Genomic DNA, 57,671 nt, shown 5'->3' with positions numbered 1-57,671 from the left:
ACGTCTCGGTGATCTACCGGGGCTGGTACGAGGTGCTGGGATCCGGCACCTACCCGCTGTCGGACGTGACCTGGCAGTATCCGCCCGGGGCGGCGCTGGCGGTCCTCTCCCCCGCCGTACTGCCGTTCCTCGGCTACGCGTCGGCCTTCTTCGTGCTGGCGTGTCTCTGCGACGCGGCCGTTCTCGGGCTGCTGCTGCGCGCGGCCACGGGCCCCGGCCGGTCGGTGCGCGGCGCGTGGGTGTGGGTGGCGGGCGTGCCGCTGCTGGGGCCGACCGCGTACGCGCGGTACGACGTGATGGTGACGGCGGTGGCGGTGGCGGCGCTGCTCGCCGGAGCGGGGCGGCCGAGGCTGATGGGGGCGCTCGCGGCGTGCGGCGCGCTGCTGAAGGTGTGGCCGGCGCTGCTGCTGGTGGGGACCCCGCCGGGCCGGGCGACCCGCCGGGCCTGGACGAGTGCGGCGGTGACGGCGGCGCTGCTGACCGCGGCCGCGTGCGCGGCGCTCCCCGGCGCGCTGGCGTTCCTGACCTTCCAGCGGGAGCGGGGCACGGAGGTGGAGTCGCTGGGCGCGCTGGTGTTCCAGGTGTGGCGGCACGTCGGCTGGGAGGGCGGCGTACAGCTCAGTTACGGCTCGGTGGAGTTCGTCGGGCCGTACGTGCCGCTGGTCAGCTCCGTGGCGCTGGCGCTCTCCGTGCTCGCCCTCGGCTGGCTGCTGGTGTGGCGGCTGCGGGCCCGTGCGCCGTATCCGGCCGGTACGGCCTTCGACGCGGCGTTCACGGCGGTGCTGCTGTTCACCACCACGAGCCGGGTGATCAGTCCGCAGTACCTGCTCTGGCTGGTCGGGCTCGCCGCCGTCTGTCTGACGCTCCGGGCGAGCCGGATGACCGCGCCCGCAGTGCTGGTGGTGGCCGCCACGGGGGTGACGCTGCTCGAATTCCCGCTGGGGTTCGGCCATGTCGTGGCCGGGGACGCGATCGGCGTGGCGCTGCTGTTCGTACGGAACGGCCTGCTCGTCGCGGCGACGTTGACCGCCTGCCGCCGGCTGTGGCGGGAGACGGTCTCCGGGCCCCGGCGCGCCGCGGCGGCGCGAGGGGTCAGCGCAGACTCCGCCGCACATGATCGCGCCACCGCTCCGTGAGCCTCTCCGGCGTGGTGGACAGGACGTCGCGCGCGGCCTTCCGGACGGCGCCCGCGCGGCCCGGGTGGGCGCCGACGGCGCGGTAGAAGGCGGTCAGCTTCTCCTCGCCCCACTCCGCGGCGATCAGCTCGCACGCCAGCCGGCCGCCCTCGTACGCGCGGGCCAGCGGGGCCGGGTCCGCGCCGAACGCGAAGTCCGCGTCGGCGGGGAGCGCGCCGGGCGCCTCGCCGCGGCGTACGGCCCGCCGGAGTTCGGGGGCGATCTGCCCGGCGGTCAGCTCCGTGCCCCGGTACGCGACCCAGTCCGCGAAGCCCTCGGAGAGCCAGGACGGGGTGGCGGCCGAGGTGGCGGTCCTGGTCGCGACGTGGGTGGTCTCGTGGGTCAGCACGATCTCCCTGCCGTGGGCCGAGAGCTGCCCGTACGCCTCCGGGTTGACGACGATCCGGTCGGCGGGCGCGGCGCCCCGGCGGCCGGTCTCGCCGGTGGTGACGGCGGCGATGCCCCGGTAACCGGCGGCGGGCGCCCCCAGGAGCCCTCCCACGGCCGTCAGGTCCTCGGCCACCAGCACCAGCACCCGGCGCGCCCAGCGGCCCGGCCAGGCGGCCCCGACGGCCGGTACGGCGCGGTCGGCGGCGGCCGCGACGTCCCGCAGCCGCGCCTCGTCGGGCCCGGTGCCGAGGACCAGGCCGTGGGCGCCGCGTACGGCCCGTACCGCGCCCTGCTCCCAGAGCTGGGCGCCCGCCCCGTCGCCCGGCCGGTCGGCGCGCACGTACCAGCGGCCGGCGCGCTCGGTCAGCTCCAGCGCGCGGGGCGTGACGACGGGCGCCGCGTCGTGGCCGGTGAGCCCGTAGCGCAGCTCGGCGCGGACGGCCGCCCGGCCGCCGGAGCGCCGTACCCCGGTGAGGTGGTACGCCCAGGAGTCGAGGGGCACTTCGGCGAGGTTCCCGAACTCGGCGCGCGCCGCGGCCCGCGCGGCGGGGTCGAAGGCGGCCAGGTGGCCGGCCGCGTCACGGTCCAGGAGGGCGGCGGCCCGGCGCTCCAGGGTCCGGCGGATCCCGTCGGCCGCCGGGGCGTCGGACGCGTCGCGGGCGCCGGACGCGCCGGCTCCGGCGGGGGTGCGCGCCGGAGCCGTACAGCCGGGGGCGAGGAGCAGCCCGGCCAGCAGCGGCAGGACGGCGCGCCGCCCGACCCCGCCGCCGGGCGCGCCGTCGTCGTCACGTCCCGGGCCTGCCACGCCGCCGATCGTACGGGCCCGGCGCCCGCGCCCCCGCGGGACGTCAGACCCGGGTGACCGAGGAGACCGGCAGCATGCCGACCGGGTCGTAGCGCACGGAGGCGCCGGGGTACGGGGCGTGGATCACCTGGCCGTTGCCCACGTACATGCCGATGTGGCTGGCGTCGTCGCGGTACGCCACCAGGTCGCCGGGGCGCGCCTGGGAGAGCGGCACCCGCGCCCCCACGGACCGCTGGGCCTGGGAGGTGCGCGGCAGTCCGACCCCGGCCTGGGCGTACGCCCACTGTGTGAGCCCCGAACAGTCGAAGCCCGAGGGCCCGTTGGCGCCCCACATGTAGGGCCGGCCGACGGCGCGCTGGGCGGCCTGGACCGCAGCTGCGGCCCGTGCGGAGGGGGGCGCGCCGGGGCCGGAGAGCGCGCCGGGCAGCTCACCGCGGTCGGAGCGGGAGGCCCGGTCGTAGGAGGCGCGGTCGGCCTCGGTCAGCGTGTTGAGCAGCCGGCGCGCCTCGGCGAGGCGGCCCTCGACCGTGCGCTTGTGGCGGGCGACGGCGGCCCGGCTGCGCTCCAGGTCGGCGAGGTCACGGGCGGCCTCGCTGCGCACCTGCCCGAGGCTCCGCTGCGCCAGCCCCAGTTCCTTCAGCGCGCCGGACTGGCGGGCGCCGACCCGGTCGAGGACGGCGGCCTTCTCCAGATAGCCGTCCGGGTCGGAGGAGAGCAGCAGGGCCAGGGCGGGGTCGACGCCGCCCGAGCGGTACTGGGCGCCGGCGAGCGAACCGAGCGCGCCGCGCATCGTGTTGACGCGCTCCTGGCCGCGCGCCGCCCTGTCCTGCGCCGAGTCGAGCAGCGTCCGTAGCTCGGTGACGCGTTCGCCCGCCTTGTTGTACGACTCGGTGGCCCGCTCGGCCTGCTCGAAGAGCCGGTCGACCTGGGCCCGGGTCGCCTCGGGCGTCGCCTTCGGGTCGGCACCCGCCGGGGCGGCGCCGAGCGCCACCGCCGTCGTGGCCGCCGCGAGGGACACGGCGGCGACGGCGCTGCCGCGGGTGCCGGAACGCAGAGCAGACTGGCCGGACTGTGAGGGACGGCGATGGGACACCACGGGAAGCCGAACTCCCTTCCGCTGTACGCGCTGGCGCAGCCCTGCCGCCCGGTGGGCGGACCGCTGGCCGGTGCTGCGCGGAGCAGACAGTAGCCGGGCGATCACGGAGCGGCCAACGACCGCCCCGTGCACACAAAGTGACGCCCCGCCGTAGACCTCAAGGTCATCGGCGGGGCGCGGGTGTCAGCGTATGCGGTGGGAATTCGCCCGAATGGGCGGGTGTCGAGCCGGAGATGACCGGTCGGGCACGCAGCCGGTCGGGCCCTCAGGCGGCCGGACTCCCGGCGGTCGGACCCTCAGGCGGTCGGACCCTCAGGCCGCCGGACTCCGCCCGCCCGGCGGTCAGCCGATGCGGACACCGAACTGGAACGGCATGTTCCCGATGGCCTCGTAGCGGACGCTGGCGCCCGGCTTGGGAGCGTGCAGCACCTGGCCGTTGCCCGCGTAGAAGCCGACGTGGTGCCAGTCACCGTAGAAGATGACCAGGTCGCCCTTCTGGAGCTGGCCCTGCGAGAGCCGCGCACCGGCGGTGGCCTGGGCCTCGGAGGTCCGGGGTATGGAGACGCCGGCCTGCGCGTACGCCCAGGAGGTGAGCCCGGAGCAGTCGAACGAGCCGGGCCCGGAGGCGCCGTAGACGTACGGCGTGCCGATCTTGCCCTGCGCGGCGGCGAACGCGGCGGCCGCGCGCGACGAGGAGGCGGGGGCGTCCCCGAGGTCGGTGCGGGCGGACGAACCGCCGCCGCTGCCGCTGCCCCGGCTGGCGCGCTCCTCGTCGGCCTTGACCAGCTCGGCGCGCTCCTTCTCGGTGAGCGTGTTGAGCAGCTTCTGCGCGGCGCTGAGCTTGGTCTGGACTTCCTTCTTCTTCGCGGTGAGCACCTTGCGGGTCTCCGCGAGGTCCTTGACCTTGCCCTGGGCCTCCTTGCGCTGCTGTGCGAGGGTCCGCTGCTTGTCCTGGATCTGCCGGAGCGACTCGGCCTGCTTGGAGCTGATCTGGTCGAGCGTGCCGGCCTTCTCCAGGTAGCTGTCCGGGTCCGAGGAGAGGAAGAGCTGGAGCGCGGGGTCGATGCCGCCGGTGCGGTACTGGCTGCTGGCCATCAGACCGAGGCCGTCGCGCATCTGGTTGAGCTCGTCCTGGCCGCGGGCGACCTTGTCCTGGATGGCGCCGACCTGCTTCTCCAGCTTCTTCTGCGCCTCATCGGCGCCGCTGGCCTTCTCGGTGGCCCGCTCCGCGTCCTCGTAGAGCTTGTCGACCTTCTCCTTGACGTCCGCCTTGCTCGGCGTCGGCGCGGCGTTGGCGGCCTGGGCGCTCAGGGCGACAGCGGCGGCGGCGGTCGCGGTGAGGACGGTCACCCGGGTACGGCTCGGGGGCTTGGGACGACGGTGGGACGCCACGGAGGCGAGCTCCTTCTTCCTCAGCCGCCTGCCGGTCCTCGGGTGGGGGACGTCAGTCCCGGCTCCGCGCGTACGGTTCCCCCGACGAACTGGGCCGAACTGCGCGAAAACGGCGGTTCCTTCACTGCCACCCCGGATGGGTGATCAACCGCGCGAAGGTTCGAGGCATGACCCTAGTGACCTCCTCGTGATCAGTTCAAATCCTTGTAAGGAAAAACTCCGTCACGAAGCACATTATTTACAGAGGCCAACAGACAGCAGATCGGCAATACACATGCAGTAGCAGACATTTGACATCATGCCCGCGCAAGCACCGACCAATTCGGTCATTCACCACGAGAGTTGACCATAGGCCACCCGACCAACCGATCAGCCACTCGCGCTCGCCCCGACCGGTCGCCCGTCAGACGCGGGAGAGCCGCTTCAGCAGCAGGGCGGAGGCGACGGGCCGGGCACCGGCGCGAGCCACCCCGTCCGCGACCTCGCGGTCGGTGGAGACCACCACCACGGGGCGGCCCGGCGGTTCCGCCCTGACGAGCTGGCGGATCAGCTCGTCCGCGGTCACCCCCGGCTTGGAGAAGAGCACCCGCACCCCGCGCGGCGGCGCGAGCAGCACCGGCGCGGCCAGCTCCGCGCCGTCGAAGACGCAGGTCACCTCGGCGCCCGTCTGCGCCGCGAGCATGGCGAGCCCGCCCAGCAGCCGCAGCCGCTGCTTCTCCAGCGGCATCGTGGGATAACCGGTCTTGGTCACGTTGTAGCCATCCACGACCAGATGCGCCTGCGGCAGCGCGAGCAACTGATCGAGCAGCGCCGGATCCATGTCCGAGAGCGCGCGGGCCGCCACGTCCTTGGGCGACATCCGGCCGGGCTCCACCGCGTCGACCGTGTCGGCGGGCCGGCTGGCGGCGGGCGGCAGTGCCAGCTCACGGCGCAGCCCCTGCGCCGACTCCAGCACCGTGTCCAGCAGCAGCCGCAGCCGCATGTCCTCGACCGAGCGGCCCTCGCGCGCGGCCCGGCGGCTCGACTCGACGGTGGACTCCGCCTCCGCGAGCCGCGCCCTGATCCGGCGCGTCTCGCTCTCCGCCGCCGACACCTGGGCCGCGCTCTCCGTCCTGAAGGCCTCGGACTCGGCGTGCGCGCGGCGCAGGGCGGCGTCGCCGCGCTTCACATCGCTGAGCGCGCTGCGCAGCTTACGGTGGAGCGCCTCGGTCTCCTTGCGCGCGGCGTCCAGCTCCGTGCGCAGCCGCTCCGTCTCGCTCTTCGTCTGCGACCTGGCGGCGGACAGCTCCGCGCGCAGCCGCTCCAGCTCACGCCGGGTCTCCTCACCGGCACGCTCGGCGTCGGCGCGCTGCGCCTCCTCACCGGCGGCGGCGACCAGTTTCACCCATCCGGGCGGTCTGAGCACATACGCGGCGGCCGCCACGTCGACGGGGTCGGCGGCGGCGGGGGGCGACCCGGACTCCAGGGCGGCGGCCAGCTCCGGCTGAGCCTGGCCGATCCGCTCACCGATGCGCTGCCGGAACAGGGGGTCGCTCTCCAGCGCGGCGGCCATCGCGTTGCCCGCGAACTTCGCACGCCTGTTCGGAGTGAAGCGCGCGTACTGCCGCAGCTGGGCAGGCAGCTCGGTGACGGTCAGCCCGCCGAAGGCGTCCGAGACGAGCGCGACGACCCTGCGTCGTACGCCGTCGGGGAGCGGGCGGTCGAGCGCCTCCGCGGCGTCACCGCCGGCCGCACCGGCCGGCTCAGCACCGCTCGCGGGCTGCTCCACGATCCGTCACCCCATCCACCCCTTACGGGCGGCTCCCTCAGGAACCGGCACCCGGCCTGTCCACCAGTTCGATCTGATCCACGGCGTTGCACCAGCGGCAGCGCACCGACTCGATGGTCTCACTGACCACCTCACGCTCCTCGACCGTCGGCTCCCCGGCCAGGTCCAGATGGACGTACTCGACGACCTTGGACGAGCGGGTCACATCGAACCTGGTCAGATTGCCGCACAAGGTACAGCGCCACCGGGTGGAGGCCGTGGGCTGCGGAACCGTCGGAAGTGCTGCCATCGTGGCGTCCCCTTGCTCTTCATTTCCATCGTCCCTAAGCGGTGCCCCGCGATGCGGCGTCGAACCGCGGACGGCACCCGGCAACCCTACGGCCTCACGGCTCTCCCCCGGCGCCGCGGGCTTCGAAGCGGGCTCTCTCCTCGCCTGGGTGCGGTACGGGCGTACCGATAGAGTGAGGGGTCCAGTCGGCGGCCACCGAGGGAGAACGCCAACCGTGATCACCGCGATCGTGCTCATCAAGACCAGCGTGGACCGTATCCCCGAGATCGCCGAGGCGATCTCGGCTCTGGACAGCGTCAGCGAGGTCTTCTCGGTGACCGGGCAGTACGACCTGATCGCCATGGTCCGGGTCGCCAAACACGACGACCTGGCGGATGTGATCCCCGGCCGGATCAGCAAGATCGCCGGCGTCGAGGCCACGGACACGCATGTCGCCTTCCGTACGTACTCCCAGCACGACCTGGAGGCGGCCTTCGCGATCGGACTCGACGCGTAGACCGCCTCGGACAGGCAGGGCAGACACGGCAGGCAGGGCGGTCCCCGGCGGGAGCGGCCCGCCGGGGACCTCCGGGTGACGTACGGGGCTACGCGGCGGCGCCGTCCCGGTCCGGCACGCAACGGCCTTCCTCCGTACGGTAGTTCCACCGCGCGCCGTCGCTCACCAGCTCCCGCACCGCGCGTACGAAGCGCTCCACGTGCTCGTCCGGCGTCCCCGCGCCGAAGCTGACCCGGATCGCGTTGAGCGAGCGCTCGCCCGGCTCGGCCTCCGGGGCGCCGCACTCCCCCGGGTCCTGCGGGTCGCTGCCCAGCAGCGTCCTGACCAGCGGGTGCGCGCAGAACAGACCGTCCCGTACGCCGATGCCGTACTCGGCGGAGAGCGCGGCGGCGAAGTGCGAGCTGTTCCACCCCTCCACCACGAACGACAGGACGCCGACCCGCGGCGCGTCGTCGCCGAAGAGCGAGAGCACCTGGACCTCGGGCACCGCCGCCAGTCCCGCGCGCACCTCGGCGACCAGCCGCTGCTCCCGGGCGGCCAGCGCGTCGAACCCCGCCTCGGTGAGCGCCTGACAGGCGGAGGCGATCGCGTAGACGCCGATGACATTGGGCGAGCCGGCCTCGTGACGGGCGGCCGTGGCGTGCCAGTCGACGTCCACCCCGCCGTCGGCACGGCGCGCCACCTTGCGGCTGGCGCCGCCGCCCGCGAGATACGGCTCGGCATCCTGGAGCCAGTCGGCGCGGCCCGCGAGGACCCCGGAGCCGAACGGCGCGTACAGCTTGTGGCCGGAGAAGGCGATCCAGTCGACGCCGAGTTCCGCGATGTCCACGGCGTGGTGCGGGACGAGCTGCGCGGCGTCGAGGACGATCCGGGCGCCGTGGGCGTGCGCGGCGGCGGTCAGCTCCCGTACGGGCCACAGCTCACCGGTCACGTTGGACGCGCCCGTCACACAGACCAGCGCCGGGGCGTCCGGGTCACGCTCGGCCAGCGCCCGCTCCAGGGTGGCGACGGCCTCGGCCGGGGTGCGCGGGGCGTTGAGGTAGGTGACCCGGGCGTCGCGCCAGGGCAGCAGGGAGGCGTGGTGCTCGGTCTCGAAGACGAAGACCTGGCAGCCGGCCGGCAGCGCGGCCGCCAGCAGGTTGAGGGAGTCGGTGGTCGAGCGGGTGAAGACGACCTGGTCGTCGGCGCGGCAGCCGAGGAACTCCGCGACGGTGCGGCGGCTGTTCTCGAAGAGGTCGGTGGAGAGCTGCGAGAGGTAGCCGGCGCCGCGGTGGACGCTTCCGTAGTACGGGGCGTAGGCGGCGACGTCGTCCCACACCCGCTGGAGGGCCGGGGCGCTGGCGGCGTAGTCGAGGGCCGCGTACGTGACCTCGCCGCCGGTGACGAGCGGGACGGTCACATCGCGGCCGAGCACCGGGAGCGGTGCTCCACAGGCGGGGTCCTCGGACCCGGCGGAGACGGTGGTGGCGGTGGTGGTGGAGGCAGCGGAGGAGGAGGTGTTGGGGCGTGCGGACATGGCGTTGTCTCCCGGCGAGAAGAGTCGGAACAGCTTCAAGGACCCACACGGCGCCGTCACAGCATGACGGCATGACAGAGGTGGCGCCAGATGCGGATGTTGCCTCGACGCACGGAGGAGACCGTACGGAGGCGTGTTGAAGAAGGGGCGTATGAGCCCTAACGCATTCGCTTGCTCACGAGACTGCTCCCTTGAGGACCAGGACCCCAAAGGTGAGAAGGGGTCCGCGCTTGCCGCGGACCTCGCTGCCCACGGCCTGGTCTTCACCCGGGGCACCCCGCCACGGACGGAGGGTTGCCGGACAGCGAGCCGGGGCCTTAATCGCTGTCACTCATGACCTTGGCCGAAAGTATCGCACGGCGGCACGGACCCCCCAAGCGCTGTCCGCGATACGGGACGGGCCCGCTCGGGGTCAGGAAGGGGGCCGGGACGCGCGCTCCGCGTCCCGGCCCCTCCCCGGCGTCCGGTCAGGCGTTGCTGGCCGCCACCCAGCGGGCCAGCGCGTCCCGCGCCGCGCCCGAGTCGATCGCCTCCGCGGCCCGCGCGATCCCCGCCGCGAGCTGGCTCTCCAGCGGCTCGCCCGTCAGGTCCAGCGCCACCAGCGCCGCCGCCGAGTTGAGCAGCACCGCGTCCCGTACGGGACCGGTCTCGCCCGCCAGCAGCCGGCGCGCGACATCGGCGTTGTACGAGGCGTCCGCGCCGCGCAGCGCCTCCACCGGGACCAGGTCCAGGCCGACGTCACGCGGGTCGAAGGGCTGCTCGGTCACGTCGCCGTCCCGTACGGTCCACACCCGGGAGGTCGCGGTGGTGGTCAGCTCGTCGAGCCCGTCGTCGCCGCGGAAGACCAGCGACGAGTTGCCCCGCTCGGCGAGGACCCCCGCGACGATGGGCGCCATCCGGACATCCGCCACGCCCACCGCCTGGGCTCTGACCCGGGCCGGGTTGGTGAGCGGGCCGAGGATGTTGAAGGTGGTCTGCGCGCCCAGCTCCTTGCGCGCCTTGGCCGCGTACCGCAGCGCCGGGTGGAACTTGACCGCGAAGCAGAACGTGATGCCCGCTTCCTCCGCGACCTCGGCGACCCGCTCCGGCGTCAGCTCCAGATTGACGCCGAGCTTCTCCAGTACGTCCGAGGCACCGCTCGCGGAGGACGAGGCGCGGTTGCCGTGCTTGACGACCTTGGCGCCCGTGCCCGCCACGACGATCGCGGACATGGTGGAGATGTTGACGGTCTTGGCAAGATCGCCGCCGGTGCCGACGATGTCGACCGTACGGCCGGGCACCTCGATGGTGTGGGCGTGCGTGTACATGGCGCGGACCAGCCCCGAGACCTCCTCTACGGTCTCGCCCTTCGCCCGCAGCGCGACCGCGAAGCCGGCGATCTGCGCGTCGGTGGCCTCGCCGCCCATGATGCGGTCCATGGCCCACGCCGTGTCGTCGGTGGTCAGGTTCTCGCCGCGCAGCAGAGGGTTCAGTACGCCCGGCCAGGTGCGGGCCGCCACGGTGTCGCCTCCGACAGGGGTAACAGCGCTCATGCTCGCTCCTGGGTGTCTGGGACGGCTGCGTGGGCCTCGTACGGTGTGACGGCGTACGGCCCGGCCGCAAGCCTATCGGCGTACCCGGGCCCCGGTGGAAGAGTGCCCGTACTGCGGACGCGAGAACGCGTACGACGCCGCGGGTGGCACGCCGAGGGCCCCGGCCGGCTCCCTGGGGAGACCGGGCCGGGGCCCTCGGTGGTGGCGACCTGTGTCAGGCCGGGCGATCAGTGGTGGCCGTGGCCGCTGGTGATCTCCTTGTACTCCTCCGCGGTGGGCTTGGGGAGCTGGTTGTTCTCGCCGTAGTAGCCCTTGCTCAGCTTGACCCTGAGCTTCTCGACGGGCGACACCCTGCGGCGTACCCCGTTCTCGTCGGTCTCGGGGCCCAGCTCGGCGGGCTTGTACTGCTCGTGCGCGGTCAGCTTGTGCAGGTCACCCTGGTTCAGCGGGGCGTGGACCTCGATGAACTCACCGTGCGGCAGCCGCTTGATGACACCGGACTCGCGGCCGTGCAGCACCTTCTCGGCGTCGCGCCGCTGGAGACCGATGCAGATCCGCTTTGTGGCGATGAAGGCGATGACCGGTCCGACGAAGAAGGCGATCCGGACGAACCAGGTGATCGCGTTGATCGACAGATGGAAGTGCGTCGCCCACAGGTCGTTCCCGCCACCGACCAGCAGGATGAAGTACCAGGTCAGCCAGGCCACACCGAACGCGGTACGCGTCGGCGCGTTGCGCGGGCGGTCCAGGATGTGGTGCTCCCGCTTGTCCCCGGTGACCCAGGACTCGACGAACGGGTAGACCGCGATCGTGACCAGCACCAGCGGGAAGATGATCAGCGGGATGAAGACACCCAGGACGAGCGTGTGTCCCCACGCGTTGATCTCCCAGCCCGGCATCACACGGATGAGGCCTTCGGAGAAGCCCATGTACCAGTCGGGCTGCGCGCCGGTGGAGACCTGGTCGGGCCGGTACGGGCCGATCGCCCAGATCGGGTTGATCGTGGCGATGGCAGAGACGATCGCGATGACCCCGAAGACCAGGAAGAAGAAGCCTCCGGCCTTGGCCATGTAGACCGGCAGCAGCGGCATGCCGACGACGTTGGTGTTCGTCTTGCCGGGGCCCGCGAACTGCGTGTGCTTGTGGTAGAAGACCAGGATCAGGTGGGCCACGACCAGACCCAGCATGATGCCGGGCAGCAGCAGGATGTGGACCGAGTAGAACCGGGCCACGAAGTCGCCGCCGGGGAACTCGCCGCCGAACAGGAACATCGACAGGTACGTTCCGACGACCGGCACCGACAGGACCGCGCCCTGCATGAACCGCACACCGGTACCGGAGAGCAGGTCGTCCGGGAGCGAGTAGCCGGTGAACCCGGTGAACATGCCCAGGACGAAGAGCAGGAAGCCGAACAGCCAGTTGACCTCGCGCGGCTTGCGGAAGGCGCCCGTGAAGAAGACGCGCATCATGTGGACCAGCATGGCCGCGAGGAAGATCAGCGCCGCCCAGTGGTGGATCTGCCGGATGAGCAGACCGCCGCGGACGTCGAAGCTGATGTCCAGCGTGGAGGCGAACGCCTCCGACATCATCACGCCCTGGAGCGGGACGTAACCGCCGTGGTACTCCACCTCGTTCATCGACGGGTGGAAGAACAGCGTCAGGTACACACCCGTGAGGATGATGATGATGAAGCTGTAGAGGCAGATCTCCCCGAGCATGAAGGACCAGTGGTCCGGGAAGATCTTCCGCATGTTGGCCTTGGCCAGGCTGTAGATGCCCAGCCGGCCGTCCGCCCAGTCGGCCACCCGCTCGCCCGCGGGCGCTTTACGGGCCTTGTCGTCCGTCGTGGCAGTGGTCGTCGTGGTACTCATCCGCGCTCCCAGAAGGCCGGGCCGACGGGCTCGGCGAAGTCGCCGAGTGCCTCAAGGTTGCCCTCCGCGTTCACGCCGATCCGCAGCTGCGGCAGGGCGTGACCGGCGGGGCCGAAGATGACGCGCGCGCCGTCGGAAAGGTCGAAGGTGGACTGGTGGCACGGGCAGAGCACGTGATGCGTCTGCTGCTCGTACAGGCTGATCGGGCACCCGACGTGGGTGCAGATCTTCGAGAACGCCACGATCCCCTGGTGGGACCAGTCCAGCTCCTGCTTGTCCTTGATCTCGTCCGGCTGGATCCGGACGATCATCAGGGCGGCCTTGGCGATCTCCTTCTGGAACTCCTCGCTGTGCTGCTCCAGGCCCTCGGGCATGGCGAAGGTCAGCGAGCCCGTGACGACGTCCTCGGGACGCAGCGGCTCCATCGTGTTCATGTTGATGAGCTGCTTGCCCTTGGCCCACAGCGTCGAGCGGAGCTTCTTCTCGGGCAGCGGACCGAGGTCGCGCAGGAGCACGACGCCGGAGAGCGGGACGAGGGCCAGCGCGCCGAACATCGTGTTGCGGATCAGCTTGCGCCGGCCGAAGCCCGACTCGGCCGCACCCGCGGCGAAGTCCTCCAGGACCTTCGCCTTGACCTCGGGCGGCGCCTCGATCGGGTGCCGGTCGTCGGCGATCTCCACGTCCGACATCAGCGTGCGGGCCCAGTGGACCGCGCCGGCGCCGATGGCGAACAGGGCGACACCGAGGGTCACACCCAGCGAGAAGTGCAGGATGCTGACGTGCCCGAACGGGAAGATGAAGACGCTCTTGTCGACCGGGAAGGCGACGAACGAGGCGATGAACGCGACCGTCGCCAGCATCGACAGCAGGAACAGGCCGGCGACGGTGCGCTCGGACCGCTTGGCCGCCCGCTCGTCGATGTCCTGGATGCGCGGCTTGTGGGCCGGCAGCCCCGGATCCGCGAAGGGATCGTCGGCGCGCGCCACCTCGCCGTGCGCGGCGGTGTGGCCGCTCGGCAGGGTCTCTTCTACTGAATTCTCTTGGCTACTCATGACTTCTTGGCCTTAGCGGTGTGGGCCGCGACCCAGACGGCAACGGCGATCAATGCGCCCAGTCCGAAGATCCAGGCGAACAGCCCCTCGCTGACGGGGCCGAGGCCGCCGAGGGAGAGGCCGCCGGGGCTGACGGTCTCATCCCCGTTCACCGCCTTGACGTACGCGATGATGTCCTTCTTCTGCTGCTCCGGCATCGAGGAGTCGGGGAAGGAAGGCATGTTCTGCGGGCCGGTCTGCATGGCCTCGTAGATGTGCTTCGGATCCACGCCCTCAAGGCTCGGTGCGGACTTGCCGTGGGTCAGCGCGCCGCCCTCACCGGTGAAGTTGTGGCACTGGGCGCAGTTGGTGCGGAACAGTTCGCCACCCTTGCCGATGTCGGCACCGTCGGGGCTGTACTGGTTCTCGGTCGGCGTGATCGGACCGGCGCCGAGGGACGCGACGTACGCGGCGAGCTGGTCGATCTGCTTCTGGTCGTAGATGACCTTCTTCTTCGGTACCTGCGCGCCGGGCTGCTGGGCCGGCATGCGGCCGGTGCCGACCTGGAAGTCCACGGCGGCGGAGCCGACGCCGACCAGGCTCGGGCCGTCAGAGGTCCCCTGACCGCCGACTCCGTGGCAGCTTGCGCAGCCCACGGTGTAGAGCTTCTTGCCCTCCTCGATGGCAAGGGACTGGGCGGTCTCGTCAGCCTGTGCCTTGCTCGCGGGCGCGAACGCGGCGTACAGCCCCCCGGTGGCCGCCAGCGCGAAGAGTAGGACGACGACCGCCGCCAGCGGATGGCGTCGTCGTGCGGAGAGCTTTTTCACGGATTACCCCGGTGTCAGGATCTTCTGCGTCGGTGCTTCTGGACTGTGTCTGTGGGGCGGCGCGCGTCGGGCGCGGCGTCCGGCTACTTGATCAAGTAGATCGTGGCGAAAAGGCCGATCCAGACGACATCGACAAAGTGCCAGTAATAGGACACGACGATGGCGGCGGTAGCCTGCTCGTGGGTGAACCTCTTGGCCGCGTACGTCCTGCCCAGGACGAACAGGAACGCGATCAGACCTCCCGTCACGTGCAGACCGTGGAAGCCGGTGGTCAGGTAGAACACCGAGCCGTACGGGTCGGAGGAGAGCGAGATGCCGTCCTTCTTGACCAGCTCGGTGTACTCGAAGACCTGGCCGCCGATGAAGATCGCACCCATCACGAACGTGACCACGAACCACGTGCGGAGCTTCTTCACGTCACCGCGCTCGGCGGCGAAGACGCCGAGCTGGCAGGTGAGGGAGGAGAGCACCAGGATCGTGGTGTTCGTCGCCGAGAACGGGACGTTCAGGGCATGAGCCATTTCCTTCCAGTAATCCGCCCCCATCACCGATCGCAGGGTGAAGTACATCGCGAAGAGGGCCGCGAAGAACATCAGCTCGGAACTCAGCCAAATGATGGTTCCGACACTGGTGAGGTTCGGCCGATTGACCGACGGGTGCGCGTGCCCGGTTTCTACTGTCGTTGCTGTCGCCACGACCGACATTATGTCGGTCGCTTATCTCGCGCTGACTCCCGGGGTGCCGTTCGGTGTGTCCATGGGCTGTGTCCAGCTCGAACGGACCGGCGAAGGCCTGTCCTTACCCGTGCTGACACGGTGTCCGACGGAGTACGATCCGCGCATCGGTTCAGGGCCGTGGAGCCCTGGAGCCCCCGCAGACACCGATGTCACGGAGGAACAATGCAGCCGACCGCCACCGTGCTGGTCTACAGCGACGACGCGAACACCCGCGAGCAGGTCAGGCTGGCGGCGGGCCGGCGGCCGGCCGCCGATGTCCCACCGGTCGAGTTCGTGGAGTGCGCGACCCTGCCCGCGGTGATCGAGCGGCTGGACCGCGGCGGGATCGACGTCTGCGTCCTGGACGGCGAGACGGCCCCCGCGGGCGGCATGGGCGTCTCCCGGCAGATCAAGGACGAGATCTTCAACTGCCCGCCCGTGCTGCTGCTGATCGGCCGCCCGCAGGACGCCTGGCTGGCCACCTGGAGCCGCGCGGACGCCGCGGTGACGCTGCCGGTCGAGCCGGTCGGCTTCGCGGACGCCCTGGCCTCGCTGCTGCGCTCCCGGCTCGCCGTGGACGCCTGACGAGCGGTTTCCGTCCGGGCGGACGTGTACGCCCGCACGGACGGACATACGGGCGGACGCGCACGTACGGACATACGGGCCGACGTGGCGGACGTACGGGCGTAACGGCGGCCGGGGTGCCTCACACCCCGGCCGCCGCCGTCCCGGGCCCGCGCACGGGGCTCAGATCGCCGGGCGCAGCCGCGCCGGGTCGGCGGGCGAGCTGCCCTCCCTGGTGCCGGCCTGGAGGACGCTGCCCTTGCGCCAGTCCTTCCAGTCCACGTTCCAGTCGCCGTAGCCGTTGCCGAAGTCCTCCATGTAGTCACCGGCGCTGTTGATGACCTGGACGATGTCGCCCTCCTTGACGGTCTCGAAGAACCAGGCGGCGTTGCCGGTGGACATGCCGGTGCAGCCGTGGCTGACGTTCGCCGCGCCCTGGGAGCCCACGGACCACGGGGCGGCGTGCACGTACTCACCGCTCCAGGTCACCCGGGTCGCCCAGTAGACGGGCAGGTCGTACCCCTCGCCGCCGCCGATGCCGACGGTGGAGCCGCGCATGCGGACGAAGTACTCCTTGCCGAGCACGACCTTGATGCCGTTGCGGGTGGAGAAGCCCGGCTTGCCGGTGGTGACCGGGATGGTGTTGATCTCCTCGCCGTTGCGGTAGATCGTCATGGAGTGCGCGGAGGCGTCGGTGATGGCCTCCAGCTTGTCGCCGATGGTGAGCTTCAGCGGCTTGGTGGCCTTTCCGTACAGCTTGTCCGAGATCTTCACCCCATCGAGGTTGCTGACGGCCGTGATCTTGCTGTTCGCGGGCCAGTACTCCTTGGGCCGGAAGTGCATCGTCTCGTCGTCCACCCAGTGCCAGGTGCCGCCGTCCGCGGCGGGCGTGGAGCGTACCTTCAGGGAGCGCTCCACGATGGCTCTGGCCGCCTTGGACTTGACGGGCTCGCTGAGGGTGGCGGTGATCGGCTGGCCGACGCCGTACGTGCCCGCGTCGGGGCCGAACTCGACCTCCAGGGTCTTCTTCGGCTTGGCGGTCTGGAAGGTGAGCGCCCGGGAGCCGGGCTTGCCCTCCTCGTTCTCCGTGGCGACCCGGACGGTGTAGCGGGCACCGGCGGCCAGCGGGGCCGTGGAGCGCCAGCGCATTCCGTCGGCGGTGAGTTCGCCCGCCAGGTAGTGGCCGCCCGCGTCGACCGCCGTGACGTCCGTGATCCTGCCGTCGCGGCTCTTGGAGACCACTTCGAGCGGCTTGTCGGGGTTCACCTTCTTGCCCCCCGCGGCGACGCTGAAGACGATCTGCCCGTCGGCGTCGTACGGCTTGTTGGAGAGCGGGTGGGTCTCGGGACCGCCGCACGCGGTCGCGCACGCCCCGAGGGACACGACCAGTACGGTGCAGCTCAGGACGGCGCGCAAGCGTGGCGTGTGGTTCATGAGCACACGGTAAGAAGATTCTCCGCCGGCAGCGCGACGAGTGATGCAAACGGGGGGCCCGGTCACTCCTGGTAGGAGTGACCGGGCCCCCGGGGTCCGCGGTAGGTACTGCTGGCTACCGGTTCTGGCTACTGGTTCTGGTTCTCACCGCGGTAGAACTCGAAGACCCAGCCCCACAGACCGACCAGGATCAGCGGCAGCGAGAAGTACAGCAGCCACCAGCCGATGGCGACGCCCAGGAAGGCGAGCGCGCCGCCGATGGCGAGCGAGAACGGCTGCCAGCTGTGCGGGGCGAAGAACCCCACCTCACCGGCCTCGTCCGCGACGTCGGCCTCCTTGTTGTCCTGCGCGAGCGCGTCCATCCGCCGGGCCGTGAAGGCCAGGTAGAAGCCGATCATCACGCTCAGGCCGAAGGCCAGGAACAGCGCCGTCGTACCGACCGGCTCCTTCGACCAGACGCCGTACACGATGGCCACGGCGAGGATGAAGACGCTCAGCCAGATGAACATCCTGCCTTGGATCTTCACTTGCCGGCCTCCTTGCCACCGGCGAGGGCACCGGCCGCGGCCCCGTGGCCGGCGTTCTCAAGCTGGTCGAGTGCGGCGATCTCGGGGTGGTGCAGATCGAACGCGGGGGATTCCGAACGGATCCGCGGCAGCGTGAGGAAATTGTGCCGCGGCGGCGGGCAGGAAGTCGCCCATTCGAGTGAACGGCCATAGCCCCACGGGTCGTCGACCTCGATCTTCTTGCCGTACTTGGCGGTCTTCCACACGTTGTAGAAGAACGGCAGGACCGACAGACCGAGCACGAACGAGCTGATCGTGGAAATGGTGTTCAGCGCGGTGAAACCGTCGGACGCGAGATAGTCCGCGTAACGGCGCGGCATACCTTCGGCACCCAGCCAGTGCTGGACGAGGAAGGTGCCGTGGAAGCCGATGAACAGCGTCCAGAAAGTGATCTTCCCGAGCCGCTCGTCCAGCATCTTCCCGGTGAACTTCGGCCACCAGAAGTGGAAGCCGGCGAACATAGCGAACACGACCGTCCCGAACACCACGTAGTGGAAGTGCGCCACCACGAAGTAGGAGTCCGACACGTGGAAGTCCATCGGGGGCGACGCCAGGATGACGCCGGTGAGTCCGCCGAAGAGGAACGTCACCAGGAACCCGATCGTCCACAGCATCGGCGTCTCGAAGGACAGTGAGCCCTTCCACATCGTGCCGATCCAGTTGAAGAACTTCACGCCGGTGGGCACCGCGATCAGGAACGTCATGAACGAGAAGAACGGCAGGAGCACCCCGCCCGTCACGTACATGTGGTGCGCCCACACCGTGACCGAGAGACCCGCGATCGAGATCGTCGCCGCCACCAGACCGATGTAACCGAACATCGGCTTCCGCGAGAAGACCGGAATGATTTCCGAGACGATCCCGAAGAACGGCAAGGCGATGATGTACACCTCGGGATGGCCGAAGAACCAGAAGAGGTGCTGCCACAGCAACGCCCCGCCGTTGGCCGCGTCGAAGACGTGCGCGCCGAACTTGCGGTCCGCCTCCAGGGCGAACAGCGCGGCCGCCAGCACCGGGAAGGCCAGCAGGACCAGCACACCGGTCAGCAGCACGTTCCAGGTGAAGATCGGCATCCGGAACATCGTCATTCCCGGCGCCCGCATGCAGATGATCGTGGTGATGAAGTTGACCGACCCGAGAATCGTCCCGAACCCGGAGAACGCCAGTCCCATGATCCACAGATCCGCGCCGATACCCGGCGAACGGACCGCGTCCGACAGCGGCGAGTACGCGAACCACCCGAAGTCCGCCGCGCCCTGCGGGGTGATGAAACCACTCACCGCGATCAGCGAACCGAAGAGGTACAGCCAGTAGGCGAACATGTTCAGCCGCGGGAACGCCACATCCGGCGCCCCGATCTGCAGCGGCATGATCCAGTTCGCGAAACCCGCGAACAACGGCGTCGCGAACATCAGCAGCATGATCGTGCCATGCATCGTGAACGCCTGGTTGAACTGCTCGTTCGACATGATCTGCGTACCCGGGCGGGCCAGCTCGGCGCGCATGAAGAGCGCCATCACCCCGCCGATGCAGAAGAACGCGAACGACGTGATCAGATACATCGTGCCGATCGTCTTGTGATCAGTGGTCGTCAACCACTTCACAACGACGTTGCCCGGCTGTTTGCGCCGTACCGGCAGCTCGTTCTCGTACGAGTCCTCTGCTGCTGCGGCGGCACCCTGGGGTTCGTTGAGGATGCTCACAGTTTGTTCGTCTCCGCATTCCTGGCCGGATCCGTCTGCGCGATGCCCGACGGGATGTAGCCGTTCTGGCCCTTCTTGGCCAGCTCTTCCAGGTGCTTCTGGTAGCGCTCCGGGGAGACCACCTTGACGTTGAAGAGCATCCGCGAGTGGTCGACACCGCAGAGCTCGGCGCACTTACCGAGGAAGGTGCCCTCCTGGTTCGGGGTGACCTCGAAGGAGTTGGTGTGCCCCGGGATGACGTCCTGCTTCATCAGGAACGGCACCACCCAGAAGGAGTGGATGACATCGCGCGAGGTCAGGATGAACCGGACCTTCTCGCCCTTGGGTAGCCACAGCGTCGGACCCGGGTTGTTGGTCTGCGGGTTCCGCGTGCCCGGGACGCCGTAGTCGTAGACGCCCTCCGCACCCTTGGGGAACGCATCCGTGAACCGCTTGGGGATGGCGTCGAGTTCCTTGGGGATCTCGTTGCCCGTGGCGGGGTTGCCGTCCACGTTCTCGATGTAGTTGAAGCCCCAGCTCCACTGGTAGCCGACCACGTTGATCGTGTGGGCCGGCTTCGCGGAAAGGCTGAGGAGCTTCGACTCGTCCCGTGCGGTGAAGTAGAAGAGCACCGACACGATGATGAGCGGGACCACGGTGTACAGCGCCTCGATGGGCATGTTGTACCGGGTCTGCGGAGGAACTTCCACCTTGCTGCGGCTGCGCCGGTGGAAGACGACGCTCCACAGGATCAGGCCCCATACCAGTACGCCCGTGATGAGCGCTGCCGCCCACGAGCCCTGCCAGAGGGAGAGGATCCGGGGAGCCTCCTCCGTCACTGGGGTGGGCATTCCAAGGCGGGGGAAGTCCTTGTATGTGCAACCCGTGGAGGTCGCGAGGATCAGGCCCGCAGTCAGCACCTGCGGCAGCTTCCGCCGCATCGGGCGCCGCGACGAGCGGTCGGAGCCGTTGGGACTCACGTAGCGCCTTCCCGAGAGTCTCGCCCGCGCGGCCGGCTGCCGCCGTCTCCTGGTCGGCCGCCGGCCCTGACGCGGGCGGGGGTGTGGATGTTTATGCGGACCAAACCCTACTGGACGCGTTTTCAGGGCGTGCGGGGAGGGTGCCCAACGCGCCGCCCGACTCCCCGAAGGAGTGGCCTGTGCAGTTCGGGGGCCTTACGCGGGCCCGTCGGGCCGGGTTCCGGGCGGGGCGGGTCCGGGTTCCTCGTGCCGGCGGGGGCGGGCTCCGCGCGGGGGCGGGTCCGCTTCTGACGCCCCCTCCGGCGGCGCGTTAGCGTGGCCGACGTGCCCTACTTCGACGCCGCTTCCTCCGCCCCGCTGCACCCGGTCGCCCGGCAGGCCCTGCAGGCTTCCCTGGACGAGGGGTGGGCGGACCCCGCCCGCCTCTACCGCGAGGGGCGACGGGCCGGACTGCTGCTGGACGCGGCCCGGGAGGCCGCCGCGGAGGCCGTCGGCTGCCGCCCCGACGAACTCGTCTTCACTCCTTCGGGGACCCACGCGGTCCACGCCGGGATGTCCGGCGCGCTGGCCGGCCGCCGCCGGGTCGGGCTCGGGGTGACCGTCTCCGCCGTCGAGCACTCCTCGGTGCTCCACGCGGCGACCGCCCACGAGGCGGCGACCGGCGGCACGGTGACCGAGGTGCCGGTGGACCGGTACGGGGCGGTGGTGCCGGAGACGTACGCCGGGGCGCTGTACGAGGACACGGCGCTGGCCTGCCTCCAGTCCGCCAACCACGAGGTGGGTACGGAGCAGCCGGTGGCCGAGGTCGCCGAGGTGTGCCGCAGCCGGGGCGTCCCGCTGCTGGTGGACGCGGCGCAGTCGCTGGGCTGGGGCCCGGTGGAGGGCGCCTGGTCGCTGCTGGCGGCGAGCGCGCACAAGTGGGGCGGTCCGGCCGGTGTCGGGCTGCTGGCCGTGCGCAAGGGGGTCAGGTTCGCCCCGCGCGGTCCGGCCGACGAGCGGGAGTCGGGGCGCGCCCCCGGCTTCCAGAACATCCCGGCGATCGTGGCGGCGGCGGCCTCACTGCGCGCGGTGCGCGCGGAGGCGGCGGCCGAGGCGGTCCGGCTGCGGGCGCTGGTGGAGCGGATCAGGGCGCGGGTGCCGGAGTTGGTGTCCGACGTGGAGGTGGTGGGACATCCGCAGCGGCGGCTCCCCCATCTGGTGACGTTCTCGTGTCTCTATGTTGACGGGGAGGCCCTCCTGCACGAACTGGACCGGGCCGACTTCTCGGTCTCCTCGGGGTCGTCCTGCACGAGCAGCACGCTGACGCCGTCCCATGTGCTGCGCGCGATGGGCGTGTTGTCGGAGGGGAACGTCCGGGTCTCGCTGCCGGCCGGGACGCCGGAGGCGGAGGTGGACCGGTTCCTGGAGGTGCTGCCGGGGGTGGTGTCCGGCGTACGGGAGAGGCTGGGGGCACCGGCCGGGGCGGATGAGGCCGGTGGGGCTGGTGGGGCCGGGGTCCTCGACGCCGCCGGTACGGGGCCCTCGCTGGTGGTCGACGCGCTCGGGCGGCGCTGTCCCGTCCCGGTGATCGAGCTGGCCAAGGTGTTCGGCGGGGTGCCCGTGGGCGGGACGGTGACGGTGCTCTCGGACGACGAGGCGGCGCGGCTGGACATCCCCGCGTGGTGCGAGATGCGCGGGCAGGAGTACGTGGGCGAACGCCCGGCGGACCACGGTGTCGCGTATGTGGTCCGCCGGGTGTCGTGAGCGCGGAACCCGGGTGCCGGTAGCCGACGGGACGGGCGCGGGACGGGCGGTCTCGGACCGGGTGGTGGGTCTCAGACGAGGTGGGCCTGGACCTCGGCCGCCGCGTCGTGGCCGTACGCCTTGGTGAAGCGCTCCATGAAGCGGGTCCTGGCCAGGGTGTACTCCTGGGTGCCGACCGTCTCGATGACCAGGGTCGCGAGCATGCAGCCGATCTGCGCCGCGCGCTCCAGGCTGACGCCCCAGGCGAGACCGGAGAGGAACCCGGCCCGGAACGCGTCGCCGACGCCGGTGGGGTCGGCCTTCGCCTCCTCCTCCGGGCAGCCGACCAGGATCGGCTCCTCGCCGACGCGGTCGATCCGGACGCCGTTCTTGCCGAGGGTGGTGACGCGGTGGCCGACGCGGGAGAGGATCTCGGCGTCGGTCAGGCCCGTCTTGGCCTCGATGAGCCCCTTCTCGTACTCGTTGGAGAAGAGGTACGTGGCGCCGTCGAGGAGGGTGCGGATCTCGTCGCCCTCCATGCGGGCGATCTGCTGCGAGAAGTCCGCGCCGAACGGGATGGAGCGCGTACGGCACTCCTCGGTGTGCCGGAGCATGCCCTCCGGGTCGTCGGCGCCGATCACGACGAGGTCGAGGCCGCCGACGCGGTCGGCGACCTTCTTCAGCTCGATCTGGCGGGCCTCGCTCATGGCGCCCGCGTAGAAGGAGCCGATCTGGTTGTGGTCGGCGTCCGTCGTGCAGACGAAGCGCGCGGTGTGCAGGACCTCGGAGATCCGTACGGAGGTGGTGTCGACGCCGTGCCGGTCGAGCCAGGCGCGGTACTCGTCGAAGTCCTGGCCGGCCGCGCCGACCAGGATGGGGCGGGTGCCGAGCTGACCCATGCCGAAAGCGATGTTCGCGCCGACACCGCCCCTGCGCACCTCTAGGTTGTCGACCAGGAAGGAGAGGGAGACCGTGTGGAGCTGGTCCGCGACGAACTGGTCCGCGAAACGGCCGGAGAAGGTCATCAGATGGTCGGTGGCGATGGAGCCGGTGACTGCGATTCGCACGGCGTGAACGCTCCTGATGAGGGAGAACGGTGGACGGTTCACGCTACCGGTTGCCGGCGCTCTTCCCTAAGCCGCTGCCCCGCCGCTGTTCCGTCGCCGTTGCCCGCGCCTGGGAGCGACGGAATGTCCGAAAGCGGCGATCGCCACCCGGACGGCGTAACTCCTGCCCCGTACGGCCCCACCGGGGAACCACGCGCCGCTCTCTTCCGTCCCACCGGTGCCAGGGGAACGAACACGCAGTCGAAGGAGCGCAGCGGTGACCAGCACGGAGCGGCCCGACGAGAGCACAGCCGACAGCGCTGACCGCCCGCGCGGCCGGCGTTCACCGTTCACCGTCGCCGCGGTGGCCGCGGCGGTCCTGATCGCCGGGGGCGGTGGCGCGTATTTCGCCACGAGCGCCTTCGGCAGCTCCGGCGGCGGAACGGGCGACAGCGCGGACGGCGCGGGCGGCACGGGTGACGGGAACCCGCCGCTCCTCGCGCTCGACGCCCCCGCGGCGGGAGCGGGAGCGGGCGCCGACTCCGGCGGTTCGGCGGGGTCCCCGCCGCCCGCCGTCGCGCCCGGTGAGCCGGATCCGAGCGGAGTCGTCTACCGCGCGGCGGGCAAGCTGCCCGCGGGGCCGGACACCGCACGCGTCTACCGTACGAGCGGGGCGGTCCCCGCGGCCGATGTGGCCCGGCTGGCGAAGGCGTTCGGGATGACGGGCGCGCCCCGGTCGGACGGGACGTCCTGGAAGGTCGGTACGGACAAGGACGGCTCGGGCCCGCTCCTGCGCGTCGCCAAGCAGGCGCCGGGGGCGTGGACGTTCGCGGAGTTCGGCGCCGTACCGGGCGGGGACAACTGCCTCAAGGGCACGAAGTGCCCGGGCGGAGGCGGCGGTTCCTTCGCGCCCGGCAGCGAGGAGGGAGCGGTCGGCGAGGCGGCGGCGAAGAGGGCGGCCGCACCGATGCTGAAGGCGCTGGGCCAGGACGACGCGGACATCGACGCGAGCGGGCTCATGGGCGCGGTCCGGGTGGTCACCGCGGACCCGGTGGTCGGCGGGCTGCCCACGTACGGCTGGTCGACGGCGATCCAGGTGAGCCCCGACGGCCGGGTGACCGGTGGGTACGGGCAGCTCACGACCCCGGAGCGGGGTGACGCGTATCCGGTGATCGGCGCGGAGGAGGCGCTGAAGGAGCTGAACCGGGCGGCGGACGGCGCCGGTCCGGGCTCCGGTGCCGGCCGGATCGGCGGCTGCGCGACACCGGTGCCGCTGGACGGCGGCACGGCGCGTACGGGGGCGGACGTGCCGCCCGCGCTGCCGTGCGCGCCGAAGAGCGGCGCGGCGGCGGACCCGGAGACCGCGGAGATCACCCGGGCGGTCTTCGGACTCGCGGCGCGCTCGGTGGACGGGCGCGGGGCGCTCGTGCCCTCCTGGCTGTTCGAGGTGGCGTCGGCGGACGGCGCCCTGCCGTACACGGTCACACACCCGGCGGTGGCGCCGAAGTTCCTGAAGAAGGCGGCGCCGGAGCCCGTACCTCCGCACAAGGAGCTGCCCGGCGACCCCGGGGCGGACGGCCCCGGCACGGTCCCGACGCAGCACGCCACGTCGTACGAGACGGCGGGGCGGACCCTGACGCTGCACTTCACGGGCGGTGTGTGCGACACGTACGGGGCGACGGCCGACGAGAGCGGCACGGCGGTGAAGGTGAAGGTGATCGTGACCGACCCCGATCCGGAGCGGGTCTGCGTCGCGATGGCCAAGGAGCAGTCGGTCGAGGTGACGCTGGACAAGCCGCTGGGCGACCGGCTGGTGGTGGACGCGAAGACGGGCGAGAAGATCGCGCGCCACTGACCGCGTCGGCGGCGCGGCACTGGCGCGGGTGACGCGCCACGGAGCGTCCGGTGGAGCGCGCCACTGACCGCGCCCGCTCGGCTGCGCCCCGCACAGCGCCCACAGCGCCCGAAAGGCGGCGGCGCTCCCTTCACGGGAGCGCCGCCGCCTTTCACGTACCGCTTGCCGGCGGTAACTCTCAGCCGGGTGACTCCTAGCTGAAGGAGTCACCGCAGGCGCAGGAGCCCGTCGCGTTCGGGTTGTCGATGGTGAAGCCCTGCTTCTCGATCGTGTCGACGAAGTCGATCGAGGCACCGCCCAGATACGGGGCGCTCATCCGGTCGGTGACGACCTTGACGCCGTCGAAGTCCTTGACGACATCGCCGTCGAGCGAGCGCTCGTCGAAGAACAGCTGGTAGCGGAGGCCGGAGCAGCCGCCGGGCTGAACGGCGACGCGCAGTGCGAGGTCGTCCCGGCCTTCCTGGTCCAGCAGTGCCTTGACCTTGCCCGCGGCGGCGTCGGACAGGAGGATGCCGTCGCTCACGGTGGTGGTCTCGTCCGATACGGACATCTGCTTCTCTCCCGGGTTGTACGGACTGCTTGCCGACAGTGCAACCTGCTCGGCCACGGATTCATTCCGGGCACCGGCGCGTGTCTTTCCCGCCTTCATGCTCGCACACCGGGCGCCGCGCCGGAATGCGTCACATCGACGCTATGGCCATCGTCAACGTGACGTGAAGCGGCTATGATAGATAGCGTCAATAAGACGAAAAGGGGATGCTCCCGAGCAGTATCCCCTGAGAAGAATCCGCTGAGAAGAGAGGGTGCGTGACGTGACCACGGCCCAGCCCGTTCAGGATCTCGCCGTCCAGGATCTCGGCGTCCAGCCGACGCCCCTCGCTCTGCTGCTGCTCGGCCGGGAGGCCGACCCGCGCAGCGAGCGCGGCGTGGAGTGCCCCGGCGATCTGCCCTCCCCGTCCGATCCGGACCTGGTGGCGCGCGCCCGTGCGGCGAAGGAGAAGCTCGGGGAGAAGGTGTTCATCCTCGGCCACCACTACCAGCGCGACGAGGTCATCCAGTTCGCCGATGTCACCGGCGACTCCTTCAAGCTCGCCAAGGACGCGGCGGCCCGGCCGGCCGCCGAGTACATCGTCTTCTGCGGTGTGCACTTCATGGCCGAGTCCGCCGACATCCTGACGGCCGACGACCAGAAGGTCGTCCTGCCGGACCTCGCGGCGGGCTGCTCCATGGCGGACATGGCGACGGCGGAACAGGTCGCGGAGTGCTGGGACGTGCTGACGGACGCCGGCATAGCCGAGCGGGTCGTGCCCGTCTCGTACATGAACTCCTCGGCCGACATCAAGGCGTTCACCGGCAGGCACGGCGGCACGATCTGCACCTCCTCGAACGCCGAGCGCGCCCTGAAGTGGGCCTTCGAGCAGGGCGAGCAGGTGCTCTTCCTTCCCGACCAGCACCTGGGGCGGAACACGGCCGTGCGTGATCTGGGGATGTCGCTCGACGACTGCGTCCTCTACAACCCGCACAAGCCGAACGGCGGGCTCACGCCGCAGGAACTGCGGGACGCGAAAATGATCCTGTGGCGCGGCCACTGCTCGGTGCACGGCCGGTTCTCGCTGGACTCCGTGCGTGACGTACGGGAGCGGATCCCGGGCGTGAACGTGCTGGTGCACCCCGAGTGCAAGCACGAGGTCGTGGCGGCGGCGGACTACGTCGGCTCGACGGAGTACATCATCCAGGCACTGGAGGCGGCCCCGGCGGGCTCGAAGTGGGCGATCGGTACGGAGCTGAACCTCGTACAGCGCCTGGCGAATCGTTTCGCCCCGGAGGGCAAGGAAATTGTCTTCCTCGACCGCACGGTCTGCTTCTGCTCCACCATGAACCGGATCGACCTGCCGCACCTGGTCTGGACGCTGGAGTCGCTGGCCGAGGGCAACGAGGTCAACCGCATCCAGGTCGACCAGGAGACGGCGGACTTCGCACAGCTCGCGCTGGAGCGGATGCTGGCGCTGCCGTAGGCATCCCTGCGTCCACCGACGCCCCACGCTCCGCTGCGGCGCCGCAGCGGAGCGTGGGGCGTCGGCGTCACCGTCCCTCGGCGGGACAAGTCACCGCCGTTGGCTCTAGAGTGACGGTCTCACCGGCCAGGTGTTCCGAGCCCGGGGTCATCCCGCCCGCTCCGCCGTGGCAGCCGGTCGTCTCCATCAATCCCCCTGTTCGTCCCGGATCACTTCTCCCCTTTTCCGTTCCGGACATCAGAGGTCGTCGCACCGTGCCCCGTCACCGGCTCACCGCCGCACTCGTCCTGCTCTGTTTCGTCGGTCCGCTCTCCACCGACATGTATCTGCCCGCCTTTCCACGGATGGCCGCCGAGCTGCGTACGGACGCCTCCGGTGTGCAGCTCACCCTCACCGCGTTCCTGGCCGGCATGACGCTCGGCCATCTCGTGCTCGGCCCGCTCTCCGACCGTCACGGGCGGCGCGTCCCCCTGCTCGCGGGGGCGGCGGTCTGCGCCGTGGCCACCGCGCTCTGCGCCCTCTCCCCCGGGCTCGGCACCCTGATCGCGCTGCGTCTGGCCGCCGGGTTCAGCGGGGCGGCGGGGGTCGTCGTCGGGCGCGCCGTGGTCGCGGACATAGCGTCGGGCGCGGCGGCGGCGCGGCTGCTGGGTGTGCTGATGACGCTGGCGGGCATCGCGCCGGTGGTCGCCCCGCTCGCGGGCGGTGCGGTGATCGGCGTGGCCGGCTGGCGCGGGGTGTTCTGGGCGCTGGCGGCGGTGGCGCTGCTGACGGTGGCCGCCGTGGCCGTCGCCGTACCGGAGACCCTGCCGCCGGAGCGGCGCCGGGCGGGCGGGCTCGGGGCGTTGCTCCGTACGGTGCGGACGGTGGCGGGCGACCGTGCGTACACCGGTTACGCGCTGGCTTTCTCCTTCGCCTTCGGGGCGCTGTTCTGCTACGTCGCGGGGTCGCCGTTCCTGCTCCAGAACGTGCTGGGGCTGGGCGTCGGCGCCTCGTCGGTGGTCTTCTCCGGCGGCGCGGTGGTCCTGGCACTCTCCGGCGCGGCGGCGGCGCGGCTGGTGGGCCGGGTCTCGGTGAAACGGCTGCTCGGTCTCGGGCTGTACGCCCTGTGGGGGGCGGCGGTGGCGCTGCTCGCGGCGGCCGGGGCGGGGGTGCTGACGTTCGGCGTGTACGTACCGCTCGTGACGGTGTTCTGCGCCGGTCTCGGGCTGGTGCTCGCCAACGCCGCGTCGCTGGCGGTCGCGCGCGTCCCGGACGCGGCGGGCACGGGGTCGGCCCTGCTGGGCACGGTGCAGAGCGCGGTGGGCGCGGCGGTGGCTCCGCTGGCGGGGCTGGGCGGGGCGGGATCGGCGGTACCGGTGTTCGCGGGGATGGCGCTGTGCGGCGGGGTGGCGGTCCTGGCGGCGCGGACCGCCGGGCGGGCGTCCTAGGCGGCGTCGTCGCCGTCGGACGAAGCCGTGGACATTCCACTCGCGCGGGCGATGCCCTCGACCGTCTGTTCATCGCTGCGGCGCCGCTTCTGCTGGGCTTCGAGCTTCTCCCGCATGGCCCGCAGCTTCGCCGGATCGGCGGCCACCTCAGGGGGGACCAGCGACATGGCGCCCTTGGTGTGCTCGCCGTCGCCGAGATGGGCGACGACATGGTCCGCGCGGTCCTCGTGGCCCGGTTGCATCGCGCCGATCAGACCCATGAGGGTCAGGAACTCCTGCTGGAGCTCCTGGGTGAACAACTCCCGCTCCGGGCCGTCCATCTTCAGCCGTACCGTGCCGCCTCCGGCCTCGGCCCACAGCCGGATGACCTCCATGAGCAGCTCGAACTGCTCACCGGGCATCCGGGCCCTGAGTGACTCCACGTACAGGGCGTAGCGGGCGCGGGCGACGTCGGCCGGGCTCGCCTCGCCCGGGTTCTCGTACGCGTCGTCGGGCATGGCCCCTCCTGGGTGAGGCTCCGTCAGCTCCGCCGGAACTGCCCGGACCGGGTGCGGTGTTGTCGGCGTTGGCGGCGTTGGCGGCGTTATCGGTATTTCTTCGACCGTACCGCACGTCGCGGCGCCCCCGCGCGGAGCGGATCGGCTACCGGCGGCCGACCACGGCGCGGGTCATGGCACGGGCGCTGCCGAGGTAACGGGCCGGGTCGCAGAGCTCCTTGATGCGGGCGGCGCCGAGGTGGCGTACGAGGTCGTCGTGGGTGAGCAGTTCCGCCTCCAGCGTGGTGCCGGTCTCGATGGCGGCGCGGCAGGCCTCGTAGACGACCTCGTGCGCCTGGTTGCGGCCGAGGACGGGGGCGACGTCCATCATCACGGCTTCGGCGACGATGAGGCCGCCGGTCAGGAGGGTGTTGCTGCGCATCCTGTCGGTCCTGACCTCCAGTCCGGAGAGCATGAACTCCGCCTGGTGGAGCGAGCTGGACAGCAGCAGGAACGCCTCGGGTACGGTCGCCCACTCCAGGTGCCAGGGGCCGGTGGCCCGTTCGAAGTCCTGCATGGTCGCGTCGAGCATGGTCGAGGACTTGTCGCGCAGCAGCTTGGCGGCCGCGAACATCAGCTCGCTGGAGATGGGGTTGCGCTTCTGCGGCATGGTGGAGCTGGCGCCGCGTCCGGGGACGAAGGGCTCCGCGAGTTCGCCGTACTCCGAGGAGCACATCATCATCACGTCCCAGGCGATCTTGCCCAGCGAGCCGCCGACGGACGCGAAGAGGGAGACCAGCTCCACCAGGCCGTCGCGGGTCACGTGCCAGGTGATGGCGGGGTCCGCCAGCCCCAGTTCCTCCGCGAGCGCGGCACGGGCCAGGAGCCCTTCGGGGCCGTCGCCCAGTGAGGCGAGTGTGCCGGCGGCGCCCCCGAACTGGACCATCAGCGCGCGGGCCCGGGCCTGCTCCAGGCGCTCGGCGTGGCGGTCGAGGGCGGACAGCCACACGGCGCAGCGGTAGCCGAACGTCACCGGCAGGGCGTGCTGGAGGTGGGTGCGGCCCGCGGTGACGGTGTCCGCGTGTTCCTCCGCGAGCCGGCGCAGGGCGTCCCTGACCCGGTCGAGCTGGGCCCCCAGGAGCGCGACGCCCTGCTTGCACTGGAGCATGACCGCGTTGTCCATGATGTCCTGGGTGGTCGCGCCCCAGTGAAGGTAGTGGCCGGCGTCCCCGCACTGGTCCGCGATCTGCTTGACGAGGGGCAGCACCGGATAGCCGACGATCTCGGTCTCCGCGCGCAGCCGCTCCAGGTCGAGGCTGTCGAAGTCGGCCTTGCGCGTGATGTCCTCGGCGGCCTCGGCGGGGATGATCCCGACCTTGGCCTGGGCGCGGGCCAGCGCGGTCTCGGTGTCGATGAGGCGACGGACGTACGCGCTGTCGCTGAACACCTCCCGCATGGCGGGGGTTCCGAACATGTCGCGGAAGAGGAAGGAGTCGAAGACGGTCGTGCTCACGGAGGATCTCACTTCTGCGCGATGGCGGGTTCGGGGGTGGTGGTACCGGATTCCGTGGGAGTGGTGCCGGGTTCCGTGCGGGTGGTGCCGGGTTCCGCGCGGGTGTCGTCGGTCTCCGGCAGGGCGAGGAACGCCTTCGGGTCGGCGAGCGCCCGGTTGACCTTGTCGACGTCCATCTCCTTGGACCACTTGGCGATGGCGAAGGTGGCGACGACATTGCCGAAGGTGTTGCAGAAGGCGGTGGCCATGGACATCAGGCGGTAGACGCCGAAGAGGACGGCGACGCCCTCCACCGGCAGGTAGCCGGTCGCCGCGACGGTCGAGGCGAAGACGACGAAGGTGCCGCCGGAGACGGTGGCCGCCCCCTTCGAGGTGAGCAGCATGATGAGCAGGAGCCCGAGCTGCTCGGGGATGCTCATGTCGATGCCGTAGGCGTTGGCGACGAACATGGTGCAGATGGCCATGTACAGGGAGGTGCCGTCGAGGTTGAAGGCGTAGCCGGTCGGCACGACCAGTCCGACGGTCTGCTTGGAGCAGCCGATCCTGGTGAGCTTCTTGAGCAGGCCGGGCAGCGCCGCCTCGGAGGAGGCGGTGCCGAGGACCAGGGTCATCTCGACGCGGACGTACTGGAGGATGCGCCAGATGTTGAACCCCGCCAGCAGGCAGACCAGGCCGAGGACGCCGCCGATGAAGAGGGCCACGACCGCCCAGTACTCCAGGACGAGTTCGGCCAGAGCGAGGAGCATGCCGCTGCCGTTCGCGCCCACGGAGTAGGCGATGGCGCCGAACGCCCCGATCGGCGCGAGCTTCATGACGACGTTGACGAAGGCGAAGAACGTCTCGGAGATCACCTCCAGCCCCTTGTTGACCTGGGTCTGGAGATGCGGGGCGAGGGCGAGCAGTCCGATGCCGAAGAGCACGGCCAGGACCACGACCTGGAGCAACTGCCCGGAGGAGAACGCTCCGACGAAGTTGTCGGGGACGATGCCCTTCAGGAAGGCGGTGAAGCCGTGCTCGCCCTCCCCGGCCGGAGGCGCGGCGCCCGTGTCCGCGGAGAGGGAGCCGAGCCCCTTGCCGACACCCAGGAGGTTCGCGGCCACCAGGCCGATGACGAGGGCGAGTGTCGAGACGACCTCGAAGTACACGAGGGCCAGGAAGCCGATGCGGCTCGCCTTCTTGAGGTCGCCCGCGGAGGCGATGCCCATGACCACGGTGAAGAAGACCAGCGGTGCCACGCCCGCCTTGACCAGCGCGAGGAAGAGATCTCCGACGATCTTCAGGTCGACGGCGAAGCCGGGGAAGAGAAAACCGACCGCGACGCCGAGTGCCATGGCGACGGCGATCTGGGCCCCGATCCCCCGGTACCAGCGGTTCTTGCGTGGGGGTGGCGGATCCGCGGACAGCAGTTGCTCCTGGGGCCTCATGCGGGCACATCCTTGTCTAGACATGAGTTGTGTCTAGACAAGGAACCTCATGGAAATATCGCTGTCAAGGGGTCGCGTCGGAAGTCGCGATGGAAGTCACGACGGGATGGGTCGGCGCGCAGGAGTACGAGGAAGCACGGGAGTACGGTCCCCACCAGGGCGTGCCGGGGGGCCTGGGGCTGAGGGCAGGCCTCGGCCCCAGGCCCCTGCCCCCGGGCTCAACTGCGCTGGAGCGTCGTCTCGTAGACGAAGGTGCCCTGGGCGTGAACGCTGACGCTGACCTCGAAGAGCCGTCCTCGGGCGTCGTAGTAGCGGCGTACGAACTCCAGTCCCGGGCTGCCCGTCGCGACCCCGAGACGGGCGGCCGCCTCCGCCGGGACACCGACCGCCCGTACCCGCTGCACCACGCGGTCCACCGCTCGCCCCGCGTGCGTCTCGACCAGGTCCGAGATCAGCCGCGGGCTGTCTTCGAGGGGACCGGCGATGGCGTGGGCGTCGGACGGCTCCAGATAGACCCTGGCCCAGGAGACCACCTGATCGGCGTGGTCCGGGTCGCGGCGTACGGACGTGATGCGGACGCTGCGGGTCTCCGGGGCCAGTCCGGTCACCGCGGCGAGCGCCTCGTCCACCACCACGTGGTCGACGGACAGGATGCTCCTGACGGCCGAGGTGCCGTACTGGGTGAGTTCCTGGAGGCTGCCGAGGTGGGTGGTGAACGCCGCCACCGGCAGGGTCCGTTCCACCCGGGTCCCCGTCCCCGGATGGCGCGAGATGAGCCCGCCCGCCTCCAGCTGCCGCAGGGCCCGGCGCAGGGTCTCCCGCGACACCTTGTACGAGGCGGCCAGTTCGGGTTCGGTCGGGAGGAGGGAGCCGACGGCCCACTGTCCGTCCGCGAGCCTGGACATGAGGTCGCTCGCGATGACCGCATACCGTGGCTCACCCACGACTGGCCCCCAGGGAGATCAACCGGACAACAGGGTCGGAGTCTAGTGCCCGCCCCGGCAGGGTCGGCGCACGAGAGGGCGGGACCCCGCCAGGAGGTCCCGCCCTGTCTTCCACGCGTCAGGATTCCACGCGTCAGGTCAGAAGCGGTCCGGGGCCCGCTGCGGGAGCGGGGAGCCGGGGAGTTCGCCCCGCTTCCGGTTCTTCCGCGCCTCCGCGTTCGACTCGGCCGTCGCCTGGCAGGTCACGTCCTTCGCCGGGAGCTTGCCGGTGAGCAGGTACCCGGTGACCGTGTCGTCCGTGCACGCGTTGCCGTTCGGATAGACACCGTGACCCTCGCCGCCGAGGACGGTGACCATCTTCGAGCTCTTCAGGTCGGCGTGCAGCGCCTGACCGCTGGGCAGCGGGGTCTGCGAGTCCCACTCGTTCTGGACGACCAGGGAGGGGACCGTGTTGTTCACGTCGGTCGCCGGCTCCACGGACCTGTCCCAGAACGCACAGGGCTTGATGCTGGAGGCGAAATCACCGAAGAGCGGGTAACGGGCCTTGTCCTCGATGGCGTCGCGCCGGTAGCTCTCCGGATCGCGGGACCACGCGGCCGAGTTGTCGCCGCACACCACGGCCCAGAAGCTCGCCGTCATGTTGTCGGACGGCGCCTCGGCGGCACGGGGGGCGGTCCCGGCGGCCCCGGTCCCGGCGGCGCCTGCCGTGCCGGTGCGCTCGGATGCGGCGAACGGCGCGAGCTTCTTCGCCGAGGCGGGCTCGCCGGCCGCGGCCTTCTTCAGCTCCACGACCCCCTCGGTGGCGTACACAGGGGTGAAGACCGCCCCGCGCATGCCGCTGCGGATGTCGTCACCGGTGGTCGGCTGCCCGTCCACCATGATGGGCTTCTCGTCGGCCTGCGCGACCAGGTCCCAGAGGGTCCGCTCGACCTCCTTCGGGGTGTCACCGAGGCCGTACGTCTCCGCACGCGCGGCGGCCCACTCGGTCCACCGGTCGAACGCGGGCTCGGCACCCTCCGCCCACCACTGGATCATCCCCCGCCAGGCGCGCGCCGGATCGACCGCGCTGTCCAGCACGAACCGGTCGGCCCGGCCCGGGAAGAGCTGGGTGTAGACGGCGCCCAGGTAGGTGCCGTACGAGTAGCCCACGTACGAGATCTTCTTCTCGCCGAGGATCGCCCGCAGCAGATCCATGTCACGCGCGGTGTTGCGCGTGGTGATGTGCGCGAGCGTGTCGCCCGCCTTCTCCCGGCACTTGTCCGCGACGCCACGTGCCCAGGCGACGTCCTTGTCGAACGTCTCCTCCTTGTACGGCCGCAGCGGATCCTCCTCCTCCGGCTCCAGGTCGCAGGAGACCGGGCTGCTCCGCCCCACACCGCGCGGGTCGAAGCCGATGAGGTCGTACTTCTGCCGCGCCGACTCGGGGAGCCGGTCCCGCATCCCCATCGGCATGTAGAGCCCCTCGCCGCCGGGGCCGCCGGGGTTGGAGAGCAGGACCCCCCGCCGCTTGTCGGGCGCGGTGCTCCTGATCCGGGATATGGCCAGGTCGATCCGCTTGCCCCCGGGGACCCGGTAGTCGAGCGGGACCTCGATCGTGGCGCACTCGACCTCCGCCTCGACATCGGCTTGGCACCGCTTCCACTGCGGCTTCTGCCGCACGTACGGGTCCAGCGCGCCCTTGGCGGCGGACGAGGAGGCAGACGGGGAGGAGGCAGTCGACGAAGAAGCGGCCGACGAGGCGGCGGCCGGAGCCGCGGTGGCGGATGGCGTGGCGGTGGCCGTCGGGGCGGCGAGCACGGGTGCCAGCGTTGCCGTGACACCCACGGCCAACAGGGGCGCGAGACGTCGTCTGCGCACGATATCGATCCTTCCGGTCGCATGTTCGGACAGGAATGATCTTTCAGGAACCGGCCCCACCCGCGGATCCCCCGCCGGGCTGCACCTGCCCTCCGCCCTGGGGCTGACACAACAGCCTTACGTGATACCCGAGTTGTAGGGGACGTACCCCACGCAGGAGACCCGGCCCGCTCAGCACAGTGCCCCGGAGCGGGCCGCTCTGCGCGGCCGCTCCGGGGCACTTCACACCGGACGGTGTGTCAGGCGTTCGCCGGCTCCGGGGTCGGTGCCGAGCCCGAGCCCGCGTCCGGGTCCGGGTCCGTCCCGGTCCGCGCGGGCGGGTTCTCGTCCGTGGACCTCTTCGCCGCCTTCTTCTTCGCGCGGCGCTCCTTGCGGAGCTCCACCATCGCGTAGAGCGTCGGCACCAGCAGCAGCGTCAGCAGTGTCGACGACAGCAGGCCGCCGATCACCACCACGGCGAGGGGCTGGCCGATGAAGCCGCCCTCACCCGTGACGCCGAGAGCCATCGGGACCAGCGCGAAGATCGTGGCCAGTGCCGTCATCAGGATCGGGCGGAGCCGGTGGCGGCCACCCTCGACGACCGCTTCCACGACACCCAGGCCCTGGGCGCGGTACTGGTTGATCAGGTCGATCAGGACGATCGCGTTGGTCACCACGATGCCGATCAGCATCAGCATGCCGATCATCGCCGGGATGCCCAGCGGCGTACCGGTCACCACCAGCAGCCCGATCGCGCCGGTCGCCGCGAACGGCACGGAGACCAGCAGGATCAGCGGCTGGACCAGCGAGCGGAAGGTCGCGACCAGGAGCATGAACACGATCGCGATGGCCGCGAGCATGGCCAGGCCGAGCTGGACGAACGCGTCCGACTGGTCCGCGGAGACACCGCCGATGGAGACGGTGGCGCCCTCGGGCAGCTTCAGGGAGTCGATCTTCGACTGGAGCTCGGTGCTGACCGCGCCCGTGTTGTCGCCGACCGGCCTGGCGGTGATGGTCGCGGCGCGCGCGCCATCGATGCGGGTCATCGAGACCGGCCCCGGGACCAGTTCGACGGTCGCGATCTGACCGAGCTTCACCGGGCCGAGCGGCAGGTTCTTCAGCTCGGCGATGGTCGTGGCGGGCTTGTCGGAGGTGACGACGACATCGCGCTCGCTGTCGTCCAGCATCGCCGTGCCGGCCGAGGTTCCGCGGACGGCCTGGCCGACCGCCATGCCGAGCGTGGTGTCGTTGAAACCGGCGTCGGCGGCCTTGGAGTTGGCCTTGACGGAGATACGGGGGATGCTCTGCGCCAGGTCGCTCTCGACGTCGGTCACGTTGTCGAGACCGGCGACCGCGTCCCGTACCTGCTCCGCAGCCTTGTCGAGGGTGTCCGCCTCGGACGCCTTGACCACGACGCTCAGGTTCTGGTTGCCGAACCCGTCGCCCGCGCCGATCGTGGTGCTGCCGATGCCGTCGAGCTTGGCGAGCTCCTTCTCCAGGTGCTCCGTGGTCCGCTCGGCCTGCGCCGCGTCCTTCAGGGTCACCTGGTACGACGCCTGGTTGGCGCCCGTACCGCCGCCGAAGGCCGCCATGAAGCCGGACGAGCCGACGGTGACCTGGTACTCCTTGATCTCGTCCGTGTCGGCGAGGACCTTCTCGACCTTCTTCGCGGCGGCGTCCGCCGACTCCAGGCTGGTGCCGGGCTCCAGCTCCTGCTTGACGGTGAGGATCTCCTGCTCACCCTGGTCGAAGAAGTTGGTCTTGAGCAGCGGTGCCATGCCGAACGTGGCGAGCAGGACGACGACCGCGATGGCCAGGCTCGCGATCCGGCGCCGGGTGGCGAAACGGAGGACCGGGACGTACAGCCGCTGGAGCCTGCTGTTGGTCTCCTTCTCCTCCGCCACACGGCGTGCCTCGTCGGGGTCGACCCCGACGATCTCCTTCGGCGGCCTGAGGAACCAGTACGAGAGCACCGGGACCACGGTGAGCGAGACGATCAGCGAGCCGATCAGGGCCGCCGTCACGGTGAGCGAGAACGAGCCGAACAGCTCGCCGACCATGCCGCCCACGAGACCGATCGGCAGGAAGACCGCGACGGTGGTGAGGGTGGAGGCGGTGACCGCGCCCGCGACCTCGCGGACCGCGGTGAGGATCGCCTTCTCGCGCTCCTCGCCGTAGCCGAGGTGGCGCTTGATGTTCTCCAGGACGACGATCGAGTCGTCGACGACGCGGCCGATCGCGATGGTCAGCGCGCCGAGGGTGAGCATGTTGAGCGACAGGTCACGCGTCCACAGCACGATCAGCGCGAGGACGATGGAGAGCGGGATGGAGACCGCGGTGACGATGGTGGAGCGCAGCGAGGCCAGGAAGACCAGGATCACGAGGACCGCGAAGAGCAGGCCGAGCGCGCCCTCGGTGGTCAGGCCCGAGATGGACTTGGAGACCGCGGGGCCCTGGTCGGTGACGACGGTGAGGTCGGCGCCGGAGCCGAGGTCCTTGCGCAGGTCGGACAGCTTCTCCTTGACCGCGTCCGAGATGGCGACGGCGCTGCCGTCCTTGTCCATCGTGACGGCGACGGCGAGGCTGGGCTTGCCGTTGGTGCGGGTCAGGGAGGTCGCGGCGGACTCGGTCTGCTCGACGGTGGCGATGTCACCGAGACGCACGGCGCCGGACGGCGCCCCGCCGTCACCGGCTCCGGGGGCCCCGCCGGCCGCGGGCGAGATCCGCAGGTCCTCGATCTGCTTGAGGGAGGTGTAGCCGCCGCCGACCTGCACCGTACGGCTCTTGCCGTCCTCGGTGAAGGAGCCCGCGGGGAGGGCCGCGCCGCCCGCCTTGAGGGCCTCGGAGAGCGACATGGCGTTGAGGCCGGCCGCGGCGAGCTTCTTGTCGTCGGGCGTGACGGAGACCTGGAGGTCCCTGACGCCGTCGATGGTGACCTGGCCGACGCCGTCGATGCCCTGGAGCGCGGGGACCACCGAGCGGTCGAGCTGGTCGGCAAGGGCCTGCTGGTCCTTGTCGGAGGTGACCGCGAGGACGACGGTCGGGATGTCGTCCGTCGAGCCGGCGATGACCTGCGGGTCCACGGTGGCCGGGAGCTGTGCCCTGGCGCGGTTCACGGCCTGCTGGACGTCGGCGACGAGCTGCTTCGTACCGCTGTCACCGAAGTCGAAGCTCGCCATGATGACGGCGTTGCCCTCGCTGGCGGTGGAGGTGACGGTCTCGATGCCGTCGACGGTCTTGATGGAGTTCTCGAGCGGTTCGACGACCTGCTTCTCGACCACATCGGGGGAGGCGCCCTGGTAGGGGGCGAGCACCGAGACCATCGGGAGTTCGATGGAGGGCAGCAGTTGCTGCTTGAGCTGCGGTATCGCGATCGCTCCGAAGAGCAGCGCGATGATAGACATCAGCCCTATCAGGGCCCTTTGCGCGAGGCTGAATTTTGCCAGCCAGGACATGGGGTCTCTCTTCTTGTGGTGTACGCGGCAGGCGGGCGGTACGGCCCGGCCGTGGAGGCACGGCATGGCACCTCCGCCGGAAGTGCATGACGCGGCCGGCGGAGAACGGCGACGACCTCTCCTCATACGATCAACCATTCGGGAGCCGAATCCGTCGCCCCCAGGTCTCTTTTCCTTATGCTCCGCATACCGCGCCTGGAGTAGTCGAACGCGGTTTCCTACTCCACCCTTGGACGTACGAGGCCCGATTCGTAGGCGATTACCACGAGTTGCGCCCTGTCCCGGGCGCCAAGTTTTGCCATCGCACGGTTCACATGGGTCTTGACAGTCAGCGGACTGACCTGAAGGCGTTCCGCGATCTCGTCGTTGGAGTGGCCGCCCGCGACGAGGACGAGCACTTCGCGCTCGCGCACCGTGAGGGCCGCGAGCCGCTCGTGGTGCCGGGCCGGGTCCTGCGCCTCGGGCTGTCCGTCGCCCTGCGCGAGGAAGGTGGCGATCAGCCCCTTCGTGGCGGCGGGCGACAGCAGCGCGTCGCCCGCGGCGGCGATCCGGATGGCGTTGAGGAGTTCCTCGGGCTCGGCGCCCTTGCCGAGGAACCCGGAGGCCCCGGCGCGCAGCGACTGCACCACGTACTCGTCGACCTCGAAGGTGGTCAGCATGACGATGTGCACCCCGGCTAGCTCCGGGTCGGCGCTGATCGTACGGGTGGCGGCGAGGCCGTCCGTACCGGGCATCCGGATGTCCATCAGGACCACGTCGGCGCGGGTGGCGCGGGCGAGGGCGACGGCCTGCGCGCCGTCGGCGGCCTCGCCGACGACCTCCATGTCGGGCTCGGAGTCGACCAGTACGCGGAACGCACTGCGCAGCAGCGCCTGGTCGTCGGCGAGCAGCACCCTGATCGTCACGCGTTCTCCCCGGTCCGGTTCATCACCGGCAGTATCGCCTGGGTGCGGAAGCCGCCGCCGTAGCGGGGTCCCGCGGTGAGGGTGCCGCCGAGGGCGGTGACGCGCTCGCGCATGCCGATGAGGCCGTGGCCGCCGGTGCCGGCGATGCCGGCCTCGGCGTCGGTGTCGCCGGTGCCGTTGTCCAGGACGGTGATCTCCACGGTGGGTCCCACCCGTACGACGCTGACCTCGGCCTTCGCTCCCCCGCCCGCGTGCTTGCGCACATTGGTCAGCGCCTCCTGGATGATCCGGTACGCGGCGAGATCGACGGCGGCGGGCAGCTCGTTCCCGGGGTACGCCGCGCTGTTCGTCGCGAACTCCACGGGCAGGCCCGCGTGCCGGAACGTGTCGAGCAGCCCGTCGAGCTGGGCGAGGCCCGGGGCCGGTTCGGTCGGGGCGGCCGGGTCGCCGGACTGTCTGAGCAGGCCGACGGTGGTGCGCAGTTCGTCGAGCGCGGAGCGGCTGGCCGCCCGTACGTGGGCGAGGGCTTCCTTGGCCTGGTCGGGCCGTTTGTCCATGACGTGGGAGGCGACCCCCGCCTGCACGTTGACCAGGGCGATGTGGTGGGCGACGACGTCGTGCAGGTCGCGGGCGATCCGCAGCCGCTCCTCGGCGACCCGGCGGCGCGCCTCCTCCTCGCGGGTGCGCTCGGCGCGCTCGGCGCGTTCCCGGATGGCGTCGACGAAGGCGCGGCGGCTGCGTACGGCGTCCCCCGCGGCGCCCGCCAACCCGGTCCAGGCGAGAATCCCGAAGTTCTCCTGCGAGTACCAGGGCCCGGGGCCGATCCCCATCGCCACCGCCGCGAGCGCGCTCATGGTGACGAAGCCGACGCGCCAGGTGGTGGGGCGATCGGTACGGGCGGCGACGGTGTAGAGCGCCAGAACGGCGGAGACGAAGACCGGCGCGGGCTTCTCCGTCGTGATCAGCCCGACCAGGGTCAGCGCGCCGGCGCAGAGCAGGACCTGCATGGGCGCGCGGCGCCGGAAGACCAGCACGGCGGCGGCGAGCACCACGAGCACGAGGCCGAGCGTGGTGGGGGTGCGGGTCCCGAAGGAGGGCCCGCCGGGGCCGCGGTGCGGTTCGGCGAACGAACCGACGACCATGCAGACGAGGGCGCCCGCGGCGAGCACGCCGTCGGCGGCGAGAGGATGGGCGCGGGCCCAGCGCCGCGTGCGCCCGAACGCGCTTCCGAGGGAGGTCACGCCACCCAACGGTACGGTGCGCTCAGGACCCCCGGTGCGGCCCGGGGCGGAGCGGTCTCGGCCGGAGAACGTCTCGGCCGGAGAACGTCTCGGCCGGAGAACGGTGTCTCAGACGGAGAACGGTATGGGGTGGATCTCGTCCGCCCGGTGCCCGGCGCGCTCGTGGACGCGCTGCACCGCCTCGGCCGAGGGCGCCTCGGAGAGGCAGAAGACATCGCCGGAGGCCGGATCGGCCCAGGCGTGCTGGAAGGTGACGTTCTCCTGGCCCTCGATCGCGCGGTCGGCGTCGTGGGCCTGCCGGAGCTGGTCACTCGTGATGTCGCGCATACCGTGGTGGATGTCCATGAACGTGGCCATCGGACTCGTACCTCCAACTGACTGGGCCCCCTCGCCCCCGCCTTCCATGGTGCGCCGGGGAGCGCCCCGCCGCAGCACGGCCCGGGACGACGGTGGCCCCCCTTCACCACGGGGAACCTGGCCCCAGGGGGAACCGAGCCCTAGGAAGAAGCGGGAATCAGGCCGTCGTCGTTCAGGAGGGCCCGGACCTCCTCCAGCGTGGCGTCCGGGGACGGCAGGATCAGTTCGGACGGTTCCAGGGCGTCGGCGGGAAGCGGCTCGCCCAGTTCGCGCACCTTGGCCAGGAGCGCGTGGAAGGTGCGGCGGAAGCCGACCTCGTCGCTGCTCCTGACCTCGGCCAGCAGTTCGTCGTCCAGCTTGTCGAGCTCGGCGAAGTGGCTGTCCGCCAGCTTCACCTGGCCCTCCCCCATGATCCGTACGATCATGACGAATCCCTACTGCTTGTCGAATTTGTGCTGGCTCGGGGTGGCGTCCTGGGGGTCGGTCGCGCCGCCCTCGATCGCCTGCTTCTGGGTCGAGCCGCCGGCCAGCTCGGCCTTCATGCGCTGCAGCTCCAGCTCCACGTCCGAACCGCCGGAGATGCGGTCCAGCTCCGTCGCGATGTCGTCCTTCGCGAGCCCGGAGTGGTCGTCCAGGGCACCGGAGGCCAGCAGCTCGTCGATGGCGCCCGCGCGCGCCTGGAGCTGGGCGGTCTTGTCCTCGGCGCGCTGGATCGCCATGCCGACGTCGCCCATCTCCTCGGAGATGCCGGAGAACGCCTCACCGATCCGGGTCTGCGCCTGGGCGGCGGTGTAGGTGGCCTTGATCGTCTCCTTCTTCGTACGGAAGGCGTCGACCTTGGCCTGGAGGCGCTGCGCGGCGAGGGTCAGCTTCTCCTCCTCGCCCTGGAGGGTCTGGTGTTGCGTCTCCAGGTCGCTGACCTGCTGCTGGAGCGAGGCACGGCGGGACAGCGCCTCGCGCGCCAGGTCCTCCCGGCCGAGCGCCAGCGCCTTGCGCCCCTGGTCCTCCAGCTTGCTCGACTGGCCCTGCAACTGGTTGAGCTGCAGTTCCAGGCGCTTGCGGGACGTCGCCACGTCGGCGACGCCGCGACGCACCTTCTGCAGCAGTTCGAGCTGCTTCTGATACGAGTAGTCAAGGGTCTCGCGCGGATCCTCGGCCCGGTCAAGGGCCTTGTTGGCTTTCGCGCGGAAGATCATCCCCATACGCTTCATGACACCGCTCATGGGCTTCGCGCGCCCCCTTCTGACGGACTACAGCTCCAGCACTCCAACAGAACCCACAGTACGGGCCCTGCCTCTATTACCGCACTGTTCCAGCACGGATGCGCTCCTCCCCAAGGACGACTGCTCCGCCCCGCCATCAGGCGCAAGGAGTAGATGACCATCAGGGGACGCGGCACAAAGTCCCGTCTGTCCCAGTACAGACGCACGCCGTTGCGGGATCGTTCCCCGGCGGGGTGGGGTCCAACCGCGACACCCCGTACCCTTGGGCTTTGTGTTCCGAAGCCGCTCGAAGGAAGAGAAGGCCACCGCCACCAAGGTGACGGCGGACCTCTCCACGCCCCGCGACCCGCAGGCCCCCAAGGGCCGCCCGACCCCCAAGCGCAGTGAGGCACAGTCGCAGCGTCGGCGTGCCGTCACTCCGCCGACCGACCGCAAGTCGGCCATGAAGCAGCAGCGCGAGGCGCGCCGCGTGGATCTGGCCCGGCAGCGCGAGGCACTGGCCAACGGTGACGAGCGCTATCTGCCCGTCCGTGACAAGGGGCCCGTGCGCCGCTTCGTCCGCGACTACGTCGACTCGCGCTTCTGCGTCGCCGAGTTCTTCCTGCCGCTCGCGGTGGTGATCCTCGTGCTGAGCATGGTCCGGGTCGGCTCGCTCCAGAACATCGCGCTGCTGCTGTGGCTCGGTGTGATCGTGATGATCGTCGTCGACTCGATCGGCATCTGGCTGCGTCTGAAGAAGCAGCTCGCCGAGCGCTTCCCCGACACCCCCAAGCGCGGCGCCGTGGCCTACGGCCTGATGCGTACGCTCCAGATGCGCCGGCTGCGGCTGCCCAAGCCGCAGGTCAAGCGCGGAGAGCGGCCCTGAGCGCTGAGGTCTCCGGCTTCGCCGGCGGCTCGGCGAGCTGGCTCGCCGGGCTCGGTGGGCTGCGGAACGTGGTCCGTCAGGAGCTGGTCGCGCGCCAGCTCGACGAGCAGATAGCCGGGCGTTTCCCGGTCGGTCAGCGGCTGCGGGTGCTCGATGTCGGCATGGGCCAGGGCACGCAGGCCCTGCGGCTGGCGCGCGGCGGGCACTCCGTGACCGGACTGGAGTCGGACGCCGGGATGCTGGCCACGGCGCGCGAGGCGCTGGCCACGGAGCCGGCGGGGATACGTGAGCGGGTCAGACTGATCGAGGGCGACGGCCTGGAGACCGGGGTGCACTTCCTGCCCGGCAGCTTCGACGTCGTGCTCTGCCACGGCGTGCTGATGTACGTGAACGAGCCGGACGCGCTGCTCGCGGGGCTGGCCAGGATGCTGGCGCCGGGCGGCCTGCTGTCGCTGCTGGTACGGAACGGGGACGGCCTGGCCCTGCGACCGGGCGTGGCCGGGGACTGGGCGGGGGCGCTCGACGCCTTCGACACGGACACGTACACGAACCGGCTGGGCCTGCGGGTTCGGGCGGACCGGCTGGCGGCGCTGACGGCGACGCTGGCGGGGATCGCCGCCCCGCTGCACGTCTGGTACGGCGTGCGGGTCTTCACGGACGGGGCGGCCGACGACGCGCTGCCGCCCTCCGGCGACGACCTGGAGCGGCTGCTGGCCGCGGAGGACCGGGCGGGGCGCACCGACCCGTACCGCGGGGTGGCTGCGCTGCTGCACCTGTGCGGGGTACGCGGCTGAACGGAGACGGGGCCCGGCAGCGCAACGGGCCCGGGTCCCCAGGACACGGGCTCCCGGGACCAGGCTTCCAGGACCGGGCTTCCAGGACCGATGAACGGAGGCACTCTCCGCTCAGGTGATCGGGCCGCCACCGCGTCCTTACCGGAGTGACCACAGTGAACAGCGCGGGGACGACCGGCGCGGAACATGACGACGCGGAGAAAGCCCGCCCGGAGAAAGCCGCCCCGGACACGGCCCCCGCAGAAAACGCCGGCCTGGAGAAGGCCCCCGCGGAGAATGCCGACCCGGACAAGGCCCCCGCGGCGAAGGGCGGCCCGGAGAAGGACCCCGCGGCGAAGGACCTGAAGGGCGGCGCACCCCGGACGCCGCCGCTGCCCGCCCGGGAGACCTGGAGCGCTCTCTACCGGCACTTCCGGCCGTACCGCGGGACCGTCGCCCTCGGCGGCCTCCTCGCGCTGATCGGCGCGGCGAGCGGGCTGGCGCAGCCGCTCGCCGCGCGGGAGCTGGTGGACCGGCTCGGCGGGGACTCCTCGATCACCGGGATCCTGCTGCTCCTCACGGCCCTGGTGCTGTTCGGCACCGCGGTCGAGGCGGTCGGCTCGTACCTTCTGGAGCGGACCGCCGAGTCCGTCGTGCTGGCCGCCCGCCGCACCCTGATCGGGCGGCTGCTGCGGCTGCGGCTGCCCGAGGTGGAGCGGACGCAGCCGGGCGATCTGATGTCCCGGATCACCTCGGACACGACGCTGCTGCGCGCGGTGACGACGCAGTCGATCGTCTCGGCCGCCACCGGCGGTCTGGCGTTCCTCGCGACGATCGCGCTGATGGGCTGGCTGGACCCGGTGCTGCTCGGGGTCACCCTCGGGGTGATCGTGGTGATCGGCGCCGCCGTGGCGCTGGTGATGCCCCGGATCTCGCGGGCGGCGAAGCGCTCCCAGGAGGCCGTCGGCCATATCTCGGCGGTGCTGGAGCGGGCCTTCGGGGCGTTCCGTACGGTCAAGGCGTCGGGCGCGGAGGAGCGGGAGACCGCCGTGGTGGAGGCGGCCGCGCGGGAGGCGTGGCTGCACGGGGTCCGGGCGGCGAAGTGGCAGTCGGTGGCCGGGTCCTCGGTCGGGCTCGCGGTGCAGGTGTCGTTCCTGGCGGTGCTGGGGATCGGCGGGGCGCGGGTGGCCTCGGGGGCGATCTCCGTCTCGACGCTGGTGGCGTTCCTTCTGTTCCTCTTCTACCTGATCGACCCGGTGTCGAAGCTGGTGGGCGCGGTGACGCAGTACCAGGTGGGGTCGGCGGCGGTGGCGCGGCTCGTGGAGGCGGAACAGCTGGAGACGGAGCAGTTGGAGACGGAACAGCCGGAGCCGGGGACGCGCGGCCCGCGGACCGGGGAGGGGGCGGCAGTCGCCGCCGGACCCGCCTCGGTGGTCTTCGAGGACGTCACCTTCCGGTACCGCGAGGAGCTGCCGTACATCCACCACGGTGTCTCCTTCGAGGTGCCGGGCCCCGGGATGACCGCCTTCGTCGGCCCGTCCGGCGCGGGCAAGACCACCGTCTTCGGGCTGGTGGAGCGGTTCTACGAGGCGACCGGCGGCCGAGTGCTGGTGGACGGCCGGGACGTACGGGAGTGGCCGCTTCCCGAGCTGCGCGCCGCCATCGGCTACGTCGAGCAGGACGCGCCCGTGCTGGCCGGGACGCTCCGCGAGAACCTGGTCTTCGCCGCGCCGGACGCCACCGAGGAGGAGATCCGGGAGGTTCTCGTACGGGCCAGGCTGGACGGGCTCGTCGACCGGCTCCCGGACGGTCTGGAGACACTGGTCGGCCACCGCGGCTCGAAGCTGTCCGGCGGCGAGCGGCAGCGCGTGGCGATCGCGCGGGCGCTGCTGCGCCGACCGCGGCTGCTGCTCCTGGACGAGGCGACGTCACAGCTCGACGCGGTCAACGAGCTGGCGCTGCGCGATGTGGTGGCGGAGGCGGCGCGCGAGGTGACGGTGCTGGTGGTGGCGCACCGGCTGTCGACGGTGACGCTCGCGGACCGGATCGTGGTGATGGACGCGGGCCTGGTCCGCGCGGTGGGCACGCACGAGGAGCTGGTGGCGAACGATCCGCTGTACGGGGAGCTGGCGGCGACGCAGTTCCTGGCGGCGGGGCGCTGACCGCCGCTCCGGCAGCCGGGCCTCCGGCGGGACCCCGGCCAACTCTGCTGCGCGCCTTCGAGGCGGGCCCCTGATCGGCGGCGCAACGCGAGCCGATCCGGGGGTCAAACGGGATAATCCCGGCATGGATGCTTCCCTCCCCTCCCGCCGCCGGCGCCGCCACGCACACCGGGTGCCGCTGTCCCTGACCGCCGCGCTCTGCGTGGTCGCCCTGGCCGGCGGCTGCTCCACACCCGGCACCGCCGCGCCGGTCGCCGCCGAGCGGGCCGCGCACCCCGCCCGGCCCGCGCAGGCCACGCCCGGCTCCGGGACCGGTCTCCAGGGCGACTACGAGACGGTGATCAGGAACGTCCTGCCCTCGGTCGTGCAGATCGAGGCCGGGAACAGCCTGGGCTCGGGCGTCATCTACGACGGGCAGGGCCACATCGTCACCAACGCCCATGTGATCGGCGGCGGGCGGACGTTGACGGTGACCGTCGCCAACAGCGAGCAGCCGCTGCGCGCCAGGCTGGTCTCCAGCTTCCCCGAGCAGGATCTCGCCGTCATCAAGCTCGACGCCGTGCCGCGCGGGCTGAAGCCCGCGACGTTCGGCGACACGGCGAAGGTGGCGGTCGGTCAGATCGTGCTCGCCATGGGCTCGCCGCTCGGGCTGTCGAGCAGCGTCACCGAGGGCATCGTCTCGGCGGTCGGCCGGACCGTCAGCGAGGGCGGGGCGGGCGGCGGTACGGGGGCCACCATCGCCAACATGGTGCAGACCTCGGCGGCGATCAATCCGGGCAACAGCGGGGGCGCGCTGGTCAATCTGGACAGCGAGGTGATCGGCATCCCCACGCTGGCCGCGACCGACCCGGAGCTGGGCAACGGGGCCGCGCCCGGGATCGGCTTCGCGATCCCCGTGTCGATGGTGCGGACGGTCGCCGACCAGATCATCGAGCACGGCCGGGTCGTCGACTCGGGCCGGGCGGCACTGGGCATCACGGGGCGTACGGTGGTCGGTCCCGAATTCCAGCCGGCGGGCGTCGCGGTCGTCACGGCGCGCAAGGGCGGCGCGGCGGCGGAGGCGGGGATCAGGGCCGGGGACATCATCACCGCGATCGACCGGACACGGGTGACGACGATCGCCTCGCTCTCCGAGATCCTCGCGTCGGACAAGCCGGGGCAGCGGGTGAAGGTGACCTTCACCCGGGGCGGCGCGACCAGGACGGTGGAGGCCACGCTGGGCGAGATGTGACGCGGGGCCGTACGTCCGGGGGCTCCCCGGACGTACGGCCCCGTGCCCGCAGCGGTCTCCCCGGATGTACGGCCCCGTGTCCGCAGGGCTCCCCCGGGCGTACGGCCCCGCGTTACGCGTCGGCCCCACGGCCCCGCCTCCGCGCCGACGAGGCGGACTCACGGACGCGTGGCTCAGCCCGCGTCGGCCTGGAGGCTCATCGGGCCGTACACCTTGCTGCCGTCCTCGAAGAGCGACACCTGGTCGGCGCCGCCGTCCAGGAGCTCTCTCCAGACCTCGCCGACCCATGACTCGGCGTCGCCCTGCGTCGTGAACTCCTCCGGCTCCACCGCCGGCGGGACCTCCGTCCCGTCGGCCTTCTCGAACCGCCACATCCACGCCATGTGCGCCTCCCGGCTCCCGCGGAACTGATCGATCTACCTGCCCGCAGCGTAGCCGGGCGCGCACCGTACGCGGTGACGCGGGAGGATCATCTCTGTGGAACTGACTCTGCTCGGCACCGGTGCCCCCACCGGACTCCCCCGCCCCCACTGCCCCTGCGCGGCGTGCGCCACCGCGCGCGGCCCGTGGGCCCGCGCCGCCACGGCCCTCCTCGTGGACGGTGTGCTGCTGCTGGACCTGACCCCGGGGGCCGCGCTCGCCGCGGCCCGCGCCGGGCACTCCCTGGCGGGGGTACGTCAGGTCCTGCTCACCCATCCGCACGACGGCCCCGCGGTCGAGTTGCCCGCCGGGCTGCCGTCGGCCGGGCGGGTCGCGGACGGCCGGGTGCTGACGCTGCTCAGCGGCCACCGGGTGCGGGCGGTGGCGATGGACGCGCCGGGCACCGGGTACGAGGTGACGGGCCCCGGCGGCGAGCGGCTGCTGCATCTTCCGCCGGGCGGGGCGCCGGCCGGGGTGGCCTCCGGCAACGGCCGTACGCGGGCCGCGACCGCCCCGTACGACATGGTCGCCGCCGATGTGATCGGCCGCCCGGACGCGGTGGCGCGGCTGCGCGCGGCGGGCGCGATCGGCCCCGCCACGGATGTCGTCGCCGTCCATCTCGACCACGACGTACCGCCGGGGCCCGAGCTGGTGCGGCGGCTGGCGGCGGCGGGCGCGCGGGCCGTCCCCGACGGGACGACGCTGACGGTGGGCGCGTACCACCCCGTCCCCGAGGTGCCGCGCCGCACGCTGGTGACGGGCGGGGCGCGTTCGGGCAAGTCCTGGGAGGCGGAGCGGCGGCTGGCGGCGTTCCCCGGGGTGCTGTACGTGGCGACGGGCGGCGGACGTGAGGGCGACGCGGAGTGGGAGGAGCGGGTCCGTACCCACCGCGAGCGCCGCCCCGGCTCCTGGCGTACGGCCGAGACCTGCGACCTGGTCCCGCTGCTGGCGGAGGAGGGCCCGCCGCTGCTGATCGACTGCCTGTCGCTGTGGCTGACGGACGCGATGGACCGCGTCAACGCGTGGGACGACGCGGCCTGGTCCTCGGGCGGCGAGAAGGCGCTGCGCGAGCGGACCGGGGAGCTGGTCGCGGCGGTGCGGGCGACGCGGCGCACGGTGGTGGCGGTGACCAACGAGGTGGGCGCGGGGGTGGTCCCGGCCACCCGCTCGGGGCGCCGCTTCCGCGACGAACTGGGCCGGCTGAACGCGGCCGTCGCGGACGAGTGCGAGCAGGTGCTCCTGGTGGTGGCGGGCCAGGCCCTCGCCCTGCGGTGACACCCCGTCGTCGGGCGCGGCGCGGCCCGGTACTGTCGCCGGATGAGTTCGCTTAATCTCGATGACTTCTCCGATCTGATCGAGCGCCCCGACAGCGGTACCCGGCGCGACGCCGAGGAACGCAGGGAGCGGCTGGTCGTGGCACCGGGGGCGCTCGGGCGCCTCGACGAGTTGGGTGAGTGGCTCTCGGCGGCGCAGGGGTCCGTGCCGGTGAGGGCGGTGGAGCAGCCGCGCGTGGTGCTGTTCGCCGGGGATCACGGAGTCGCCGGGCTCGATGTGTCGGGCCGGCCCGCGGGCAGCGCGCACGCGCTGGTGCGCGCCGTGCTGGACGGAGCGAGCCCCGTCGCCGTGCTGGCCCGCCGGGCCGGGGTGTCCGTACGGGTGGTGGACGCCGGTCTCGACTGCGATCCGGCGCTGCTGCCCGAGGAGGTCGTGCGCCACCGGGTGCGGCGCGGCAGCGGGCGGATCGATGTCGAGGACGCGCTGACCCGGGACGAGGCGGAGCGTGCCGTACGGCTCGGGATGGCGATCGCGGACGAAGAGGCGGATTCGGGGACGGATCTGGTGGTCCTCGGGGATCTCAGCGTGGGCGGTACGACGGTCGCGGCCACCCTGATCGCGGCGCTGTGCGGCACGGACGCGTCGGTGGTGACGGGGCGCGGCGGCGCGGGCATCGACGATCTGGCGTGGATGCGCAAGTGCGCGGCGGTACGGGACGCGCTGCGCCGGGCCCGGCCGGTGCTCGGGGATCAGATGGAGCTGCTGGCGACGGTGGGCGGCGCGGACCTGGCGGCGATGACGGGGTTCCTGCTGCAGTCGGCGGTGCGCCGGATGCCGGTGATCCTGGACGGTGTGGTGTCGGCGGCGTGTGCGCTGGTGGGGCAGCGGGCGGCGTTCCGGGCCCCGGACTGGTGGCTGGCGGGGCAGTTGAGCGGCGAGCCCGCGCAGGCGAAGGCGCTGGACCGGATGGCGCTCAACCCGCTGCTCGACCAGGGCGTCACTGTGGGCGAGGGTTCCGGGGCGCTGCTGGCGCTTCCGCTCGTCCAGGCGGCGGCCGCGCTCGCGGCGGAGCTGCCGGAGCGGCCTGGGCCCGAGGCCACGGAGGGGGCCGGGGGCGCCGGTGAGGCCGGTGGGACCGCCGGGTCCGACGTGGTGACCACGTAGGAGCGGGGCATCGGATGCGGCGGCAGGGACGGGCCGCCGCATCACCCGGCATGCAGCGCGATGCCCCATATGATCGCGTTTCATGGGAGAAGTACACGTGCTTGCCGAACGGTCGGCCCGGGAGAGCGCCCCGGGTCAGGCGGACAGTAAGGGCCGGGGCACGGTCCTTTCGCGGCGCGCCGCGGCGTACGCCGTCTGGTATCTGCGGACCGTCACCTTCATCAACTTCCTGAGCGCCGTCTGGGTCTCGCTGGGCCAGGATCTGCGGCGGCACAACGTGGACGACTACTTCACGCCCTATCTCCTGACGGCGGGGTTCGCGTCCGGGCTCTTCACGCTGTTCCTGGCGATCACGATGCGCCGCCGCAAGCGCGCCGCGTGGATTCTCAATCTGGTGATCTCGGGGCCCTTCCTGCTGCTGTTCTCGTTCGCGATGACCTTTCCCGAGCTGCGGCAGCACGTGCAGAACTGGGTCTCGCTGGGGCTGACGGCGTCGTTCGTCGCGGCACTGCTGCTGGGGCGGCGGGCGTTCTACGCGAAGGGCGACCGGGCCAATCCGCGGCTGGCCGCGGCGGTGGCGGCGGGCGGGCTGCTGGTGACCTCGCTGGTGGCGGCGGTGCTGGTCACCGTCACGAACACGGCGCACGGCGGCTCGTCGTTCACCGAGCGGTGGCGGTACGGCACGATGCGGCTGGTCTCGCTGGCGGCGGACGAGACGCGGTTCCCGGGGATCGCCACCCCGGGCTGGGTCGACGTGGTCGTCAACGTGCTCTCGACGCTGCTGCTGCTGGCGGTGGTGTACGCGGCGTTCCGGGCGCGGCGCGCGGTGGATCCGCTGACGGTGGACGACGAGGCGCGGCTGAGGGTGCTGCTCGCCCGGCACGGCGAGCGGGATTCGCTGGGGTACTTCGCGCTGCGCCGCGAGAAGAGCGTCATGTGGTCCCCGACGGGCAAGGCGGCCGTCGCCTACCGCGTGGTGGGCGGGGTGTCGCTGGCGTCCGGGGATCCGATCGGCGATCCGGAGGCGTGGCCGGGGGCGATCACGCCCTGGCTGGCGCAGGCGCGGGTCCACGGGTGGATCCCGGCGGTGATGGGGGCGAGCGAGGAGGCCGGGACGATCTACGCCCGGCATGGCATGGACGCGCTGGAGCTGGGCGACGAGGCGCTGGTGGAGACCGCCGGGTGGGCGGTCGCGGGGCGCCCGCCGGGGCAGCCGTCCGCGCTCAAGGGGCGGGCGATGCGGACGGTGCGGCAGGCGTACAACCGGGTCGCCCGGGCCGGTTACCGGGTCCGGATCCGGCGTCATGAGGACATCCCCGCCGAGGAGATGGCAGGGCTGCTGCGGCGCGCGGACGACTGGCGCGACGGCGCCACCGAACGGGGTTTCTCGATGGCGCTGGGCCGGCTCGGGGATCCGGACGACGGGCGCTGCGTGATGCTCGAATGCCTGGACGGGGAGGGCGAGTTGAGGGCGGTGCTGAGCTTCGTGCCGTGGGGGCCGAACGGGCTCTCGCTCGACCTGATGCGCCGTGACCGGGACAGCGAGAACGGTCTGATGGAGTTCATGGTGATCGAACTCCTCCAGCGCTCCGGCGAGATCGGGATCGCGCGGGTCTCGCTGAACTTCGCCATGTTCCGGTCCGTCTTCGAGCGGGGCGCGAAGCTGGGCGCCGGGCCGGTGCTGCGGCTGTGGCGTTCGCTGCTCAGTTTCTTCTCCCGGTGGTGGCAGATCGAGTCGCTGTACCGCGCCAACGCCAAGTACCGGCCGGTCTGGGAGCCGCGTTTCATGCTCTTCGAGAAGAGCGCCGACCTGCTGCGCATCGGGCTCGCGGCGGGGCGCGCCGAGGGCTTTCTGGAGGCGCCGGGGCTGCCGGGGTGGCTGCATCGCCGGCGGCTGGAGAGCCGCCGGTGACGGTGGGGGCGAGGGGGGCGGCGCTCCGTACGCGGCTGCGCCGGTTCGCCCGGCGGGAGTGGGGGCCGCTGCTGACCACGGTGGGGACCACGTTGTCGAAGCGGGGGGCGCGGGCGGTCCCGATGACGCTGACGGCGGTGGGGCTGACGGCGCTGGCGCAGATCGCGCAGAACCAGCCGTGGGGGTACCGGCCGGTGATGGACCTCGGCGCGGTACGGGCCGAGGATCCGCTCGGGGCGGCCCTGCTCCGTACGCCACTGTCGCTGTTCGTACCGGCGCTCGACCTGCCGGTGTGGGGCGCGCTGGCACAGATCCTGCTGGTGTTCGGGGTCGCGGAGATCTGTCTGGGCCGGTGGCGGACGCTGGTGGTCGCGTACGTGGCGACGCTGGCCGGGACGCTGTACGCGCGGGTCGGCGTCGCGCTGGGGCCGGGGGCGTTCCTGGGGCTGCCCGCGTCGGACGCGGAGATCGTCGACACGGGTCCTTCGGCGGCGGTGGTGGGACTCGCCCTGGTGGTGTGCCGGCGCTACCGGGCGCGGTGGACGGCGGGGGTGCTGCTCGTGGCGCTGGTCGGGGAGTGCGTGCTCAAGGACAATCTGGCGGGCCGGGAGCATCTGGCGGCGGCGTCGGCGGTGCTGGCGCTGCTCGCCGTACTGGAGCGGAGACGGCGCGGCGGACTCCGGCCCCGGGCGAGGTGACGGCCGGCCGGCGCGTCGTCAGCGGGGCAGCCGCCCCGGGCCGTCCGGCCCGGCGGGGGTGTCAGCGGGGCCGCCGATCCAGTCCTGTACGCGGCGGCGCGGGCCCGCCCAGCGCAGGTCGCGGCGGTGGGCGCGCAGTTCCGCCCGCGCCCGTGCCCGGGGGCGGCGCCGGTAGCAGCGGCGGGCGTACGGCGATCCGGGCCGGGCCAGCCGGAGCGCGCCGATGAGCGCGACGAAGGGCACGAGCGTGCCGATGAGGGCCATGCGGAGCTTGCCCTTGCAGAGCGCGATCAGCACGAAGCCGAAGTTGACCAGGATCGTGAGGATCGCGGAGCCGCGGTTCTCCCGCTCATCGGGAGTGAGCGAGCTGACGTCGAGCGGGGAGAATCCGCTCAGGACGAGCAGGGCGAGCGCGGCGGCCAGGATCACGACCTCCACGCTCCGGCGGCCCTGTTCGCTCCAGTAGACGTCGTCGAGGTGGAGGATCAGCGCGAACTCGTCGAGTACGAGCCCCGCGCCGACGCCGAAGACCACGGCGCAGACGCAGGCGGTGACCCCGTGGCGTCCGCTGCCGACGGCGCCGAAGCCGCCCACCACGGTGAGGATCACACCGGGGACCACGTGGTGGATGTGCACACCGCCCGGCGCGATGTTCCGGAACGGGCCCCTACCGGCGCGGATGAGCCGGGTGACCGTACGCGTCACCAGGAACGTGAGGACGAACGAGGCGAGGGCGAGCAGCGTGGGGAGCTTGCCGGGATCGGTGATGTTCCGCTGGAACCAGTCCCCCATGCCGGCCACTCCCGCATCACCGATCGCACCCATTGATCACGTATGCGCAATTTAGCGCGTTTCGCCGCCCCGGCCCGGCGTCCGCCCCAGGCACGGCGCCCACCCGGCCCTGCCCCCGCCCCCGCCCCCCCGGCCCGGCGTCCGCCCTGCCCCCGGGCCGCCGCCGGCGCCCGGCTACCCTTCCCGCGATGACCTCCACCGACGCGAACGGCCGCGCCTCGCTCGCCGACGGCCTGCGCTTCGCGTTCGGCACCCTCACCGTGTTCCCCGTCCGCGTGGCGCGCTGGGACCGCCCGGCCGCGCGCGCCGGGATGCTGAGCGCCCCGGCCGCCGGGCTCGCCGTGGGCGGCTGCGCGGCGGCGGCCTCGGCGCTGCTGCTGCTCGCGGGCGCCTCGCCCCTGTCGGCCGGGGTGGCGGCTGTCGCCGCGCCCGCCGTCCTCACCCGGGGGCTGCACCTCGACGGTCTCGCGGACACCGCGGACGGCCTGGGCAGCGCCAAGCCCGCCGAGGGCGCGCTGCGGATCATGAAGCGGTCGGACATCGGCCCGTTCGGGGTGATCACCCTGCTGCTGGTGCTGCTCGCGCAGGTGGCGGCGGTCGCGGAGCTGTACGGCCAGAGCGTGGCCCGGGGCGCGGTGGCGACCGTGCTGGCCGGGCTCACCGCCCGGCTCGCGCTCACCCTCGGCTGCCGTACGGGCGTCCCGCCGGCCCGGCCCGAGGGGCTGGGCGCCGCGGTGGCCGGCACGGTGCCGGTGCGGGCCGCGTGGTGCGCCGCGCTCCTGGTCACGGGCGTGGCCGCGGCGGCGGGCGGGCTCTTCGGGGCGGCCGGCGCCGTGCACCACGCGCTGGCGGTGGTGGCCGGGCTCGGTGCGGCGGCGCTGCTGCTGGCGCACTGCGTACGGCGCTTCGGCGGGGTCACCGGAGATGTGTTCGGCGCGCTCGCGGAGACGGCCGCGACGGCGACGCTCGTCGCGCTGACGCTCGGCTGACCCCGTACCGCGCGCCGTACCGCGCACCTGCGGAAAGTACGGCGCGCGACCGTCGTACGGAGCCGGTCCGGCGGGCGTCGTACGGAGCCGGTCCGGCGGGTATCCCGAAACGTGCGGAACACCCCCACAGACGAGTGAACCGCCGCCGCTGTGAAGCCCGTCCATCACCGAGCGTAGGCTCAATCCCGCCGCGCGGCCGGAACGGGCCGCCGCGGCGGGCACGACCGGCGCAACCCCCCGGTCGTCGAGAACTCAATGAAAGCGAGATTTCACCACCGTGACTGCTCTCACTCTTAAGCCCGCCGGCGTGGCGACCCTGCGCGCCGACGCGATCGTCGTCGGCGTCGCGAAGGGCGCCAAGGGGCCGGTGGCGGCACCGGGCTCCGAGGCCGTGGACACGGCGTTCGACGGGAAGCTCGCCGCCGTTCTGGAGACACTCGGTGCCTCCGGCGGCGAGAGCGAGGTGACCAAGCTGCCCGCGCAGGGCGATCTGAAGGCCCCGGTCGTCATCGCGGTCGGCCTCGGCCCCGTACCGGAGAAGGACGAGACGTACGGCGCCGAGACGCTGCGCCGGGCCGCCGGTGCGGCGGCGCGCGCCCTCTCCGGCGTCAAGAAGGCCGCGTTCGCGCTGCCCGTCGAGACGGTCGAAGACATCGAGGCGATCGCCGAGGGCGCGCTGCTCGGCGCGTACGCCTTCACCGCGTACCAGGGCGGCCAGAAGAACGCGAAGAAGGGCGAGGGCCCCAAGCAGCCGCTCGCCGAGGTGGTGCTGGTCGGCGCCAAGCCGCGTGACAAGGCCCACAAGCGGGCCGCCGAGCGCGCGATCGCGCTGGCCGAGGAGGTCAACCGCGCCCGTGACCTCGTGAACACCCCGCCGAACGACCTCACGCCCGAGTCCTTCGCCGCCGTGGCCACCGCCGCGGGCAAGGAGAACGGCATCAAGGTCCAGGTCCTGGACGAGAAGGCGCTGGCCAAGGGCGGCTACGGCGGCATCCTCGGCGTCGGCCAGGGTTCGGCCAACCCGCCGCGCCTGGTGAAGCTCGCGTACACGCACCCCGACGCGGCGAAGACGCTCGCGCTCGTCGGCAAGGGCATCACCTACGACTCGGGCGGCATCTCGCTCAAGCCCGCCGGGCACAACGAGACGATGAAGTGCGACATGAGCGGCGCCGCCGCCGTGTTCGCCACGGTCGTCGCCGCGGCGCGCCTCGGCCTGCCGGTCAACATCACCGGGTGGCTGGCGCTGGCCGAGAACATGCCGTCGGGGTCGGCGACCCGCCCCGGTGACGTGCTGCGCATGTACAGCGGCAAGACCGTCGAGGTCCTCAACACCGACGCCGAGGGCCGGCTCGTGCTGGCGGACGCGCTGACCCGCGCCTCGGAGGAGAACCCGGACGCGATCGTGGACGTGGCGACGCTGACCGGCGCGATGGTGCTGGCGCTGGGCAACCGCACCTTCGGGATCATGTCGAACGACGACGCGTTCCGCACCTCGCTCCACGAGATCGCCGAGGAGGCGGGCGAGGCCTCGTGGCCGATGCCGCTCCCCGCCGACCTGCGCAAGGGCATGGACTCCCCCACCGCGGACATCGCGAACATGGGCGAGCGGATGGGCGGCGGGCTGGTCGCGGGCCTCTTCCTGAAGGAGTTCGTCGGCGAGGGCATCACCTGGGCCCACCTGGACATCGCGGGCCCGGCCTTCCACGAGGGCGCCCCGTACGGCTACACCCCCAAGGGCGGCACGGGCTCCTCGGTCCGCACGCTGGTGCGGCTGGCGGAGCGCACCGCCGCGGGCGACCTGGGCTGATCCCGGGGGCACCCCGGGCGGGGGTCGTGGTGCGGGCGGGGTGTCCGTTCGCACCGTGACCCCCGACCCCGTCGGGTCGCGCACCGTGCAAAGATGGGTAATCGGCAGGACAGGGCCCCCACCACAGGGCCGAAGACATAGCGGCCGAAGACCAGCCGCCGCCCGGTCGATGTGAGACCGCGCCCGGCGCACATGCATGGAGGACGTGACGTGGCGAACGACGCCAGCACCGTTTTCGACCTAGTGATCCTCGGCGGCGGTAGCGGCGGTTACGCCGCGGCGCTGCGCGGAGCGCAGCTGGGCCTGGACGTCGCACTGATCGAGAAGAACAAGCTGGGCGGCACCTGCCTGCACAACGGCTGCATCCCCACGAAGGCCCTGCTGCACGCCGGCGAGATCGCCGACCAGGCCCGCGAGAGCGAGCAGTTCGGCATCAAGGCCACCTTCGAGGGTGTCGACATCGCCGGGGTCCACAAGTACAAGGACGACGTGATCGCGGGCCTGTACAAGGGGCTCCAGGGGCTGGTCGCCTCCCGCAAGGTGACGTACATCGAGGGCGAGGGCCGGCTCTCGTCCCCCACCTCCGTCGATGTGAACGGTCAGCGCGTCCAGGGCCGCCACGTCCTCCTCGCGACCGGTTCCGTACCGAAGTCGCTGCCGGGCCTGGTGATCGACGGCGACCGGATCATCTCCTCCGACCACGCGCTGACGCTGAACCGCGTCCCGGAGTCCGCGATCATCCTGGGCGGCGGCGTCATCGGCGTCGAGTTCGCCTCCGCGTGGAAGTCCTTCGGCACGGACGTCACGGTCGTCGAGGGCCTGAAGCACCTGGTCCCGGTCGAGGACGAGAACAGCTCGAAGCTGCTGGAGCGCGCGTTCCGCAAGCGCGGGATCAAGTTCAACCTCGGTACGTTCTTCGACAAGGCGGAGTACACCGACACGGGCGTCCGTGTCACGCTCGCCGACGGCAAGACCTTCGAGGCGGAGGTGCTGCTGGTCGCGATCGGCCGCGGCCCGGTCTCACAGGGGCTCGGTTACGAGGAGCAGGGCGTCGCGATCGACCGCGGCTATGTCGTGGTCGACGAGTACATGCGCACGAACGTCGAGACGATCTCGGCCGTCGGCGACCTGGTCCCGACCCTCCAGCTCGCGCACGTGGGCTTCGCCGAGGGCATCCTCGTCGCCGAGCGGCTGGCCGGTCTCCAGACCGTTCCGATCGACTACGACGGCGTGCCGCGGGTGACGTACTGCCACCCCGAGGTCGCCTCCGTCGGCATCACCGAGGCCAAGGCCAAGGAGATCTACGGCGCGGACAAGGTCGTCGCCCTCAAGTACAACCTCGCGGGCAACGGAAAGAGCAAGATCCTCAAGACCGCCGGTGAGATCAAGCTCGTCCAGGTCAAGGACGGTGCCGTGGTCGGTGTCCACATGGTCGGTGACCGTATGGGCGAGCAGGTCGGCGAGGCTCAGCTCATCTACAACTGGGAGGCTCTGCCGGCCGAGGTCGCGCAGCTCATCCACGCGCACCCCACCCAGAGCGAGGCGCTCGGCGAGGCCCACCTGGCCCTGGCCGGCAAGCCGCTGCACTCCCACGACTGATGGCTCAGTCCGGGCGCGACGACCACTTCCGTACATTCGTTAGGAGCAACTGAAACCATGTCGGTTTCCGTAACCCTGCCGGCGCTCGGCGAGAGCGTCACCGAGGGCACTGTCACCCGCTGGCTGAAGGCCGAGGGCGAGCGCGTCGAGGCCGACGAGCCGCTGCTGGAGGTCTCGACCGACAAGGTCGACACCGAGATCCCCGCCCCGGTCGCCGGTGTCGTGGCGTCCATCAAGGTCGCCGAGGACGAGACCGTCGAGGTCGGCGCCGAGCTCGCCATCATCGACGACGGCACGGGCGGCCAGGCGGCGGCCCAGCCGACCGAGGCCGCTCCGGCCCCCGCCGCGGCTCCGGCCGCCCCGGCCCCCGCCGCGGCTCCGGCCGCCCCGGCCCCCGCCGCCGAGGCCCCGGCAC

Annotated in this window: 49 protein-coding genes and 1 riboswitch (1 of these 50 running past the window's edge); of the genes, 19 read left to right on the top strand and 30 right to left on the bottom strand. The window is 71.8% G+C overall.

Features of this window, described 5'->3' with window-relative positions:
* Positions 1–1,136: the 3' portion of a glycosyltransferase 87 family protein gene (locus tag ACFXKG_RS25350; protein WP_384843350.1), read on the top strand. It extends 115 nt beyond the left edge of the window; 1,136 of the gene's 1,251 nt are visible here — the last part of the coding sequence; the start codon falls outside the window, past its left edge; its stop codon occupies positions 1,134–1,136.
* Here the strand turns inward: ACFXKG_RS25350 and ACFXKG_RS25345 are convergent.
* The 5 genes from ACFXKG_RS25345 to ACFXKG_RS25325 all read right to left on the bottom strand — a co-directional run bounded on the left by ACFXKG_RS25345 (position 1,093) and on the right by ACFXKG_RS25325 (position 6,915).
* Positions 1,093–2,370, bottom strand: a complete 1,278-nt coding sequence (locus ACFXKG_RS25345) for a hypothetical protein (RefSeq protein WP_384843347.1) — start codon at positions 2,368–2,370, stop codon at positions 1,093–1,095. The genes ACFXKG_RS25350 and ACFXKG_RS25345 overlap by 44 nt on opposite strands.
* A gap of 43 nt (positions 2,371–2,413) precedes the next feature.
* Positions 2,414–3,466: an NlpC/P60 family protein gene (locus tag ACFXKG_RS25340; RefSeq protein WP_384843344.1), complete on the bottom strand. Its 1,053-nt coding sequence runs from the start codon at positions 3,464–3,466 to the stop codon at positions 2,414–2,416.
* Between the two features lie 342 nt (positions 3,467–3,808).
* Entirely contained in the window at positions 3,809–4,858 is a 1,050-nt protein-coding gene (locus tag ACFXKG_RS25335; RefSeq protein ID WP_384843341.1) for an NlpC/P60 family protein, read from the bottom strand.
* A 403-nt stretch (positions 4,859–5,261) separates the two neighbouring features.
* Positions 5,262–6,626: an NYN domain-containing protein gene (locus ACFXKG_RS25330; RefSeq protein ID WP_384843337.1), complete on the bottom strand. Its 1,365-nt coding sequence runs from the start codon at positions 6,624–6,626 to the stop codon at positions 5,262–5,264.
* A 37-nt stretch (positions 6,627–6,663) separates the two neighbouring features.
* Positions 6,664–6,915, bottom strand: a complete 252-nt coding sequence (locus tag ACFXKG_RS25325) for a hypothetical protein (protein ID WP_365806682.1) — start codon at positions 6,913–6,915, stop codon at positions 6,664–6,666.
* Positions 6,916–7,129: 214 nt separating this feature from the next.
* Between ACFXKG_RS25325 and ACFXKG_RS25320 the strand changes: the two genes are divergently transcribed.
* The gene (locus ACFXKG_RS25320) at positions 7,130–7,411 is read left to right on the top strand and encodes an Lrp/AsnC family transcriptional regulator (protein ID WP_382888409.1); all 282 of its coding nucleotides are present in this window, start codon (positions 7,130–7,132) and stop codon (positions 7,409–7,411) included.
* 88 nt (positions 7,412–7,499) lie between these two features.
* On the opposite strand, the gene ACFXKG_RS25315 is transcribed toward ACFXKG_RS25320, so the two are convergent.
* The 6 genes from ACFXKG_RS25315 to ACFXKG_RS25290 all read right to left on the bottom strand — a co-directional run bounded on the left by ACFXKG_RS25315 (position 7,500) and on the right by ACFXKG_RS25290 (position 14,892).
* The gene (locus ACFXKG_RS25315) at positions 7,500–8,927 is read right to left on the bottom strand and encodes an aminotransferase class V-fold PLP-dependent enzyme (RefSeq protein ID WP_384843333.1); all 1,428 of its coding nucleotides are present in this window, start codon (positions 8,925–8,927) and stop codon (positions 7,500–7,502) included.
* 221 nt (positions 8,928–9,148) lie between these two features.
* A riboswitch (SAM riboswitch) is annotated at positions 9,149–9,266 on the bottom strand.
* Positions 9,267–9,394: 128 nt separating this feature from the next.
* Complete coding sequence (gene trpD / locus ACFXKG_RS25310) at positions 9,395–10,459, bottom strand: anthranilate phosphoribosyltransferase (RefSeq protein ID WP_384843331.1); 1,065 nt, start codon at positions 10,457–10,459, stop codon at positions 9,395–9,397.
* A 227-nt stretch (positions 10,460–10,686) separates the two neighbouring features.
* Positions 10,687–12,330, bottom strand: a complete 1,644-nt coding sequence (locus ACFXKG_RS25305; RefSeq protein ID WP_384843328.1) for a cytochrome bc complex cytochrome b subunit — start codon at positions 12,328–12,330, stop codon at positions 10,687–10,689.
* Entirely contained in the window at positions 12,327–13,382 is a 1,056-nt protein-coding gene (locus ACFXKG_RS25300; RefSeq protein WP_384843325.1) for a Rieske 2Fe-2S domain-containing protein, read from the bottom strand. Before ACFXKG_RS25300 ends, ACFXKG_RS25305 begins: the two co-directional genes overlap by 4 nt.
* A complete protein-coding gene (locus ACFXKG_RS25295; protein ID WP_382888414.1) occupies positions 13,379–14,188 on the bottom strand; it encodes a c-type cytochrome in 810 nt (269 codons plus the stop codon). The genes ACFXKG_RS25300 and ACFXKG_RS25295 overlap by 4 nt, the downstream gene beginning before the upstream one ends.
* 83 nt (positions 14,189–14,271) lie before the next feature.
* Positions 14,272–14,892 carry a heme-copper oxidase subunit III gene (locus tag ACFXKG_RS25290; protein ID WP_365806692.1) on the bottom strand — a complete coding sequence of 207 codons (621 nt, stop codon included), beginning with the start codon at positions 14,890–14,892 and terminating at the stop codon, positions 14,272–14,274.
* Between the two features lie 195 nt (positions 14,893–15,087).
* Between ACFXKG_RS25290 and ACFXKG_RS25285 the strand changes: the two genes are divergently transcribed.
* Entirely contained in the window at positions 15,088–15,489 is a 402-nt protein-coding gene (locus ACFXKG_RS25285; RefSeq protein ID WP_384843321.1) for a hypothetical protein, read from the top strand.
* A 162-nt stretch (positions 15,490–15,651) separates the two neighbouring features.
* Here the strand turns inward: ACFXKG_RS25285 and ACFXKG_RS25280 are convergent, their stop codons facing one another.
* The 4 genes from ACFXKG_RS25280 to coxB form a co-directional block, all read right to left on the bottom strand.
* Positions 15,652–16,902 carry an Ig-like domain-containing protein gene (locus tag ACFXKG_RS25280; protein WP_384843318.1) on the bottom strand — a complete coding sequence of 417 codons (1,251 nt, stop codon included), beginning with the start codon at positions 16,900–16,902 and terminating at the stop codon, positions 15,652–15,654.
* Positions 16,903–17,030: 128 nt separating this feature from the next.
* Positions 17,031–17,429, bottom strand: coding sequence for a cytochrome c oxidase subunit 4 (locus ACFXKG_RS25275; protein WP_365806698.1), 399 nt, complete (start codon positions 17,427–17,429; stop codon positions 17,031–17,033).
* Positions 17,426–19,171, bottom strand: coding sequence for a cytochrome c oxidase subunit I (ctaD, locus tag ACFXKG_RS25270; protein WP_382888418.1), 1,746 nt, complete (start codon positions 19,169–19,171; stop codon positions 17,426–17,428). The genes ACFXKG_RS25275 and ctaD overlap by 4 nt, the downstream gene beginning before the upstream one ends.
* Positions 19,168–20,130, bottom strand: coding sequence for a cytochrome c oxidase subunit II (gene coxB / locus ACFXKG_RS25265; RefSeq protein WP_384843314.1), 963 nt, complete (start codon positions 20,128–20,130; stop codon positions 19,168–19,170). The genes ctaD and coxB overlap by 4 nt, the downstream gene beginning before the upstream one ends.
* 324 nt (positions 20,131–20,454) lie before the next feature.
* Between coxB and ACFXKG_RS25260 the strand changes: the two genes are divergently transcribed.
* Positions 20,455–21,873: a cysteine desulfurase/sulfurtransferase TusA family protein gene (locus ACFXKG_RS25260; protein WP_384843311.1), complete on the top strand. Its 1,419-nt coding sequence runs from the start codon at positions 20,455–20,457 to the stop codon at positions 21,871–21,873.
* Between the two features lie 71 nt (positions 21,874–21,944).
* Here ACFXKG_RS25260 and ACFXKG_RS25255 read toward each other — a convergent pair whose 3' ends face one another.
* Positions 21,945–22,919, bottom strand: coding sequence for a carbohydrate kinase family protein (locus ACFXKG_RS25255; protein ID WP_384843308.1), 975 nt, complete (start codon positions 22,917–22,919; stop codon positions 21,945–21,947).
* Between the two features lie 256 nt (positions 22,920–23,175).
* Here ACFXKG_RS25255 and ACFXKG_RS25250 point away from each other — a divergent pair, with 256 nt between their 5' ends.
* Positions 23,176–24,753: a hypothetical protein gene (locus tag ACFXKG_RS25250; protein ID WP_384843305.1), complete on the top strand. Its 1,578-nt coding sequence runs from the start codon at positions 23,176–23,178 to the stop codon at positions 24,751–24,753.
* Between the two features lie 193 nt (positions 24,754–24,946).
* Here the strand turns inward: ACFXKG_RS25250 and ACFXKG_RS25245 are convergent, their stop codons facing one another.
* Positions 24,947–25,303: an iron-sulfur cluster assembly accessory protein gene (locus ACFXKG_RS25245; protein WP_329826308.1), complete on the bottom strand. Its 357-nt coding sequence runs from the start codon at positions 25,301–25,303 to the stop codon at positions 24,947–24,949.
* Between the two features lie 253 nt (positions 25,304–25,556).
* Between ACFXKG_RS25245 and nadA the strand changes: the two genes are divergently transcribed.
* On the top strand, positions 25,557–26,768 hold the full coding sequence (gene nadA, locus ACFXKG_RS25240) for a quinolinate synthase NadA (RefSeq protein WP_384843302.1): 1,212 nt from the start codon (positions 25,557–25,559) through the stop codon (positions 26,766–26,768).
* Positions 26,769–27,022: 254 nt separating this feature from the next.
* On the top strand, positions 27,023–28,195 hold the full coding sequence (locus ACFXKG_RS25235; RefSeq protein ID WP_384843299.1) for a Bcr/CflA family efflux MFS transporter: 1,173 nt from the start codon (positions 27,023–27,025) through the stop codon (positions 28,193–28,195).
* Here ACFXKG_RS25235 and ACFXKG_RS25230 read toward each other — a convergent pair.
* From ACFXKG_RS25230 to ACFXKG_RS25180, 11 genes are all read right to left on the bottom strand, one after another.
* Positions 28,192–28,692: a hypothetical protein gene (locus tag ACFXKG_RS25230; RefSeq protein WP_384843295.1), complete on the bottom strand. Its 501-nt coding sequence runs from the start codon at positions 28,690–28,692 to the stop codon at positions 28,192–28,194. The two genes, ACFXKG_RS25235 and ACFXKG_RS25230, sit on opposite strands and share 4 nt — an antisense overlap.
* Before the next feature lie 145 nt (positions 28,693–28,837).
* The gene (locus tag ACFXKG_RS25225; protein ID WP_384843292.1) at positions 28,838–30,184 is read right to left on the bottom strand and encodes an adenylosuccinate lyase family protein; all 1,347 of its coding nucleotides are present in this window, start codon (positions 30,182–30,184) and stop codon (positions 28,838–28,840) included.
* 8 nt (positions 30,185–30,192) lie between these two features.
* On the bottom strand, positions 30,193–31,608 hold the full coding sequence (locus ACFXKG_RS25220) for a cation:dicarboxylate symporter family transporter (protein ID WP_384843289.1): 1,416 nt from the start codon (positions 31,606–31,608) through the stop codon (positions 30,193–30,195).
* Positions 31,609–31,826: 218 nt separating this feature from the next.
* Positions 31,827–32,552, bottom strand: a complete 726-nt coding sequence (locus tag ACFXKG_RS25215; RefSeq protein ID WP_384843287.1) for a GntR family transcriptional regulator — start codon at positions 32,550–32,552, stop codon at positions 31,827–31,829.
* 138 nt (positions 32,553–32,690) lie between these two features.
* Positions 32,691–34,409, bottom strand: a complete 1,719-nt coding sequence (locus ACFXKG_RS25210) for an alpha/beta hydrolase (RefSeq protein ID WP_384843284.1) — start codon at positions 34,407–34,409, stop codon at positions 32,691–32,693.
* 239 nt (positions 34,410–34,648) lie between these two features.
* On the bottom strand, positions 34,649–37,843 hold the full coding sequence (locus ACFXKG_RS25205) for an efflux RND transporter permease subunit (protein WP_384843281.1): 3,195 nt from the start codon (positions 37,841–37,843) through the stop codon (positions 34,649–34,651).
* A 218-nt stretch (positions 37,844–38,061) separates the two neighbouring features.
* A complete protein-coding gene (locus ACFXKG_RS25200; RefSeq protein WP_384843278.1) occupies positions 38,062–38,748 on the bottom strand; it encodes a response regulator in 687 nt (228 codons plus the stop codon).
* Positions 38,745–39,989: a sensor histidine kinase gene (locus tag ACFXKG_RS25195; protein WP_384843275.1), complete on the bottom strand. Its 1,245-nt coding sequence runs from the start codon at positions 39,987–39,989 to the stop codon at positions 38,745–38,747. Before ACFXKG_RS25195 ends, ACFXKG_RS25200 begins: the two co-directional genes overlap by 4 nt.
* 108 nt (positions 39,990–40,097) lie before the next feature.
* A complete protein-coding gene (locus ACFXKG_RS25190) occupies positions 40,098–40,346 on the bottom strand; it encodes an SCO4226 family nickel-binding protein (protein ID WP_384843272.1) in 249 nt (82 codons plus the stop codon).
* Positions 40,347–40,486: 140 nt separating this feature from the next.
* Positions 40,487–40,771, bottom strand: coding sequence for a hypothetical protein (locus ACFXKG_RS25185; protein WP_384843269.1), 285 nt, complete (start codon positions 40,769–40,771; stop codon positions 40,487–40,489).
* Positions 40,772–40,780: 9 nt separating this feature from the next.
* Positions 40,781–41,557 carry a PspA/IM30 family protein gene (locus ACFXKG_RS25180; RefSeq protein ID WP_384843266.1) on the bottom strand — a complete coding sequence of 259 codons (777 nt, stop codon included), beginning with the start codon at positions 41,555–41,557 and terminating at the stop codon, positions 40,781–40,783.
* Positions 41,558–41,840: 283 nt separating this feature from the next.
* Between ACFXKG_RS25180 and ACFXKG_RS25175 the strand changes: the two genes are divergently transcribed.
* The 4 genes from ACFXKG_RS25175 to ACFXKG_RS25160 all read left to right on the top strand — a co-directional run bounded on the left by ACFXKG_RS25175 (position 41,841) and on the right by ACFXKG_RS25160 (position 46,600).
* Positions 41,841–42,434 (top strand): DUF3043 domain-containing protein, encoded by a 594-nt coding sequence (locus ACFXKG_RS25175; protein WP_365806733.1) that lies wholly within the window; start codon positions 41,841–41,843, stop codon positions 42,432–42,434.
* Between the two features lie 68 nt (positions 42,435–42,502).
* Positions 42,503–43,228, top strand: a complete 726-nt coding sequence (locus tag ACFXKG_RS25170; RefSeq protein ID WP_384843262.1) for a class I SAM-dependent methyltransferase — start codon at positions 42,503–42,505, stop codon at positions 43,226–43,228.
* Between the two features lie 371 nt (positions 43,229–43,599).
* A complete protein-coding gene (locus tag ACFXKG_RS25165; RefSeq protein WP_384843572.1) occupies positions 43,600–45,369 on the top strand; it encodes an ABC transporter ATP-binding protein in 1,770 nt (589 codons plus the stop codon).
* Between the two features lie 124 nt (positions 45,370–45,493).
* Positions 45,494–46,600, top strand: a complete 1,107-nt coding sequence (locus ACFXKG_RS25160; protein WP_384843260.1) for a S1C family serine protease — start codon at positions 45,494–45,496, stop codon at positions 46,598–46,600.
* Positions 46,601–46,773: 173 nt separating this feature from the next.
* On the opposite strand, the gene ACFXKG_RS25155 is transcribed toward ACFXKG_RS25160, so the two are convergent.
* The gene (locus ACFXKG_RS25155) at positions 46,774–46,983 is read right to left on the bottom strand and encodes a hypothetical protein (RefSeq protein WP_384843256.1); all 210 of its coding nucleotides are present in this window, start codon (positions 46,981–46,983) and stop codon (positions 46,774–46,776) included.
* Between the two features lie 94 nt (positions 46,984–47,077).
* Here ACFXKG_RS25155 and ACFXKG_RS25150 point away from each other — a divergent pair, with 94 nt between their 5' ends.
* The 4 genes from ACFXKG_RS25150 to ACFXKG_RS25135 all read left to right on the top strand — a co-directional run bounded on the left by ACFXKG_RS25150 (position 47,078) and on the right by ACFXKG_RS25135 (position 52,069).
* Positions 47,078–48,295 (top strand): bifunctional adenosylcobinamide kinase/adenosylcobinamide-phosphate guanylyltransferase, encoded by a 1,218-nt coding sequence (locus tag ACFXKG_RS25150; protein WP_384843253.1) that lies wholly within the window; start codon positions 47,078–47,080, stop codon positions 48,293–48,295.
* 42 nt (positions 48,296–48,337) lie between these two features.
* Positions 48,338–49,459 carry a nicotinate-nucleotide--dimethylbenzimidazole phosphoribosyltransferase gene (gene cobT / locus ACFXKG_RS25145; protein ID WP_384843250.1) on the top strand — a complete coding sequence of 374 codons (1,122 nt, stop codon included), beginning with the start codon at positions 48,338–48,340 and terminating at the stop codon, positions 49,457–49,459.
* Between the two features lie 82 nt (positions 49,460–49,541).
* On the top strand, positions 49,542–51,371 hold the full coding sequence (locus ACFXKG_RS25140) for a phosphatidylglycerol lysyltransferase domain-containing protein (RefSeq protein WP_384843247.1): 1,830 nt from the start codon (positions 49,542–49,544) through the stop codon (positions 51,369–51,371).
* On the top strand, positions 51,368–52,069 hold the full coding sequence (locus tag ACFXKG_RS25135) for a hypothetical protein (protein ID WP_384843244.1): 702 nt from the start codon (positions 51,368–51,370) through the stop codon (positions 52,067–52,069). The genes ACFXKG_RS25140 and ACFXKG_RS25135 overlap by 4 nt, the downstream gene beginning before the upstream one ends.
* An 18-nt stretch (positions 52,070–52,087) precedes the next feature.
* Here ACFXKG_RS25135 and ACFXKG_RS25130 read toward each other — a convergent pair whose 3' ends face one another.
* Complete coding sequence (locus ACFXKG_RS25130; RefSeq protein ID WP_384843241.1) at positions 52,088–52,861, bottom strand: hypothetical protein; 774 nt, start codon at positions 52,859–52,861, stop codon at positions 52,088–52,090.
* Between the two features lie 188 nt (positions 52,862–53,049).
* Here ACFXKG_RS25130 and ACFXKG_RS25125 point away from each other — a divergent pair, with 188 nt between their 5' ends.
* From ACFXKG_RS25125 to ACFXKG_RS25110, 4 genes are all read left to right on the top strand, one after another.
* Complete coding sequence (locus ACFXKG_RS25125; protein WP_384843238.1) at positions 53,050–53,850, top strand: adenosylcobinamide-GDP ribazoletransferase; 801 nt, start codon at positions 53,050–53,052, stop codon at positions 53,848–53,850.
* Between the two features lie 277 nt (positions 53,851–54,127).
* Positions 54,128–55,657: a leucyl aminopeptidase gene (locus ACFXKG_RS25120; protein WP_384843235.1), complete on the top strand. Its 1,530-nt coding sequence runs from the start codon at positions 54,128–54,130 to the stop codon at positions 55,655–55,657.
* A 210-nt stretch (positions 55,658–55,867) separates the two neighbouring features.
* Positions 55,868–57,256 (top strand): dihydrolipoyl dehydrogenase, encoded by a 1,389-nt coding sequence (gene lpdA / locus ACFXKG_RS25115; RefSeq protein ID WP_384843232.1) that lies wholly within the window; start codon positions 55,868–55,870, stop codon positions 57,254–57,256.
* 57 nt (positions 57,257–57,313) lie between these two features.
* On the top strand, positions 57,314–57,671 hold a 358-nt coding region (locus ACFXKG_RS25110; protein WP_384843230.1), incomplete at its 3' end, for a biotin/lipoyl-containing protein.

It is taken from the genome of Streptomyces sp. NPDC059255, assembly GCF_042752355.1.
Taxonomy (GTDB): Bacteria; Actinomycetota; Actinomycetes; order Streptomycetales; family Streptomycetaceae; genus Streptomyces.
The sequence above is the reverse complement of the archived record's forward strand: the minus strand, read 5'-3'. Positions and strand labels throughout refer to the sequence as shown.

Bases quoted from the DNA above. Each gene is read 5' to 3' on its own strand.
- ACFXKG_RS25325 (WP_365806682.1), bottom strand. From the start codon at position 6,915: ATGGCAGCACTTCCGACGGTTCCGCAGCCCACGGCCTCCACCCGGTGG.
- ACFXKG_RS25315 (WP_384843333.1), bottom strand. From the start codon at position 8,927: ATGTCCGCACGCCCCAACACCTCCTCCTCCGCTGCCTCCACCACCACC.
- trpD (WP_384843331.1), bottom strand. From the start codon at position 10,459: ATGAGCGCTGTTACCCCTGTCGGAGGCGACACCGTGGCGGCCCGCACC.
- ACFXKG_RS25305 (WP_384843328.1), bottom strand. From the start codon at position 12,330: ATGAGTACCACGACGACCACTGCCACGACGGACGACAAGGCCCGTAAA.
- ACFXKG_RS25300 (WP_384843325.1), bottom strand. From the start codon at position 13,382: ATGAGTAGCCAAGAGAATTCAGTAGAAGAGACCCTGCCGAGCGGCCAC.
- ACFXKG_RS25290 (WP_365806692.1), bottom strand. From the start codon at position 14,892: ATGTCGGTCGTGGCGACAGCAACGACAGTAGAAACCGGGCACGCGCAC.
- ACFXKG_RS25285 (WP_384843321.1), top strand. From the start codon at position 15,088: ATGCAGCCGACCGCCACCGTGCTGGTCTACAGCGACGACGCGAACACC.
- ACFXKG_RS25280 (WP_384843318.1), bottom strand. From the start codon at position 16,902: ATGAACCACACGCCACGCTTGCGCGCCGTCCTGAGCTGCACCGTACTG.
- ACFXKG_RS25245 (WP_329826308.1), bottom strand. From the start codon at position 25,303: ATGTCCGTATCGGACGAGACCACCACCGTGAGCGACGGCATCCTCCTG.
- ACFXKG_RS25230 (WP_384843295.1), bottom strand. From the start codon at position 28,692: ATGCCCGACGACGCGTACGAGAACCCGGGCGAGGCGAGCCCGGCCGAC.
- ACFXKG_RS25220 (WP_384843289.1), bottom strand. From the start codon at position 31,608: ATGAGGCCCCAGGAGCAACTGCTGTCCGCGGATCCGCCACCCCCACGC.
- ACFXKG_RS25205 (WP_384843281.1), bottom strand. From the start codon at position 37,843: ATGTCCTGGCTGGCAAAATTCAGCCTCGCGCAAAGGGCCCTGATAGGG.
- ACFXKG_RS25190 (WP_384843272.1), bottom strand. From the start codon at position 40,346: ATGGCCACGTTCATGGACATCCACCACGGTATGCGCGACATCACGAGT.
- ACFXKG_RS25185 (WP_384843269.1), bottom strand. From the start codon at position 40,771: ATGATCGTACGGATCATGGGGGAGGGCCAGGTGAAGCTGGCGGACAGC.
- ACFXKG_RS25180 (WP_384843266.1), bottom strand. From the start codon at position 41,557: ATGAAGCGTATGGGGATGATCTTCCGCGCGAAAGCCAACAAGGCCCTT.
- ACFXKG_RS25160 (WP_384843260.1), top strand. From the start codon at position 45,494: ATGGATGCTTCCCTCCCCTCCCGCCGCCGGCGCCGCCACGCACACCGG.
- ACFXKG_RS25155 (WP_384843256.1), bottom strand. From the start codon at position 46,983: ATGGCGTGGATGTGGCGGTTCGAGAAGGCCGACGGGACGGAGGTCCCG.
- cobT (WP_384843250.1), top strand. From the start codon at position 48,338: ATGAGTTCGCTTAATCTCGATGACTTCTCCGATCTGATCGAGCGCCCC.
- ACFXKG_RS25140 (WP_384843247.1), top strand. From the start codon at position 49,542: ATGGGAGAAGTACACGTGCTTGCCGAACGGTCGGCCCGGGAGAGCGCC.
- ACFXKG_RS25130 (WP_384843241.1), bottom strand. From the start codon at position 52,861: ATGGGGGACTGGTTCCAGCGGAACATCACCGATCCCGGCAAGCTCCCC.
- ACFXKG_RS25125 (WP_384843238.1), top strand. From the start codon at position 53,050: ATGACCTCCACCGACGCGAACGGCCGCGCCTCGCTCGCCGACGGCCTG.